The following is a 48,489-nucleotide window of genomic DNA, read 5'->3' as shown; positions in this document are numbered from 1 at the left end:
CCACGAACACGAGACCAACCACTACGCTCAACACCAGCCCCAACCGGCGGCTGGAGCCAACGCATAGAGCCTCCACCGATCCCGGAGCGCTTCACGCTGCTGATCATCTCCTCGTTGAAGGCACGCGACACGTCGTAGATGTCAGCCTCCATGACGGCCACGAAGAATCTCGTCACGACGTAGTGGACCATTACGTGGTCTTCCCAGGCCGCGCGCGTCACAGTGTCGGTCGTGTAGGCAAGGTGCCTGTCGGCGCCTTCAGGCTCAGCCGCGATCCTGCCGACGAGCCGCAGGAACATCTCCCGATCCGCGGTCGGCATGTAGTCACGAAACCGGAGTGCAGGGTGCGCGAGTTGATGCGCAATGTTGACGTCCGCTGCGCAAAGGATGCGCAATTCCGGCTAGCGGTGAGCGAGGGCTCCAGGCAGTACGGCGAGTGCGGGGCTGGGTGTGCTCTCCCAAGCCAGCGCGGGCGCGCCACTTCTGGCTGCGCCGCCCCTGCGCTCACCCGTGTCTCTCACCTTTCCGCCGCGGCTGGAGCGGTGCGCTCCGGCCCGGCGAAGTGGGACAGCGCGACGGCGAGGTGCCGCTGGTCAGCGCGTACCCCGTCAAAGGACCGGAGCTCCACCACCGCTACCCCGCCGGAGTGCGGGACGAAACACTGCCGCCAGCGCCACTTACCCGGAACGCGTGCGCCATCCTTGAACCACACCATCAGGGCGGGAGCGGGCCCAGTGAGCGCGAAATGCGCCCGCTGGGTCACCGCTGCACGACTAATCGCCGCCCACGGCACGCGGGAGTTGAAGGCACCGCTGCGCAACTCCAGCCCTTGTGCGTCGATGCACAGCTCGCACCTCTCCGCGGCCGTGGCCCCGGCCACCATCGCCAGGGCCGCCGCAACCAGGGCCAGTAGCAGCGAAGCTCCCGGGCTCACCACTTGTTCGAGGTAGACGGGTAGGGCCGTTGCTGCGGAGATGCCCACCACCCAGATCGACTTGCAGCGCGGCCCGGCTAGCCGACCAACGAGCGTGTAGTCTTCGCCGAAAACTCCACCGGAGGCGTCTTCCTCGTCCTGCCGCCCGACCCATCTGTGCCCGGCGAACCGTGCGAGGGCGGCGTCGAGTTCGGCCGGCAGCATGGCGAACGCGGCGAGCACCAGGGTCACCGTTCGGGTGCGCGGGTCGTAGGGAAGCGCGAGCTTTCCGGTGAAGGGCCACGTTGCAACCGGACGTTGGGCGGTACGAATCCTCAGTTCGGGTCCGTGCTTTCCGGGCCGGACCGTCACATCCTCGATCTCGGGCCAGGTCGCGTCTAACCGGGAGAGGTTGGCGCGTACCCCGATGCCCTGCTGGTCGATTCGGAGGCGGACCGGCAGGAAACTGAAGGTCAGGACATACAACCCAGGCAGAGTCCAGAACACCAGCCAACACAACCCGACGGCCTTCGTGATCAAATCGTCCGCGAGGAGGCCGAAAAGGCCGACGGACCCCGGCACCGTGAAGACGGCAGCCCAGAAGACGCCGGCTGTCCGTACGGCGCGCTTCTTCCCGAAGTGCGCGGCGGGTAGTTCGGACCGTAGTCCATGTGCGTCATCCCAAAGCCCTGGCGCATGCCTGGCGATGACTGCGGCCACGTCATCCGCGGAGGCGTTGAGCCACGCCAGGCGGCAGAACCGGACGAAGCCCTGCTTGTGGTCAGTGCGGGGGCCGAACCGCTGCCGCCGTGGTGGAACGAAGCCACGGCGCGGCCAGATCGCGACCTGGCTGGGGAGGAGACGCCCTGGGGAGGAGCGGACCGTGCTGACGCGCTGCACATCCTGCCACGCCAGCCGGTGAACGTCCTGGTTGGCCGTGAGGGTCAGGCCCTGCTCGTCGACGAGGAGCCCGTAGCGCCGCGGCAGCCTTGGCACCAGCACAACCCAGAGCAGAGCCAGGAGCAGGGAGCTCGCATCGACGCTGAGGAACTGGGGATCGGAGAAGGGAAACCCGCCGCCCACCACGGCTGCGTGCGTGACAGCGACCACGCAGGCCACCAGCAGCCAGCGCAGTACGGACAGTAGCCGGCGGGCTCCAGCCAGCCCAGGGGAGACGGTCAGCAGGACCGCCTCCGGCGCGCTCCCGGGGACGGCCGACGCTGCACCGGCCGGGGAAGCAACCGTGCTGTCGATCCCGTCGTCGTGGACCGCCGACCGGTGGGCGGCGTTGACGGCAAGCGCCAATTCGGCGGCGGTGTCGCTGCCCTGCTGCCGGGGCTGCGGCGTGAGGGTGCGCCTCAGCTGCGCGTACATGCTGCCAAGCGTGAGCAGGCGCTCGCCTTCGGCGACTCCGCTGTCAAGGAGGTCGAGCAGTGCACCGGTGAAGAGGGTCCGCCGTTCCCCGACCGGAGCCAGCGCCGTCATGGTCGCCGAGGTCGCGGTGAGCGTGTAGGTGCCCGAAACCTCGGTCTGCGCGAACGCGATGTCCTCGGCGGCGCCTGACATGGTGTCAGGGATCGCCCGGCCGCTATAGCAGCAGTCCAGAATCAGCACCCGGTTGCGGGCCGGACTACGCGTGATCAGCTCACGCAGCTCCGCGAACCGCACCGCGTTGAACAGCGGGTCCGCCGGATTGCTGTGCGGCAGGGCGAGGTACAGCTCCCTGCCGTCCTGGCCGATGAGGCCGTGGCCGGCGAAATACACCAGCAACAGGTCCTCGGCCTCGTCGGCGGCCCGGCGCACCTGCCGGCACACCTCCCGGTCGTCGGTCTGGTCGACCAGGGGCAGGCAGTGCTCCGGAGGCAATCCGGTGAGCTCCATCAGTGCCCTCGTCAAACCGTTGATATTGCCGGTGACGCCGGGCAGTTCGGCGAGGCCGGAATCCACGTCGTAGCTTCGGGTGCCGATGAGTACGGCCCGTGACGTGGTGGGGTCCGGTAACCGCACGTCAGGATTCCTCGGCCAGGCGGCTGTCGCGCAGGGCTTCCCGGATCAGCGCGTCGGCGTGCTGCGCCTGGTCCGCCTTGATCTCCACGCTGCTGCCATCCGGACGTGTCAACGTGATCTCCACGGTCGAGCGACGCTGCCGGAGCCAGATCGGCAGTGAACGTGCCAGGGCCAACGCGCTGCCCGAACCCAGCATCACCACCAGTTGGTCGAAGGCCGCGCCCATGTCACCGTTGGCCGGGACCGCCGGAGACAGCTGTACCCGCCCGCGCAGCTCAGGCTCGTACTCCAACCATTCCTTGAGACTTGTAAGGCCGTCGGCTCCGCCGCTCTGCACACTGATCGCAATGTCCACGCAGGCACTCCCCCACCGGGTCCTCAGACAACTTCGGCCTCAGTGTCTCCTATACCGGCGATGGACGGCCAGGAGGAGGACTGAGCCGGGACCGCAACTCCTCGGCCCGGTGCCGTGTATGTCCAACGGATCTCTCCAAGGACCTCTCCGCGCACTTCACCAGGCATTTCGACGTGTTCCAACCAGGCAGCTCTGTTGGGGTGGTTCACCGTCGTTCCCGCCGGCGGCGAACTCGTCCAGTCTGATGGGTCCCGGCCCCCACGCTACAAGATCGGGTATTGCCGACCCGCCGTGTCTCTGCCCTGATAGGGGCGGTTGCGCAACACCTGGCGACACGGCCAGTGCGTCCCCGGTGTGGATTCCGACGTCTCCGCAGGAGCCAATGCGCATCGAGTCGCGGACCCTGCACGCAGGGAATATCGGTCGGGCCGGTAGGCCGAGTGCGTGGTCCGGGACAGCGAGCGATGCGGCGCTCCTGCGGGCGTCCCGCACGGCTCCGTCACGGGCCCAGCCGCACCTGGAGGGCACAACGAGGGCACAACCGCTTCGCGCGGGTTCAACGGTGACCAATGCCAACAAACGCCAATTTGCCTGCTCAGCGACCTATCTTGACAGTCCCCGCAGATGATGCGCGAAGAGGCGGCACCCCCGCACAGGGTGCCGCCTCTCCTCTTCGTGCGCCGGAGCCGTCGCCGATCGGTGAGGGTCGGGGACCAGCGGCGGCTCCGGGGTTCAGGTGAGCCGGGAGGGCCTAGCGGTGGTCGCTGCCCGTCGACTGCGTTGCCGCGCGGCCTGCCTCGAGGCGGGCCACCGGGATGCGGAAGGGGGAGCAGGAGACGTAGTCCAGGCCGACCTCGTGGAAGAAGTGGACGGACTCGGGGTCGCCGCCGTGCTCACCGCAGACGCCGAGCTTGAGGTCGGGGCGGGTACGCCGGCCCGCCTCCGCCGCCGACTTCACCAGGGAGCCGACGCCGTCCTTGTCGATCGTCTCGAAGGGGCTGACGCCGAAGATGCCCTTTTCCAGGTATGCGGTGAAGAAGCTCGCTTCGACGTCGTCGCGGCTGAAGCCCCACACCGTCTGCGTCAGGTCGTTCGTGCCGAAGCTGAAGAACTCCGCCGCCTCGGCGATCTGGCCCGCCGTGAGGGCGGCTCGGGGGAGTTCGATCATCGTGCCGATCGCCAGCTTCAGCTGCGTACCCGTCGCGGCCTCGACCTCGGCGATGACCTTGTCGGCCTCCTCGCGGACGATCTCCAGCTCCTGGACCGTGCCGACCAGCGGGATCATGACCTCCGCGCGCGGGTCGCCCTTCGCGGACTTGCGCTCCGCCGCCGCCTCGGCGATCGCGCGGACCTGCATCGTGAACAGGCCGGGGATGACGAGGCCGAGACGGACGCCGCGCAGGCCCAGCATCGGGTTCTGCTCGTGCAGGCGGTGCACCGCCTGGAGCAGGCGGAGCTCGTTCTCGTGCGGCTCCTGGCGGGACTCGGCCAGGGCCACGCGGACCGACAGCTCGGTGATGTCGGGCAGGAACTCGTGCAGCGGCGGGTCCAGGAGACGGATCGTCACCGGGAGGCCGTCCATCGCCTCGAAGAGTTCTACGAAGTCTTTCTTCTGGAGCGGGAGCAGCTCCGTCAGGGCCGCCTCGCGCTCGCTCTCCGTGTCCGCGAGGATCAGCTTCTCGACCATCTCGCGGCGCTCGCCGAGGAACATGTGCTCCGTGCGGCACAGGCCGATGCCCTGGGCGCCGAAGCGGCGGGCGCGCAGGGCGTCCTCGGCGTTGTCGGCGTTGGCGCGGACGCGCAGGCGGCGCTTGCGGTCGGCGAAGGCCATCATGCGGTGGACGGCCTCGACCAGCTCGTCCGCGTCGTCGGCGCCGGGGTGCATCCGGCCCTCGAAGTACTCCACCACGGGGGACGGGACCACCGGGACCTCGCCCAGGTAGACCTTGCCGGAGGAGCCGTCGATGGAGATGACGTCGCCTTCCTCGACGACGTGGCCGCCGGGGACCGTCATGCGGCGGCGCTTGGTGTCGACCTCCAGCTCCTCCGCGCCGCACACGCAGGTCTTGCCCATGCCCCGGGCGACCACGGCCGCGTGGGAGGTCTTGCCGCCGCGCGACGTCAGGATGCCCTCGGCTGCGATCATGCCGTCCAGGTCGTCGGGGTTCGTCTCGCGGCGGACCAGGATGACCTTCTCGCCCGAGCGGGACCACTTGACGGCCGTGTACGAGTCGAAGACCGCCCGGCCCACCGCGGCGCCGGGAGACGCGGCGATGCCGCGCGCCACCTTGTCGACCTTCGCCTGCTCGTCGAAGCGCGGGAACATCAGCTGGGCCAGCTGGGCGCCGGTGACGCGCTGGAGGGCCTCCGTCTCGTCGATCAGGCCCTGGTCGACGAGCTGGGTCGCGATGCGGAAGGCGGCGCCCGCGGTGCGCTTGCCCACGCGGGTCTGGAGCATCCACAGCTGACCGCGCTCGATCGTGAACTCGATGTCGCACAGGTCCTTGTAGTGGTTCTCCAGCGTCTCCATGATCTGCATGAGCTGGTCGTACGACTTCTTGTCGATCGACTCCAACTCGGCGAGCGGGACCGTGTTGCGGATGCCGGCGACGACGTCCTCGCCCTGGGCGTTCTGGAGGTAGTCGCCGTAGACGCCCTGGTGGCCGGAGGCGGGGTCACGGGTGAAGGCGACGCCCGTGCCGGAGTCGGGGCCCAGGTTGCCGAAGACCATCGAGCAGACGTTGACGGCCGTACCGAGGTCGTGCGGGATGCGCTCCTGGCGGCGGTACAGCTTGGCCCGATCGCCGTTCCACGAGTCGAAGACCGCCTTGATGGCGAGGTCCATCTGCTCGCGCGGGTCCTGCGGGAAGTCCCGGCCGGCCTCCGCCTTGACGATCTTCTTGAACTTGGTGACCAGCTTCTTCAGGTCGGCGGCCTCCAGGTCGGTGTCGACCGTGACCTTCTTGGCCTCCTTGGCCGCCTCGAGGGCCTCCTCGAAGAGGTCGCCGTCGACGCCGAGGACGGTCTTGCCGAACATCTGGATCAGGCGGCGGTAGGAGTCCCAGGCGAACCGGTCGTCGCCGGCCTGCTTGGCCAGGCCCTGCACCGACTTGTCCGACAGACCGATGTTGAGGACCGTGTCCATCATGCCCGGCATGGAGAACTTCGCGCCGGAGCGGACGGACACGAGGAGGGGGTTGTCGGGCTGGCCGAGCTTCTTGCCCATGCGGGATTCGAGGGCGTCGAGGTGCGCACTCACCTCGTCACGCAGTGCCGCGGGCTCCTCACCGCTCTCCAGGTAGACCTTGCAGGCCTCGGTGGTGATGGTGAAGCCGGGAGGGACCGGCAGACCGAGGTTGGTCATCTCGGCGAGGTTGGCGCCCTTGCCGCCGAGGAGGTCCTTGAGGTCCTTGTTGCCCTCGGTGAAGTCGTAAACGAACTTCACTACGTGGGGTTCTTTGTTTTCCGACACGGGTCTCGACTCCTTGAGGCCACGGTGGCTGCCCTGACGGCGAGGAACATACCCAGATCGAAGGCGCATGGGTACGTCTACTTGTGCGTCATGAGCCTGTAACCACCCGTCCGCCAGCGGATCGAAAGTCAAAGCTTGGCAAGCCAACATCGCCAGATGTCTTCACTTCTTGAACGCAAGCACCCCCCATGGCCGGGTTTCTCGCTCAGATGAGCGGGGAACCTGCACGTCTGATTTCAGTCGATGAACAATCAAGGGGTGGCACCCAGTGCCACCCCTTGGAGAAGTGCAGTCGCCCATGATCCGCTCATCTGAGCGCAACCCTTATCAAGGGTGGCGAGAATCACGCTGCCACACCCCGCCGGATTTCACCATGCGGACCGCTTCCCGGTACCCGGAAACACCCACGTCACACGCCCAGCTCAGACGCCCAGCGCCCGCAGCCGCTCCTCGGCCCGCTCCGGCGCGTAGAGGTGTTCCACCACCAGGGCCCCCGCTCCTATGAGCGCGGCCCGCTCCCCCAGCCGGGAGGTCACGACGTCGAGGTGGGCCGTCGAGCGCGGCAGTGCCCGCTGGTAGAGCAGCTCGCGCACACCGGTGAGGAAGGGGGTCCCGGCCAGATCGCCCGCGATCATCAGCACCCCGGGGTTCAACAGGGTCACCACCGTCGCCAGGACGTCACCGACCCGGCGCCCGGCCTCCCGGGCCAGCGCCGCCGCCTCCGGATGTCCGGCGGCCAGCAGATCCCGTACGTCCGCGCCGGAGGCGGCCGGCACCCCGCTCTCGGCCAGCCGCCGGGCCACGGCGCCCCCGCTCGCGACGGCGGCGAGACAGCCGTGCGAACCGCAGCGGCACAGCGCGTCCGCGCCGACCCGGATGTGCCCGATGTCGCCGGCGCCGCCGTCGATCCCCCGGTAGATCGAGCCGTCCACGACCACCCCGGCTCCGATGCCCGTGGACACCTTGACCAGCACGAAGGCCGCGCAGTCGGGGTGTCCGGCGCGCTGTTCGCCGTACGCCATGAGGTTGGCGTCGTTGTCGACCAGGACGGGGACGGCCGGGGCGCCCGTGTGCTCGGTGAAGGCGCGGGAGAGGCGGCCCGTTATGTCGTAGCCGTCCCAGCCCGGCATCATCGGCGGCTGCACGACGCGGCCGGTCCCGGTGTCCACGGGGCCGGGCACGGCGAGCCCGATGCCGCAGACCTCCGCCGCCGGGCGCCCGGCCTTCTCCAGCAACTCGGCGAACCAGTTGCCGAGTTCGGACAGTACGGCCTCCGGGCCGTCCCCGATCACGAGCGTTCCCGAGTGCTCGGCGAGGATCTCGCCGGTCAGCGACAGGACGGCCGCGCGGGCGTGCCGGGTGTCCAGGTCGGCGGCGAGCACGACGGCGTGGGAGTCGTCGAACTCCAGGGTGATGGAGGGGCGGCCGCCGAGCGGTGAGCCGACCGGGCCGCCGGCGCCCTCGCGCAGCCAGCCGGCGCGGAAGAGGCGGTCCAGGCGCTGGCCGACGGTCGCGCGGGACAGTCCGGTCGCCTGCTGGAGCGCACCACGCGTCACCGCCCGTCCGCTGCGGACGAGTTCGAGCAGTTCTCCGGCGCCGGCCGGGCTGCCGGTCTTCCCGATTCTTCCCGGGCGTTCGGTCATGCGCACCCCCTTGTGTTTCCCAAGCCTGCATTACATATTGGGTTTTGCGTGTTAAATAGACGTAACTCTACGACGGTCAACACCAAACCCGGTCGGACCGGCCGGGCGTCTTCGTCTTCGGGGAGCCCCGAGTGGATCACAGCAGCACGCAGCTCACCGTCCGTCCCGCGGAGCCCGCGGCGTACGGGACCGCGTGCGATCCCCCGGTCCCGGGCACGTCGCTGCTGGTCGGGGCGGCCCGGGTGCTCGACGCGAACTGGACGGGCGCCTCGACGGTCCCCTCCCGGAGCCTGTACCCGCACCAGTGGTCCTGGGACTCGGCGTTCATCGCGATCGGTCTGCGGCACGTGTCGCCGCTGCGGGCCCAGACCGAGCTGGAGACACTGCTGGCCGCCCAGTGGGCCGACGGGCGCGTCCCGCACATCGTGTTCAACCCCTCCGTACCCCTCGACGCCTACTTCCCCAGCCCCGACTTCTGGCGCTCCTCCACCGCAGGTCGCGCGGCGGGCGCCCCGCGCACCGTACAGACGTCGGGGATCGTGCAGCCACCGGTACACGCGCTCGCGGCCTGGCTGGTGCACCGCGCCGACCCCGGACTGTCGCGCGCCCGCGGCTTCCTGGCCCGGATGTACCCGCGGCTGGCCGCCTGGCACCGCTATCTGCTGCACCGCCGGGACCTGGGCGGCGCGGGGCTGGTGTCGGTGGTCCATCCCTGGGAGCAGGGTATGGACAACAGCCCCTGCTGGGACGCCCCGCTCGCCCGGATCACCCCCGCCCCGGCCCGCTCCTTCCGCCGCGCCGACCTCGCCCACGGGGCGCCCGAGGACCGGCCGACGGATCTGGACTACGGACGGTATGTACGGCTGGCCGCCGACTACCGGGACGCCGGGTACAGGGATGGGACGGTCGGGGGGAACGGGGGCGGCGGCGCTGAATTCGCCGTGGAGGACCCGGCGTTCAACGCCCTGCTCATCGCCTCCGAACACGCGCTGGCCCGGATCGCCGAGGAACTGGGCGCGCCCGGCACCGCCCGGCACGCACGCGCCGAACGGCTGACCCAGGTGCTGGTGGAGCGGCTGTGGGACCCGGCGTCCGGAATGTTCCTGTGCCGCGACCTGCACGCCGACGAACCGATCCACACCAGGGACGTGTCCGCCCGGCTCCCGGCACCGGGCCCGCCCGACCGGCTCCCGGCACCGAGCACCTCCGAACGGGTCCCAGTGCCGGACGCCTGCGGGCAGCTCCCCGCACCGGGCACCTCCGGTCAGCTCCCCGCGCCGGACGCCTCCGGTCAGCTCCCCGCGCCGGACGCCTCCGGCCTGGTCGACGGGCCGGTCATGGCGGGCCAGAGTCTCGCACCGGGCGACTCCGGGCGAAACCCCGTGCCGGGCGCCTCCAGCCAGAGTCCCGCGCCGGACGCCGCCGGCTCCGCCCACGGCCCAGGCACCGCCGACCGGATCCGCGAACCTCACCCCTCCGGCCCGGCCGGCGAGCCGGTCCCCACCGGCCAAAGCCCCGCGCCAGGCACCTCCGGCCGAAGCCCCGCGCCAGGCACCTCCGGCCGAAGCCCCGCGCCAGGCACCTCCGGGCCACCCTGCGAACAGGGTGCCACCGGCCCGACCGACGAGCAGGGCATCTCTGGACCGGCTCACCAACAGGGTGCTCCAGGCCCGGCCCCCGCGCAGAGCGCCACCGACCCGACCGACCGGCAGCGCATCTCCGGACCGGCCCACCCACAAGGTGCCCCCAGCCCGGCTCACACACAGGGCGCCCCCGGCCCGGTGCACCGGCAGGGCGGGGACGGGCTGATCCCGGAGCGGAGTGTGTCCGGGCTGGTGCCGCTCGTGCTGCCCGGGCTGCCCCGCCACGTCGTCGGCGCGCTCGTGCGCACGCTGTGCGGGCCGCACTTCGGGCTTGGTGGGCGGAGCCGTCTCGTGCCCAGTTACGACCTGCTCGGCGAGGCCTTCGACCCGCACCGGTACTGGCGCGGCCCGGCCTGGTTCAACACCAGCTGGCTGCTGGAGCGGGGGCTGCGGATCCACGGCGAGCGGGAGCGGGCCGACGCGCTGCGCGCGGCCGTGCTGCAGCTCGCCGAAGCCACCGGTTTCGCGGAGTACGTCGACCCCCGCACCGGCGAGGCCTGCGGAGCGACCGGCTTCGGCTGGACGGCCGCGCTCGCCCTCGACCTGCACCACGAGCTGCACAAAGACCTTCTCAAGGGCGCCCGCGAGGGCGTGTCCGAGGCGGCCACCGGCACGTTCGACAGAAGTGACGAAGGAGGGGACCGGCGATGACGGACCGGCATCATCTGCTCGTGCACGGGGCGACGTTCGCCGCCGTGGGCGACCGGGGCGACATCAGCGGGGTCCGGGGCGGCGGCTCCCCGGACGGCTTGTTCGTACGGGACGCCCGGCACCTCAGCCGCTGGCAGCTCACCGTCGACGGCGGAGTGCCGGAGGTGCTCACGCCGGTCACCGACGGTGACGCGGCCCGCTGTGTGCTGGTCCCGCGCGGCGGCCGGCAGGAGCCTCCGGCGCACACCCTCTTCCGTCAACAGGCCGTCGGCGACGGTTCGTTCGTCGAGTCGCTGCGGGTGACCAGCAACCGCCCGGTGCCGACCACTGTCCGGCTCGCCATCACCGCCGACGCGGACTTCACCGACCAGTTCGAGCTCCGCTCCGACCACCGCACCTACGCCAAGCCCGGCGCCGTACGCTCTCGTGAAGTCCTGGACGACGGCATCGAGTTCACCTACCGGCGTGCCGAGTGGCAGTCCCGTACGACCATCATCGCCGACCCGGCCCCCGACGCCGTGGAGGAGACCGGCACGGGCGCCCGCCGCCTGGTGTGGACCCTCGACCTGGCGCCGCACGGCACGACGGAGCTGGTGCTCCGGGTGATGGCCCGCCCGCACGGCGAGAAGCGCGCCCTGCGCGTGCCCCGCGACCCGGCGTCCGTGCGCGAGCAACTCCGCGCGCTGGAAGGCGAGTTCATGGAGGGCGTGGCCTTCCCGACCGGCTGGCCGGAGCTGGCGGCGGCCTGCGCCCGGGGCCTCGCCGACCTGGCCGCGCTCCAGGTGCCGGCGCGCGGACCCGACGGCGAGGAGGTGCGCGTCCCGGCCGGCGGCGCCCCCTGGTTCCTCGCCCTCCTCGCCCGGGACGCCCTGCTGACCTCCCTGTTCGCGCTGCCGTACCGCCCCGAACTGGCCGCCGCCACGCTCCCCGCGCTCGCCGCGACCCAGGCCACCGGCAGCGGCTCGTCCCCGCTCGCCCAGCCCGGCAAGATCGTGCACGAGGTACGGCACGGCGAGCTGGCCCACTTCGGGCAGGTGCCGTTCCGGCGGTACTACGGCTCGGTCGACGCGACCCCGCTGTTCCTGATCCTGCTCGGTGCGTACGTCGAGCAGACCGGGGACAGCGGTCCGGCCCGGCGCCTGGAGCCGCACGCGCGTGCCGCCGTCGGCTGGATGCTGGACCACGGCGGCCTGACCTCGCGGGGCTACCTCGTCTACCGCGCCGACGAGGGCGGCCTCGCCAACCAGAACTGGAAGGACTCCCCCGGCGCGATCTGCTGCGCCGACGGCACCCGGCCCACCGGCGCGGTGATGGCGGCGGGCGCGCAGGGCTACGCCTACGACGCGCTGCGCCGCACGGCGTGGCTGGCGCGGACGGCGTGGGGCGACGAGACGTACGGCGCCCTGCTGGAGCAGGCCGCCGCCGATCTGAGGGACCGGTTCCAGCGGGACTTCTGGATGCGGGAGCACTCCTTCCCGGCGCTCGCGCTGGACGGCGAGGGCCGCCAGGTCGACGCGCTGGCGTCCGACGCCGGGCATCTGCTGTGGTCCGGGCTGCTGGACAAGGAGTACGGCGAACTGGTGGGCCGGCGGCTGCTGGAGCCGGACTTCTTCTCCGGGTGGGGGGTGCGGACGCTGGCCTCCGGACAGCCGGCGTACCATCCGCTCTCCTATCACCGTGGCTCTGTCTGGCCGCATGACAACGCGCTGATCACGCTGGGTCTCGCGCGGTACGGGCTGCATGACGAGGCCCGCGCGGTGGCGCACGCGCTGGTGGACGCGGCGACCGTCGCCGGGCACCGGCTGCCGGAGGTTCTGGCCGGGTACGGGAGGGACACGCATCCGGAGCCGGTGCCGTATCCGCATGCGTGCGTGCGGGAGGCTCGGTCGGCTGTGGTGCCGCTCGCGCTGCTGACAGCGGTGGGGGGCGTGTAGCGCCGTCGCGGGCTGCGGGTCCGTCGCGGGAACCGTATTTGCCCGGTGTTTGCTCAGTGCTCTGAACACGGGTCGGGGACCGGCCGTACGGGACGGCGGATCGGTCTCGCAGGGAAGGACGCCGGGTTGTCCCAGGACATGAGCACGCGCGCATCAGCCGGAGCAGAAGCCGAGGAGGCCGAGCCGGAGGCGTCCCCGGCCCCCGAGGCGTCCCCGGCCGAGCCCGGGGCGTCCCCGGCCCCCGAGGCGTCCCCCGAGCCCATATCCGGCCCGCAGCCCGTCCGGCGCCCGTGGACCGCCCGGCTCCGGCGTCCCTGGACCGCCTGGTCCACGTGGACGGGGAAGTGGCGGGCGGAGCATCCGGCCGGCGCTCAGGCGCTGTCCGTCACCGTCACCGTGCTCGCCGCCATGCTCGTCGTCGCCGCGCTGGTGATGCCCAGCTCCGTGGCCGACCTGCACCCTTCCAGGTTTCTGCGGATACCGGCGGAGGCCGTGATCGGGGCCGCCGTGATGATCGCGCTGCCCCGGCGGCCGCGGGTGGCGCTGGCCGTGGTGTCCGGGGTGGCGCTGGCCGCGATGGCCATGCTGAACCTGCTCGACGCGGGGTTCAACCAGTACCTCGGCCGTGGCTTCAACGTCGTGCTCGACTGGAGCCTGTTCGGCGACGCGGAGTCGTATCTGGAGGACTCCTACGGCCGTACGGCCACCCTCGTCGCCGTAGCCGCTGTGATCGTCCTCGTGCTGTCGGTCTTCGTCCTGCTGGCGCTGTCGATGGTCCGGCTGAGCAATCTGCTCGCCCGGCACCCCGCCACCGCGACCCGGGGCACGCTGGCCGCCGGGGTGGTGTGGATCACCTGCTCCTCCCTCGGCCTCCAGCTGTCCGGCGTGCCGCTCGCCGCCGACAGCACCGCGAACGCTCTGAAGGACCAGGCCCACCGGATCTCGAACACGCTCAAGGACGAGGCGGAGTTCCGGAAGGTGGCCAGGGTCGACGCCTTCGGGAACACGCCGGGCAGCCAGCTGGTCCCGGATCTGCGGGGCAAGGACATGGTCTTCACGTTCATCGAGAGCTACGGGCGCAGCGCCGTGGAGGACCCGATCATGGCGCCCGGTGTCGACGCCACCCTCGACGCCCGCACCAAGGCGCTGGCCAAGGCGGGCTTCCACGCCAAGAGCGGATGGCTGACCTCGGCGACCTACGGCGGCAGCAGCTGGCTCGGGCACTCCACCACCATGTCGGGCCTGTGGATCAGCAACCAGCAGCGCTACCGCACGGTCATGGCGAGCGACCACATGAGCCTGACCGACGCGTTCAGGAAGACGGGCGCCTTCGACACGGTCGGGGTGATGCCGGGTGTGCAGAAGGCGTGGCCGGAGCAGAAGTGGTACGGCCTCGACAAGGTCTACAACGCCTTCCAACTCGGCTACAAGGGACCGAAGTTCAGCTGGTCGACCATGCCGGACCAGTACACGCTCCAGCAGTTCCAGGACCGGGTGCACAGCAAGCAGCCCGCCGCCGGCAAGTCACGGATGTCGCTGCTCATCCTGACCTCCAGCCACACGCCCTGGGCGCCGATCCCGAAAATGGTCGGCTGGGACCAGCTGGGCGACGGCTCCATCTTCAACGGCATCGAGAAGGCGGGCCACCCGTCCTCCTACACGCTCACCGACGACACGCACACCAAGGAGGAGTACGGCAAGTCCGTCCAGTACACGGTGACGGCGCTGACCGAGTGGCTGGAGCGGTACGGCACGAAGGACACCGTGCTGGTCTTCCTCGGCGACCACCAGCCGAACGCCCACGCCAGCGGCAACCACGCCAGCCGTGACGTGCCGATCTCGATCGTCGCCAAGGACCCCACGGTCCTCGACAAGATCGCCGGCTGGGGCTGGACCGACGGCCTCCGCCCCGCGCACACCGCACCGGTCTGGAAGATGAGCGCGTTCCGCGACCGCTTCCTGTCGGCCTTCGGCTCGACACCGCATCCGAAGAAGAACTGATCAGCCGCCCGACGTATCCAGCTCCGCGTCCTCGCCGACCCCCGCGCAGTCGTACGGGTCCTTCAGCCAGCCGTCCGGCAGCACCACCCGGTTGTTGCCGGACGTACGGCCGCGCGGCCCGTCCGCGCCGGTGGGCCACGGCTGGTCCAGGTCCAGCTCGTCGAGCCCGGCCCGCAGCTCCTGCAGCGAGGACGTGATCGCGAGCCGCCCCCGCATCTCGGAACCGACCGCGAAGCCCTTCAGGTACCAGGCGACATGCTTGCGGAAGTCGACCACACCCTTGGACTCGTCGCCGGCCCACTCCCCGAGCAGCGTGGCGTGCCGGACCATGACGTCGGCGACTTCCCGGAGCGTCGGCCGGGCGAAGGACGTACGCCCCTCGAACGCCGCCACAAGGTCCGCGAACAGCCACGGCCGCCCCAGGCAGCCGCGTCCGACGACGACTCCGTCACAGCCGGTCTCCCGCACCATCCGCAGTGCGTCCCCGGCCGACCAGATGTCGCCGTTGCCGAGGACGGGGATCTCCGGGACGTGCTCCTTCAGCCGGGCGATGGCGTCCCAGTCGGCGGTGCCGCCGTAGTGCTGGGCGGCCGTGCGGCCGTGCAGGGCGATGGCCGTCACGCCCTCCTCGACGGCGATGCGGCCGGCGTCGAGGTAGGTGATGTGGTCGTCGTCGATGCCCTTGCGCATCTTCATGGTGACCGGGAGGTCTCCGGCACCGCTCACGGCCTCCCGGAGGATCGCGCGCAGCAGGTTCCGCTTGTACGGCAGGGCCGAGCCGCCGCCCTTGCGGGTCACCTTGGGGACCGGGCAGCCGAAGTTCAGGTCGATGTGGTCGGCCAGGTCCTCCTCCGCGATCATGCGGACGGCCTTGCCGACGGTCGCCGGGTCGACGCCGTACAGCTGGATCGAGCGCGGCTGCTCGCTCGCGTCGAACCTGATCAGCTGCATGGTCTTCTCGTTGCGCTCCACCAGTGCCCGGGTCGTGATCATCTCGCTGACGAACAGCCCCTTGCCACCGCTGAACTCCCGGCACAGGGTGCGGAAGGGCGCGTTGGTGATCCCCGCCATGGGTGCGAGCACGACGGGCGGCGTCACGGCGTGCGGGCCGATGGAGAGCGGGTGGGACATCAGGCGACTCCGGGACGGACGTACAGCACAGGGCAAGCACCCATTGTCCCTCACTCGGCCGACAGCTCGGCCGGCCGCTCCAGCCGCTCCTCGTGTAGTACACACCATTTAGGAAAGCTATTAGTTAGACGCACTATCGATATGGGCGTACGATTGCCACCATGCCCGAGTTGAGCCCTCGCCGCCGTCTCCTCGTGCTCGCGATCTGCTGCATGAGCCTGCTGATCGTGAGCCTGGACAACACCGTGCTGAACGTGGCGCTGCCGTCCATGCAGCGCGATCTGCACGCCACCACCTCCGGCCTGCAGTGGACGATCGACGCCTACACCCTGGTGCTCGCCTCGCTGCTGATGCTCGCGGGTTCGACGGCCGACCGGATCGGCCGCAAGCGGGTCTTCATGGCGGGCCTGGTGGTCTTCTCCGTCGGCTCGCTGCTGTGCTCGCTCGCGCCGAACCTGTCCCTGCTGGTCGTGTTCCGGATGGTGCAGGCGGTCGGCGGCTCGATGCTCAACCCGGTCGCCATGTCGATCATCACCAACACCTTCACCGACGCCCGTGAGCGGGCCCGCGCGATCGGTGTGTGGGGCGCGGTGGTCGGCATATCCATGGCGGCGGGTCCGCTGGTCGGCGGCCTGCTGGTCCAGTCGGTGAGCTGGCGCTCGATCTTCTGGATCAACCTGCCGGTCGGCCTCGCGGCCCTCCTGCTCACCCTCCGCTTCGTCCCCGAGTCCCGCGCGCCGAAGGCCCGCCGCCCCGACCCGGTCGGCCAGCTCCTGGTCATCGCCCTGTTCGGCTCGCTGACGTACGGCATCATCGAGGCGCCGGACTCGGGCCCGACCGCGGTGGGCCCGTTCATGGCGATCGCCTTCGCTGCCCTGCTCGGCCTCCTGTGGTACGAGCCACGGCGCACCGAACCCCTCATCGACCTGCGCTTCTTCCGCTCGGCTCCGTTCAGCGGCGCCACGGTGATCGCGATCAGCGCGTTCGCGGCCCTGGGCGGCTTCCTGTTCCTGTCCACGCTCTACCTGCAGAACGTCCGCGGTCTCGACGCCCTGCACGCGGGCCTGTGGATGCTCCCGATGGCCGCGCCGACCTTCCTGTGCGCGCCGCTGTCCGGTCGCCTGGTGGGCAGCCGCGGCCCCCGCCTGCCCCTCCTGATCGCCGGTACGGCGATGACGGCGAGCGGCGCCCTCTTCGCGGCCTTCGAGGCGGAGACGTCGAACGCCGCGCTGCTCGCCGGCTACGTCCTGTTCGGCATCGGCTTCGGCTTCGTGAACGCGCCGATCACCAACACGGCGGTGTCGGGCATGCCCCGCGCCCAGGCCGGGGTCGCCGCGGCGGTGGCCTCCACGAGCCGGCAACTGGGACAGACGCTCGGTGTCGCGGTGGTCGGTGCCGTTCTGGCCTCCGGGATCGGCTCCTCGCCCATGAGGCAGGCCTTTGTCACGGCGGCCCGCCCCGGCTGGTGGATCCTCACCGCCTGCGGCCTGGCCGTGCTCGTCCTCGGCCTCCTCACCAGCGGCCGCTGGGCCCGCCGCACCGCGGAACGCACGGCCGAGACCCTTCAGTCCGCGGAGATCCGCCAGACGGTCTCAGCCGCGCGACGCGGCTGAGCGCTCCGCTGGAAGTGCGGCCCCGCGGGCGATGTCGTAGAGCCTCTCCAGGCGCTCGCGGGTCTCCTCGTCGGCGGGGGTGTACGTCACCATGCGGGCGCCCTGTTCGGGGCCGAGCCACAGGTCCGTGTGCTCCAACTTGAGGTGGCCCACATGGGCGTTGAGGAACTCCTTGGTCTTGGTGCGGGCGCCGACGACCTCGTAACGCTCCCAGTTCTCACGGAAGTCGGGGGACTCCGTCTGCAGGCGCTTCAGCAGCATCTTCCAGGCCGGCTCGCCGAGATGGCCGGCCATGGACGCGCGCAGGCGGGCGGCCATCAGGCGCTGGGTCTGCTCCAGGTGGACGACCGACGACCGCCAGTCCTTGTTCGTGTACGTGAGGAGGATGCAGTTGCGGTCCTCCGCCGGTATCGCGTCCAGGTCGCCGAGGAGGCGGCCGTAGGTGAGGTTGTAGGCCAGGATGTCGTACCGGCTGTTCTGGACGCAGGCCGGGACCGGCTCCAGCCGGCGCAGCATCTCGCGCAGGGCCGGGGTGACGCTCGGGCAGCTCGCGGCGGGCGTCGGATCGGTGGCGCCGGCCAGCTGGAAGAGGTGGGCGCGTTCGCTGGCGTCCAGCATCAGGGTGCGGGCCAGGGCGTCGAGGACCTGGACGGAGACCTGGATGTTGCGGGCCTGCTCGAGCCAGGTGTACCAGGTCACCCCGACCGCGGAGAGCTGGGCGACCTCCTCCCGGCGCAGGCCGGGCGTACGCCGCCGGGCCCCGCGCGGCAGGCCGACCTGCTCGGGGGTGATGCGCTCGCGGCGGCTGCGCAGGAACGCGGCCAGCTCGTGCCGCCGGATGTCCGCGCCGCCGGCCGGGCGCGCCGTGGTCTCCTGGGCCGTCATCGTCATGCCTCCAGGGTGCCGCGCCCGTGATCCTGTTGCCAGGTAGTTCTTCTACCAGGATGAAGACACTCTGGTACCCGTCTCGGCCGGGCCGCAGGCTCGGGTCATGAGTGAGACCGTCATCACCCCGGCCGTCCGAACGACGGCCGCACCGCCCGCACTCGGCGGGCCCGGGCTGTTCACCGTACTGCTGGCCGCGGCGCTGCCGCTCGTCGATTTCTTCATCGTCAACGTCGCCCTGCCGACCATCGGCACCGACCTCGCCGCGAGCGAGGCCGTGCTGGAGCTGGTGGTGGCCGGGTACGGCGTCGCGTACGCCGTGCTGCTGGTGCTCGGCGGGCGGCTCGGGGACTTGTTCGGGCGGCGCCGGCTGTTCCTCGGCGGCATGGCCGCGTTCGGACTGACCTCGCTGGCCTGCGGACTGGCGCCGGACGCATGGAGCCTGGTCGCGGCGCGGGTCGCGCAGGGCGCCTCGGCCGCCGCGATGCTGCCGCAGGTGCTCGCCACCATCCAGGCCACCACCAGCGGCGCGCGCCGCGCCAGGGCCATGAGCCTGTACGGCGCGACCGCCGGACTGTCCATGGTCGCCGGGCAGATACTCGGCGGCGTGCTCGTCTCCGCCGATGTCTCCGGGACCGGCTGGCGCTCGGTGTTCCTCGTCAACGTGCCCGTGGTCGCCCTCGGCCTGCTGCTCGCCGTGCGGGTCGTGCCCGAGACCCGGTCGCAGCACCCCGAGCCCGTCGACGGGCCCGGCACGCTCCTGCTCGCGGCGTCCCTGCTGACCCTGCTCGCCCCGCTCACCGAGGGCCGGGCCGCGGGCTGGCCGTTGTGGACGTGGCTGTCGCTGGCCGCGTTCCCGTTCGCCGCCGGGGCCTTCTGGGCCGTGGAGCGGCGGGCCGACCGGGCGGGGCGGACCCCGCTGGTGCCGCCGAGCCTGCTGGCACTGGCCTCGCTGCGGCGCGGTCTGATCCTGATCCTGCCGTTCTCCGTCGGCTTCAGCGGGTTCATGTTCGTCATCGCGCTGGCCCTGCAGAAGGGCGCCGGGCTCGGTCCGGTGGCGGCCGGGCTCGCGCTCGCGCCGATGGCCGTGGTGTTCCTGTTCACCTCCCTCGCCGGGCCCCGGCTGACGGCCCGTCACGGCACCCGGGTCGTCACCGCCGGCTCGGTGGTCCAGGGCGTGGGCGTGCTGCTGCTCGTGCTGGCCGCCTGGCGGGACTGGCCGCACCTGGACTTCGGCTCGCTGCTGCCGGGCGCCGCCGTGGCCGGTGCCGGGCAGGCGCTCCAACTGCCCAATCTCTTCCGGATCGTGATGTCCGAGGTGCCGCCCGCCCGGGCCGGTGTCGGCAGCGGTGTGATGGCCACCACCCAGCAGTCCGCGCTCGCCCTCGGCGTGGCCACGCTCGGCACCCTGTTCCTCACCCTCGTGCCGCGCATGGGCATGCGGGACGCGCTGGTCACCACGCTGCTGGTGCAGTTGGCCGGGGTCGTGCTGACCGGGTTGCTCAGCCTGCGGCTGCCGCGCGAGGTCGGCTGAACAGGGCCGGGCCGGGACGGCTCCGGCCACGGCTTGGACAACTCCATGTGAAGCTCCCCCTGTTGATGTTCGTCTTGCTGCACACTCCTGTCCCGGCGGGGTGTGCCACAGGACTCGAGGAGGCGTGAGGCGTCATGCCGCAGGGCAACAGCACGAGCAAGGTCAGCCGCTGGGACCGGCACGGCCGGGAGCACGTCGTTCGCGTACAGCGCACGGGGGTGCAGCGCACGATCAGGTGCGACACGTGCGGCTGGCGCAGGGGCGCCCAGTTCCTGCCGTGGCTCAAGGCGGAGGAGCACCTGGCCGAGGCCCATCAGGCGACGGTCGATCCGGCGGCGGACCGGCAGCCCTCCCGTTGAGCGCGGGGGTCCGGAAAAGAACCCGGACCACCGCGCTGACCTGCGCACTTGCTTGATCGGATCGATGGTTACGCACCGTCTCGAGTGGCCGACGGAGCGAAGTCGGGTCAGCCTGGGAGACGTCCGATCGAGCGACAGGAGATGAACATGACCTCCGTACTCCGCCATCACCGCTACGGCCGCGCGCTGGGCGCCGGGGTTCTCTCCGTGGCGCTGTTCTCCGGCGGTACGACCGGAGCCTTCGCCGCGACCAGCACGCAGACCCCCACCCCCACCCCCACGACGACCCGCAGCGGCCTGCCGACCGCCAGGCCCTCGATCACGCGTAGCGGCGTGCCGACCACGAGGCCGTCGACGACCCGCACCGGCATGCCGACCACCAGGCCCTCGATGACCCGCACCGGCATGCCGACCAGCAGGCCCTCGATGACCCGCACCGGCATGCCGACCAGCAGGCCGAGCATGAGACCGTCGCGGACGCCGACCGCGATGGGCGCGATCACCGTCGCGGCCAACCGCAAGGCGGTCAAGGTCGGGAACACCGTGGTGTTCACCGGTCGGGTCAGAGGCGTCAGGGCCGGTTCCACGCTGGTGCTGCAGCACATGCGCAACGGCACGTGGAGCACGCTCAAGTACACCGGGGTCGTCAACAGGAACGGCACCTACGCGATCAAGCGCACCTTCACCACCAAGGGCACCCATCAGGTGCGGGTGGCGACCAGGTCCGGCACCTTCCACTCCTCGCCGGTCACCGTGACGGTGAGCTGAGACCCCGTATCAGCAGGTCCACGACGGCCGTGAACTCCTCGTCGACTCCGGGAGCCGTCCACTCCCGGGCGTAGCAGGGGTCGTGGAAACGGCCGGTGGCCTGGAAGACGGCTCGGGCCGCGGCGGCCGGGTCGGGTACCGCAAAGGTGCCCGACCCGGCCCCGTCCGCGATGATCCGGGTCAGCTGTGCGGTCAGGTCGGCGAGGTGCTCGCCGACCGCCGTGCCGCTCTCGCCGGTCAGCACCGTGTAGGTGGCGAAGAGTTCGGGGTCGTCGCCCGCCTTGTGCCGCTTGGCCTCGAACAGCGCCGCGAGCCAGGCCCGCAGCCGCTCCTCGGGAGTGGCGTCCATGGTGACGATGACGGCCAGTTTCTCCGACGTCCGGTCCAGCCAGCGCTTGGTGACGGCCTCGCGCAGTGCCGCCTTGGTGCGGAAGTGCCGGTAGACGCTGCCGTGGCTGACGCCGAGCGCGCGGGCCACGTCGACCACGGTGGCCTTGGCCGGGCCGTGGCGGCGCAGCACCTCCTCGGTCGCTTCGAGGATGCGCTCGGCGGTCAGGGTCTCGGTGGGCGGTGCCATGCCCTAGACCGTACCCGGCGCCACGGTCAGCGCTCGCTGTCGAGGTGTGCCATCTGCGCGGTCGGGTAGCGGTCGCCGGCCGCCGCGTCCGCCGGCACGGCCTCCTCGATCGCCGCCAGGTCGGCCGCCTCCAGGGTGACGTCCAGCGCGCCCAGCGACTCGCCCAGCCGCGCGCGGGTCCGGGCGCCGACCAGCGGCACGATGTCCTCGCCGCGGGAGAGCACCCAGGCGATGGCGATCTGCGCGACCGTGACGCCCTTCTGCTCGGCGATCTTGCGCAGCGCCTCGACCAGGTTCAGGTTGTGCTGGAGGTTCTCGCCCTGGAAGCGGGGCGAGTGGGCGCGGAAGTCGTTCGCGGCCAGCCGCCGGTCGCGGGAGAAGTGGCCGGAGATCAGGCCGCGGGAGAGCACGCCGTACGCCGTGATGCCGATGCCCAGTTCGCGGGTGGTGGGCAGGATGTCCCGCTCGATGCCCCGGCTGATCAGCGAGTACTCGATCTGCAGGTCGGCGATCGGGGCGGTGGCGGCGGCCCGGCGGACGGTCTCGGCGCCGACCTCGCTCAGGCCGACGTGCCGGACGTACCCCTTCTCGATCAGTTCGGCGATGGCGCCGACGGTCTCCTCGATCGGCACGGCCGGGTCGAGGCGGGCGATCCGGTAGACGTCGATGTGGTCGACGCCGAGGCGCTGCAGGGAGTAGGCGGCGAAGTTCTTCACGGCGGCGGGGCGGCCGTCGTAGCCGCTCCAGTTGCCGTCCGGGTCGCGCAGGGCGCCGAACTTCACGCTGGTCAGCGCCTGCTCGCGGAGGGCGGCCGGGGCGGTGCGCAGGGCCTCGCCGATCAGCATCTCGTTGTGCCCCATGGCGTAGAAGTCGCCGGTGTCCAGCAGGGTGACGCCCGCTTCCAGGGCGGCGTGGACGGTCGCGACGGACTCCGCGCGGTCGGCGTCGCCGTAGAGCGCGGACATGCCCATGCAGCCGAGGCCGAGGGCGGAGGTCTGGGGGCCGGTGGTTCCGAGGGTTCGGGTTCGCATCGTCATGGCCCCACTGTTGCATGACAGCTGACAGATCTCAATATCTGTCACTCCAACTTTGTCATTCGAGAGATGGTATTGTCATGCTCACGACATCAGCTGGTCATCAAGAAGTACGCCGACAACGGCCGCGACACCGGCCGTTCAGCCCGCAGGTTCCGCCAGCGCCTTGATCGCCGGCCGGAGCAGGGCGGCGACACGGTCGACGGGAGCGTCACGCAGCGGGGCCAGGCCGAGGAGCTGGTGGCCGATCGTGACGCCCAGCAAGGTGGTGACGAGCAGTGCGGCGCGCAGCTCGCGGTCCTCCGCCCCGGGCAGCGCGCCGCCGACGCCGTCGATCTGCCGGCCCAGGGTCTCGCGGGCGTGCTCGGCGGCGGCCGGGTCGGTGAGCATGGAGCGCAGCATCGCCAGCGCGCCCTCGGGAAGACCGCCGAGTTTGAGGCCGAGCGTGGCCATCAGCTGATCGACGAGCGCGTCGGCGTCGGTGGCCGCCGGCAGCGCGGGGACCGTCTGCACGGCCCGGGCGAACAGCTCGCGCTTCGAGCCGAAGTACTGCATGACCAGCGCCGGGTCGACGCCCGCCGCGGTCGCCACGGCGCGGATCGTGGTGCGGTCGAACCCCTTCTCGGCGAACAGCTCCCGGGCACGGTCGAGGATGCGCGCCTCGGTGGCCCGGCGGCGGTCGGCGCGGGTCTGGTGGGGTGCGGACACGAGTTCACTCTACAGCCGTTGACCGAACGGGCGGCGGCCCCCTACCGTGATTGACTCAACAGCTGTTGAGCGAATGGAGTGATTCCCGTGCCGGACCTTCGGCCACGCGCCGCCCGCACGCCCCGCGAGGTGCTGGCCCGCTACTACCAGGCCATGCTCGACAAGTCCGCGGACGATCTCGCCGACCTGTACGCCGTGGACGCGGTGCACGAGTTCCCGTTCACTTCCCCCGGCTTCCCCCCGCGCTTCGAGGGGCGCGAGGCGGTGCGGGCGGGGTACCGGGCGGCGTGGGGCGCCGGCCCGGCGCGGGTGGAGAAGATAGAGAGGATCGCGGCCTACGAGACCGCCGATCCGGGCGTGCTCATCGCCGAGCACGTGGTGCTGGGAGCGGTCGGCGGCACCTCCTTCAGCGTCCCCGGCCTTCTGGTCCTCCACGTCCGGGACGGACTGCTCACGCGGGTCCGCGACTACATGGACGGTGCAGCCGTGGCGGGGGCCAGGGCGTGAAGGCGGGGGGCCTGAACACCAAAAGGCCCACCCACCCGGCCGATGGTCTCGGGCGGGTGGGTGGGCGGAACGGCTGAAGCGCCGCGGGCCTCAGCAGCCGAGGAGACGCTGGGCCAGGTACCCCTCGATCTGGTCCAGCGACACACGCTCCTGCTTCATCGAGTCGCGCTCACGCACCGTAACCGCGTTGTCCTCGAGCGTGTCGAAGTCGACGGTCACGCAGTACGGCGTACCGATCTCGTCCTGGCGCCGGTAACGGCGGCCGATGGCGCCGGCGTCGTCGAACTCGATGTTCCAGTGCCGGCGCAGCGCCTGGGCGAGACCCTTGGCCTTGGGCGACAGCTCGGGGTTGCGGGACAGCGGCAGAACCGCCACCTTCACCGGGGCGAGGCGGTGGTCGAGGCGGAGCACGGTCCGCTTCTCCATCTTGCCCTTGGCGTTCGGCGCCTCGTCCTCGACATAGGCGTCGAGCAGGAAGGCCAGCATGGTCCGGCCGACACCCGCCGCGGGCTCGATGACGTACGGCGTCCAGCGCTCGCCGGCCTCCTGGTCGAAGTACGACAGGTCCTGACCCGAGGCCTTCGAGTGCGCACCCAGGTCGTAGTCCGTCCGGTTGGCGACGCCCTCCAGCTCGCCCCACTCGCTGCCGCCGAACTGGAAGCGGTACTCGATGTCGGCGGTGCGCTTGGAGTAGTGGGAGAGCTTCTCCTTCGGGTGCTCGTACCAGCGCATGTTCTCAGTGCGCAGGCCCAGGCCGGTGTACCAGTTCCAGCGCTGCTCCATCCAGTACTCGTGCCACGTCTCGTCCTCGCCCGGCTTGACGAAGAACTCCATCTCCATCTGCTCGAACTCGCGGGTGCGGAAGATGAAGTTGCCCGGCGTGATCTCGTTGCGGAACGACTTGCCCATCTGGGCGATGCCGAACGGCGGCTTGCGGCGCGAGGTGGTCTGCACCTGGGCGAAGTTGGTGAAGATGCCCTGGGCGGTCTCGGGGCGGAGATACGCGACCGAGCCGCTGTCCTGGGTCGGGCCGAGGTGCGTCGACAGCAGGCCGGAGAACTGCTTGGGCTCGGTGAACTGGCCCTTGTTGCCGCAGTTCGGGCAGTTGATGTCGGCCAGGCCGTTCGCCGGGGCGTGGCCCTTCTTCTCCTCGTACGCCTCTTCCAGGTGGTCGGCGCGGAACCGCTTGTGACACGCGGTGCACTCGGTCAGCGGATCCGTGAAGGTGGCGACGTGACCGGAGGCGACCCAGACCTCGGAGGCCAGGATGACGGACGAGTCGATACCGACGACGTCCTCGCGCGACGTCACCATGTAGCGCCACCACTGGCGCTTGATGTTCTCCTTGAGCTCGACACCCAGCGGTCCGTAGTCCCAGGCGGCACGCTGTCCGCCGTAGATCTCACTGCACGGGAAAACGAAGCCACGGCGCTTGCTCAGGCTGACGATGGTGTCGATCTTGTCGGCGGCCACGGTGCTCTCTTCATTACGACGACGGGCGTTGAAGCGAGATGCTTCCAGCGAATGATTCAGGTTACCGGCGCAGGCTCCCCCCGGACCAAATCGGCCCCCCTCCCCGAGCCCTCTCCAAGCCCTCCCCGCGGGCTCCCACCGGGCCCTTACCCGCGTTTATTGACAACGGTTTCCATATTTGTTGAAAATGACTGTCATGAACGTACGACGACGCCTCATACCCGCCGCCGCGATCACCGCAGTGACCGCCCTCGGCCTCGGCACCCTCACGGCCTGCTCCGGCGACAGGGCGGAGGCGGCGAACACCGGCAGGTTCGACGTCGTCGCGTCCTTCTACCCCATGGCGTTCCTCGCCGACCGGATCGGCGGGGACCACGTCCACGTCGCCAGTCTCACCTCCCCCGGCCAGGAGCCGCACGACCTGGAGATCAGCCCCAAGCAGATCGCCTCGCTCCAGGACTCCGACGCGGTCCTGTACCTGAAGAACCTCCAGCCCTCCGTCGACGACGCGGTGGCCCAGTCCCCGGTCGGGACGAAGATCGACGCGGCCTCCCTGACCACGCTGGAGGAGCACGGCAACGAGGTCGGCGGCCACGCCGCCGCGCACGACACCCACCAGGGCGAGGAGGCCGGTGCCAAGGACCCGCACATCTGGCTCGACCCGGTGCGCTACGCCCAGGTCGCCGAGGGCGTCGGCAAGGCCTTCGAGAAGGCCGACCCCAAGCACGCCGCCGACTACCGGAAGAACACCACGGCCCTGGTCAAGCAGCTGACCGACCTGGACCGGCAGTTCACGACCGGCCTCGCGCACACGAGGACCAAGGTCTTCATCACCACGCACGCCGCCTTCGGCTACCTCGCCGAGCGCTACGGCCTGACCGAGGAGGCCATCAACGGCCTGGACCCCGAGTCCGAGCCCAGCGCCGCACGAGTGAAGGACCTGGAGACGATGGCCAGGGCCGACGGCGTCTCCACCGTCTTCTACGAGACGCTCGTCAGCGACAGGACCGCGAAGACCATCGCGCGCGACGCGGGCCTGAAGACCGACGTGCTGGACCCGATCGAGGGCATCACCGCCAAGTCCCGCGGCAAGGACTACTTCTCCGTCCAGGAGGCCAACCTCAAGGCGCTCCAGCAGGCCCTCGGCTCGAAGTGAGGCGACACGAGATGACCAGCGAACCCGTCATATCCCTGCGCGGGGTCAGCGCCGAACTCGGCGCCCGCCCCGTGCTCCGGGGCATCGACCTCACGGTCCGCCGCGGCGAGGTCGTCGCGCTGCTCGGCGCCAACGGCTCCGGCAAGTCCACGGCGATCCGCACGATCATCGGCCAGGTCCCGGTCAGCGGCGGCGCGGTCGAGCTGTTCGGCACCCCGCGCCGCGCCTTCCGCGACTGGGCGCGCGTGGGCTACGTACCGCAGCGGACGACGGCCGCGGGCGGCGTACCCGCGACGGTGACCGAGATCGTGTCGTCCGGGCGCCTGTCCCGCACCCGCTTCGGCGTCTTCCGCCGGACCGACCGGGAAGCCGTGCACCGGGCCCTGGAGCTGGTCGGGATGGCCGACCGCGCCAAGGACTCGGTGAACGCCCTCTCCGGCGGTCAGCACCAGCGCGTCCTGATCGCCCGCGCCCTCGTCGCCGAGCCCGAACTGCTGATCATGGACGAGCCGATGGCCGGCGTCGACCTGGCCAGCCAGGAGGTGCTCGCCCGCACGCTGAAGCAACAGGTCGACTCCGGTACGACGGTCCTGCTCGTCCTGCACGAACTGGGCCCCCTGGAGCCCCTGATCGACCGTGCGGTCGTACTCAGGGACGGCTGCGTCCTCCATGACGGCCCGCCCCCGCAGGCCGTGGGCCAGCACGCGCTGCCCGGCCACGACCACGTACACCCGCACGCACCGGCGGGTTCCGAATCTCCGCGGACGGGGCTGCTGAGCTGATGGACTTCCTGAACTACGACTTCATGCAGCGGGCGCTGCTCGCCGCCGTCCTGGTCGGCATCACCGCGCCCGCGATCGGCATCTACCTGGTCCAGCGCCGCCAGGCCCTGCTGGGCGACGGCATCGGCCATGTGGCCATGACCGGCGTCGGCCTCGGCTTCCTCCTCTCCACCTCCCCCGTGTGGACGGCGACGGCCGTCTCGGTCCTCGGCGCGGTCGTGATGGAGCTGATCCGCTGGTACGGCCGCACACGCGGTGACATCGCCCTCGCGATGCTCTTCTACGGCGGTATGGCCGGCGGTGTGATGCTGATCAACCTCGCGCCGACGGGCTCCAACGCGAACCTGACGACGTACCTGTTCGGCTCGCTGTCGACGGTCTCGCAGTCGGACGTCGTGTCGATCTGTCTGCTGGCCGCGTTCGTCGTGCTGGTCACCCTCGGCCTGCGCCGCCAGCTGTTCGCGGTGAGCCAGGACGAGGAGTTCGCGAGGGTCACGGGCCTGCCGGTGCGCGCGCTCAACCTCCTCACGGCGGTCACGGCGGCGGTCACGGTCACGGTCGCCATGCGCGTCGTCGGCCTGCTGCTGGTGTCCGCGCTGATGGTGGTGCCGGTGGCGGCGGCACAGCAGCTCAGCCGCAGCTTCACCGCCACGTTCGTGATCGCCGTCGCGATCGGGGTGGCCGTGACCGTCAGCGGCACGATCACCTCCTACTACCAGGACGTGCCGCCCGGCGCGACGATCGTCCTGCTGACCATCGCCGCGTTCGTCGCGCTGACGGTCCTGGCCACGCCGCTGGCCCGCCGACGCGCCCGCGCGGCGGCCGCCGCACAGCCCGCCGGGGATCCGGCGGAGTGCACCATTCCGGCCACGAGAGAGGCCGGCGAGGAGATCATCGTCTGACCGCTGACAGCCCGGGCTGGCACAATGGCCGCCCGGGCAGAAGCGAGACGTGAGGAGACAACGGTGACGACCGCTGGACCGCCCGTGAAGGGCCGCGCGACCCGACAGCGGGCAGCCGTGGCGGCGGCCCTGAACGAGGTCGACGAGTTCCGCAGCGCGCAGGACCTGCACGACATGCTCAAGCACAAGGGCGACTCGGTCGGTCTGACCACGGTCTATCGCACCCTCCAGTCCCTCGCCGACGCCGGCGAGGTCGACGTCCTGCGCACGTCCGACGGCGAGTCCGTCTACCGCCGCTGCTCGACCGGCGAACACCACCACCACCTGGTCTGCCGCGCCTGCGGCAAGGCGGTGGAGGTGGAGGGACCGGCCGTGGAGAAGTGGGCCGAGGCCATCGCCGCGGAACATGGTTACGTCAACGTGGCGCACACGGTCGAAATCTTCGGTACATGTTCTGACTGCGCGGCTCAGGACGTCTGAGTTTCCTAGGCGCGCCGCAGGTTGCGGTCGAGGGTCGCCCGCAACCTGTCCACATCGGCGGGACCGGCGAGGCCGCGCTTGGGCAGCACGGTGAGGCATGCCGCGTTCCTGTCGTCGCTGAACAGCACGAACACCTCCTTGTCCTCCCGGTAGCGCGGCCGCGCCGCCCAGTTGACCGTCGCGGAGGCGTTCTGGGTGGTCATGGTGAGCCCTGCCTCGGTCACCGTCACATGGTGCGCGCCGCTGCGCTCCGCGAGACGGAAGAGCTGGCGGGCCTGCAACCAGGGCGACAGCAGGAGCAGGGCCCCGAAGGCGGGGAACCAGATCATCAGGAACAGCGGTACATGCCCCTGGGTCAGCCCGGCCGCGATGCCCACAGCGCCGCAGACGAGTGCCGCCACGGCCAGCCGGCGCTGCCTGCGTCCCGCCTTGCTGACCCGCCGGCGCTCCCGCAGGGCTGCCCTGTAGTCGTCCACGGCCGGCTGGTAGGCCAGCTCGACCACGCCCTGTCCGGCGTCCCGCCCCATGTCCATGACCATGAGGCGGAATCGTACAGCCGCTCGCCGTACGGGCGATCAACCGCGCCCGAAGCAGCGCTCCAGCTCGTCGAAGTCGTAGAAGGCGCTGCCCTCCGCGATCGGGCTGCACCCCGCCTTGAACGGCGTCTCCCGCTCGTTGTAGAGCATGCGGACGAGGTAACGGCCGTCCTTCTCGTACACGTCCCACTGGATGTTCGCGCCCAGAGGCGCCACCGACGCGCCCCGCCAGGGGTTGTCGGCGTAGGTGTACGGCTTCCCGGGCGTCGCCGGCTCCGTGCTGCCCGGCAGGCCCATCAGCGCGGCGAGCGGGGTGATCTCCTCGGCGTGGGTGAAGCGCAGTTCGGCGCCGAGGCCGCTGGTGCCGGCGCGCTTGGCCTCGACCTGCCGGAAGAAGTCGTCCAGGAGGACTCCGGCCATCGCGTAGGTGATGTCGCTGTCGGAGAACCCGGGACCCTTCTCGTAGAAGTCCTCGGCGTCGGAGAGGTAGCCGAACCAGGACGCGTCCGCGCGCGGGATGTAGCGGTCCATGCCCCAGCCCCTGCCCCCGGGGTCGGGGCTCTCCTCGGTCATGGCCGGTGCGATGGCGTACAGGTTGTAGATCGCCCGCGCGGCGCCCACCTGGTCGGTGATCCCGTCGACGAACGGTTCCGTGAAGATCCCGCGCAGCACACCGCGCGCGGCCTCCCGCGTCCTGGGCTGGTCGGTGATCGCGTTCAGCGTGTCCTTGAGGCGCTGGTCGTTCGCGAGGTAGTCGCGGTACGCGGCACCGCCCGCCGTCTTGTGGAAGTACAGCAGGTCCTTGTCGGTGCGGGTGGGACCGATCAGCGGCTTCAGCGGGGGGTCGGCGGCGGCGAGGGCGCCGGTGTACTCGCCCGCGCTGTCCACGGCCCGCCCCTGCCCGGAGCTGACCACGTCGATCTTCTCGCCCTCCTCGGCGATCTTCGTGAACAGCGTGGGCAGCCGCTGCTCCGTCCGCGTCGCCGTGTCCCGCATCTCCTGCCGGCCGCGCCCGCTGAGGTTGCCGTACCCGACCTTGTCCATGGCGGCCATGAGCGCCCGCACCGTCGGCCCGAACTCCTCACCTCTGCCGGTGAGTCGGCCCTCCGCCTGCGCCTTGTCCCACAGCCCGAGGACCAGGTCGCCGTCCTCGCTGCCGGTCGCCGCACGGGAGCCGTGCCGGGAGACGTTCTCGGTGAAGACGGCGGTGTGTCCGGCCGGGGGCTCCTCGTAGGTGCGCGGGTCCTGCCCGGGCTCGTACGGCGCCTTGGTGCCGTAACTCTCGCGGTGCGGGGGGCCGTCGGCGGCGTGCGCGGGTAACGCGGTGAGCAGCAGGGCGCCGAGGGCGAGGACAGGCGTGAGACGTCTCATGAACCCCGCATCCTCGGCGACCGGTGTGAACCGCCGGTGGCTACGAGATGGACTCGTCGCCCTTCATCGCGGCCTCCATGGCGAGGAGTTCCTCGTTCGGGACGGCGCCGCCGAACCGCCGGTCGCGGGAGGCGAATTCGACGCAGGCCCGCCACAGGTCACGGCGGTCGAAGTCGGGCCACAGCACGTCCTGGAAGACCATCTCTGCGTAAGCGCTCTGCCAGAGCAGGTAGTTGGAGGTGCGCTGCTCCCCGCTGGGCCGCAGGAAGAGGTCCACGTCCGGCATGTCGGGGTAGTACAGGTACTTCTGGATGGTCTTCTCGCTGACCTTCGCCGGGTCCAGCCGCCCCGCCGCGACGTCCTCGGCCAGCGCCTTCGCCGCGTCGGCGAGCTCGGCCCGCCCGCCGTAGTTCATGCAGAAGTACAGGGTGAGCAGGTCGTTGCCCTTGGTCTGTTCCTGGGCGACCTGCAGCTCCTTGGCGACCGACTTCCACAGCCTGGGCATGCGGCCCACCCAGCGCACCCGGATGCCGAGCGCGTCGAGCTGGTCCCGCGTCTTGCGGATGAAGTCGCGGTTGAAGTTCATCAGGAAGCGGACCTCGTCGGGGGACCGCTTCCAGTTCTCGGTGGAGAAGGCGTAGAGCGAGATGTTGCGCACACCGATCTCGATCGAGCCCTGGAGCACGTCCAGCACCCGCTCGGCCCCGACCTTGTGCCCCTCGGTCCTGGGCAGCCCGCGCTCCTTGGCCCACCGCCCGTTGCCGTCCATGACGATGGCCACGTGGTTCGGGACCAGCTCGCCGGGGAGCTTGGGCGCGCGGGCGCCGGACGGGTGCGGCTCCGGCGCCTGGTACTCGCGCCGCTGGCGCCCCAGGATCCCGCGTACGACCATGTGCTTCTCGTCTCCCTCTACGTCTTTTCCACATACCTGAGCGAACGCAGCCCGCGCTCCAGATGCCAGTGCAGGTAGGCGGACACCAGCCCGCTGCCCTCCCGGACGTGCCGCGCCTCGCACGCGTCCGCCGTCTCCCAGTCTCCCGTAAGCAGCGCCCCGAGGAGTACCAGGGTCTGCGGCGACGGTACGACACTGCCGGGCACCCGGCAGTCGGCGCAGACGGAACCACCGGAGGCCACGGAGAAGAACCGGTTCGGACCGGGCATCCCGCACTTCGCGCAGTCGCTGAAACTCGGGGCATAGCCGTTGACGGCGAGGGAGCGGAGCAGGAAGGCGTCGAGGACGAGGTGGGGCGCGTGCTCGCCCCGGGCGAGGGTCCGCAGGGCACCGACGAGCAGCAGATACTGCTGCACCGCCGGCTCCCCCTCGTGGTCGGTGAACCGCTCGGCGGTCTCCAGCATGGCCGTCCCGGCGGTGTACCGCGCGTAGTCGGTGACGATCCCGCCACCGTACGGCGCGATGGTCTCACTCTGCGTGCACAGCGGCAGCCCCCGCCCGACCAGTTCGCTCCCGCGCGCGAAGAACTGCACGTCGACGTGGGAGAAGGGCTCCAGCCGGGCCCCGAACTTCGACTTGGTCCGCCGCACGCCCCGGGCCACGGCCCGTACCCGCCCGTGACCGCGCGTGAGCAGCGTGATGATCCGGTCCGCCTCGCCCAGCTTCTGGGTGCGCAGCACGATGCCGTCGTCGCGGAACAGACTCATGGCCCCATTCTCGCGCAAGCTCTCCGGTGCCCGGACCCTCGGATACCGGAAATCGTCCGGCGGGCGCCCCTAGGGCACCTCGCCACGGCTGCGGGCGTTGGCGTACGCGGTGGCCGCGCTGAGCCGCTCGGCGGGGGTGGCCGGCCGTACGGCCGCCGGGTCCACGTCCCACTCCCGCCCCCCGCCATAGGGTCTCAGCTGCACATACGGCCCCACATGCCCCATCACTACTCCGATCCGTCCGGTACGGGTGTCCACTGCATGGCTGCCGACGGGTGGCTTCACGGCCAACTCGCTGCCCCTTCCTGCCGGGTTTCACTCTTCGCACATCCAGAGTGACTCTCCGCGTCTAGACTCGGCAGGGGTCTGCGCCCTGCAAGTGCGATGCAGGTCAAGGGGGTTGGCCATGGCCAACGATTCGCGCCAGGCGGCGTGGGAGTTCTTCGGAGCCGAGCTGAAACGGCGCCGGGAGGACAGGGGACTCACCCAGGCCGACCTGGGCACCCGCGTCTTCGTCTCCGGCGGATACATCGGCCAGTTCGAGCAGGCGATCCGCAAGCCCCAGCTGGACGTGGCCCGGCGCATCGACGAAGCCCTGCAAACCGACGGCTTTTTCGAACGGCTCTGGCGAAAGCTCATCAAGGAGCAGCCGTATACCGAGTACTTCGCGCACGTCGCCGAGCTTGAGCGGCTGGCGACCGAGATCTGCGAGTACGCGCCGGCGGTGATCCCGGGGCTCCTTCAGACGCGAGAGTACGCGCAGGCGGTGTTTCGGGCGAGCAATCCGTTCGCGACCCACGAGTACATCGAGGAGCTGGTCAGGGGACGCATGGACCGCACGAGCCTCCTCGACGACGCTACACGGCCGCTGTATTGGGGCGTCCTCCACGAGACGGCCCTGCGCATCCCGGTCGGCGACGCGTCCGTCATGGCGCACCAACTGGACCACACCGCGACGCTGACGCGGCACCACAAGGTGATCGTGCAGGCACTGCCCTTCTCCGCGGGCGCACACCCGGAGATGGGCAAGCTGATGAAGCTCATGGAGTTCGAGGACGCGCCGCCAACCACCTATACAGAAGGCGTGCGTTCGGGGAGCCTGCTGGACGAACCGGCGGTGGTGAAGCAGACCCGGGCGTCCTACGATCACATCAGGGCCGCCGCGCTGTCGCCGGAGGCATCCCTGGCCCTGATCGAGTCGGTGGCGGAGGACTACAGACGATGCGCGAGTTCGACCTGAGCAACGCCCGCTGGCGCAAGAGCAGCTACAGCGGAGGCAGCGGCGGGGAGGACTGCATCGAGGTCGCCGACGGAGCCCCCGGGCTCGTGCCCGTCCGGGACAGCAAGGTGCCCGCTGGTGATGTGCTGGTGGTCGGGGCGGACGCCTGGGGGGAGTTCATCGGCGCCGTGACGGCCGCGCGTCTCTAGGGCAGCCAGGACGTCAGGGGGTCGTGGCACTTGGAGACGTCGGGCTGCTCGGCGCACTGCTGGTAGGCGCGTTCGGCAGGGAGCCGGGACAGGCCGAGCATGGCGAGCGGCAGCGCGGCGACGGCCGTCACCACCACCACGAGGGCGATCTTCACACCCTTGCGCACCGCACCCCTGGCCTTGGCGTCAACCGTCTCACCCATGCCCCCAGAGTAGGGCAGGGCGGGCCAAAAAATGTCCTGCTGATTCTCCCTTTTTGACCAGGTGTCACTCCAGGACTTCCCTCTGTGTCATGATCTGTCCGACGTGAAGACCATGTGAAATTCACACACGTTTCCTTCACGTCTTCGGCACGCTCATCGAGTTCAAGGGGGGAACGCATGCGCGTGAAGACCCTGTCCAGACCAGTCGCTGTCGCCGTGGCGCTGGTGATGTACGCGGGGGGCACGGCTCTGGCCGACGGCACTCCCACCGACCCGCCGGCCGCCGCGGACACGATCGCCCAGCAGGTCAACAACGTCGCACCGCCGGCCGACGTCGTCCCGCCGGCCGAGGGCAAGGACGGCGGCACGCTCACGGCGAGCGGCAGCGACATCAAGGTGACCGCACCGGCGGACAACTCCGGCGCCGTCCAGGTCGCCCCGGCCGACTCACCCGGGGACACCATCGGCATCGGCCTGCCGGGCAGCGGGAGCGGTGACGCGGCGGTCGCCTCCGACGGGACGATCACCTACCAGAACGCCGCGCCCGCCACCGATCTGGCGGTGCAGCCGCTGGACCAGAGCGTCCGCCTGGAGACCGTCGTCCGGGACGGCACCGCGCCGACCCGCTACACCTACCCCGTGAGCCTTCCCGCCGGTGCGACCATGGCGGTGCAGGACGACGGAAGCGTGCTGATATCCGGCACCGACGGCACCTCGCTCGGCGCGTTCGCCGCCCCCTGGGCCAAGGACGCGAACGGCAAGGACATCCCGACCCGGTACGAGGTCCAGGGCGACTCGCTCGTCCAGGTGATCGACCACACCACCACCGCCGACATCGCCTACCCGGTCGTCGCCGACCCGTGGCTGTGGCGCGACCTGATCCACAGCGCCTCCTGGACGTACCACTCCGGCTACGGGTGGACCCTGAAGGTCCAGCCCACCGACTGGCAGCGGTTCTGGAACGGGTACGCTCCGGCGCAGGCCGGCTGGAACGAGCTGTACGCCAAGTACCGGAACCACGGCCTGGACACCAACCTGGGCTCGATGAAGAACCAGTACATCTGTCACGTGCTGATCGTCTCCTGGTACTCGCCGAACAAGGCCACGTGGGACCTCGACGAGTGGCGCCCCGACGTCGGCCTGACCGACACCATCAACCACAAGTGCAACCCGGGCCCGGGAGGCTTCCCCGGGGAGTGGTGAGCCCCGGCAGCACCTGAACGACTCAGGAAAGGCAGTGCGGCATGGCAGCGCCGTTCGCTCCGCTGACGGCGGCGGACCGGGACATCCTGCGGTGGCTCGCCGCGCATCGCGGCGCCGGCTGGACCGCCCTGGCCGAAGGGCTGATGGACCTCGGCCTGAACGTGGTCCTGCTCGCTCTGCTGCTGGCCGCACTGCTCGCCGCGCTGGTGGTACGCCGCCTGCGGCCGCTCGTCGCGGCCGCGGGCGGCGCCGCCGTCGTCTCGGTCGTGGCCTCCCAGGTGCTCAAGCACCTCATCGCACGGCCACGCCCGGACGCAGGCCTCGCACTCGTCCATGCGGGCGGATACTCCATGCCGTCGACGGACGCCGCCCTGGTCGCCGGGCTCACCGCCGCCGCCGTCCTCGCGGTGCGGTGGCCGGGCCGGGCGTGGCGGCTCACCGTGTCGGCCGGTGCGGTCGCGGCGAACCTGGTGACCGGGTGGGCCCTCGTGTATCTCGGGGTGCACTGGACGACCGACGTCCTGGCCGGCTGGCTCCTGGGCGGCACGATCGGCGCCGCCGTCGGCACCCTCGTACGCCGGCGCGCCACCGACGGGGAACCGGCCCCCTGAGGATCTCCCTGCCGGGCCGCTCCGGTTCGGCCGCACTGGTGCGGCCCCTGACGGCTACGCCATTCGTGCATGCGCCCTTGACCACCCCTGGGCGCGCTCCTATGGTCGCGCTGACCCACCGGACGTAGGACGTCGTACCTCCCTGCCCTCTCCCCGCCAGGAGGACCCGTGCGTGACGACGTGACCCACGACATGCCGGCACCACACCGCCGGTCCTTCCTCGGCGGCGTCGGCGCGCTCGCCCTGGCCGCCGGGCTGCCGCCCGCGCTGACCGCCTGCTCAGCCGGACCGGAGTCCACGAACGACACCGGGAGCGGCGGCAGCGGCAAGGACCGGACGCTGACCGCCGTGATCGGCTACGGCAACGACGGCAGCTGGGATCCGACGCAGACGGCGTCGGCGTTCTGCATGGCCGCCAACCACCATGTCTACGAAGGACTGCTGGACACCGATCCGATCACCCGGGTGCCGTACCCGGCGCTCGCCACCGAGGTGCCCAAGGACGCGGGCGCCACCACCTGGCGGTTCACCCTGCGCTCGGGCGCGACCTTCCACGACGGCAAGCCCGTCACCGCCGACGACGTCGTGTTCGTCTTCGACCGGATCCTCGACCCGAAGACCCAGACCCTCGCCAAGGGGTTCTTCGCGAGCTGGCTGAGCGGCGTCCGCAGGGTCGACTCCCGCACCGTCGAGCTCGTGCTCAGGTTCCCCTTCCCCGACGGGCTTTCCCGGCTCACCCTCGCCAAGATCATGCCGCAGCACGTCTTCTCCAGGCCGGGCGGCTGGGACGACGCCATCAAGGGGCTGGCCGTCGGCTCGGGGCCGTACCGGCAGACCGCGCACCATCCGAAGTCCAACACCACCTTCGAGGCGTACGCCGGCTACAACGGGCCCCGCCCGCCCGCCTTCAAGCGGATGAACTGGCTGACCATCGTGGACGCCGCTTCCCGCGTCGCGAAGATCTCCGGGTCCGACGCCGGGGCGCAGATCGCCGACAACATCCCCTACGCCAACATCGCGCGGCTGGAGCAGGGCGGGCTCAAGGTCGCCGGTGGCGCCGGGATGAACAACCTGTTCCTGATGTTCAACACCCGGCACAAGCCGTTCGACGACGTGCGGGTGCGGCAGGCGCTGCACTACGCCATCGACACCGAGAAGATGGTGCAGGTCGCCCTGAAGGGGCACGGCAGGCCGGCCTCCTCGTTCCTCAACGAGGGCAACCCGGCCTACCGGCGCGCCAGGACCGTCTACGACTACGACCCCGAGAAGGCGAAGGCCCTGCTGAAAGCCGCCGGGGTCGACGGCCTCAAGGTCAACATCCTTGCCGTGAACGTCAGTTGGATCGTGGACTGTCTGCCGACCATCAAGTCCTCCTGGGACGCGATCGGCGTGGAGACGACGCTGGCGCCGCAGGAGACCACGGCCGTGTTCACCAAGATGGACCAGAAGCAGGACTACCAGGTCGTCGCCGCGGCCTCCAATCCGAACCAGTTCGGGCTCGACGCCGACCTGATCATGCATTACAACTACGGGCCGCAGAACCTGTGGATGGGGTACACCCGGTGGGCCGGCGACCCCGTCGCCAGGCAGCTCTTCACGGACATGGACCGGGCGACCCGGGAGCCGGACCCGGAGAGGAAGAAGGCGATGATCCAGGACTACATCGATGTCGTCGCCGAGCAGGCCGTGCTGTACCCGGTCGTGCACAACGAGCTGATGACCGCCTGGGATCCCCGGAAGCTCACGGGTATAAGGGCGCAGCCCTACCCCGGCATCAATCTCCTCCAGGCCAAGTGGGTCTGACGGCATGACGGCCGTCGTACGGATCCTGCTCCGCCGTATCGCGCTGCTCGTGCCGCTGATGCTCGGGATCGTGCTGTTCGTGTTCCTGGTGATGCGGTTCTCGGACGTCGATCCCGCGTCCGCGTTCTTCCAGGGCGCCAACCCGACCCCGCAGCAGCTCCACGACTTCCGCGAACGCAACGGCCTGCTCGATCCGCTGCCCGTCCGGTACGTCCACTTCGTCGGCGACCTGCTCCACGGCGACCTCGGCACCAGTGCCCTGACCCGGGCGCCGGTGGCCGACCAGGTCACCACCGCGCTGCCGCTCACCCTCCAGCTGACCTTCCTCGGCCTCGCCCTCGCGGTGGTGCTGGCGCTGGCGGGCGGCGTCACGGCGGCCGTGTACCGGGACCGGATCCCGGACCAGGTCATCCGGGTGGTCTCGCTGCTCGGAGTGGCCGCCCCCGGCTTCTGGCTGGCACTGCTGATGATCCAGTACCTGGCGGTGGACCGCGGCTGGTTCCCGACCGGCGGCTACATCAACCCGGCCGACTCGGTCACCGGCTGGCTGAGGACCATGGCGCTGCCCGCCTTCGCCCTCTCCCTGCCGGTGGCCGCCCAGCTGACGAGGATCGTGCGGACGTCGGTGGTGGAGGAGCTGGACAAGGACTATGTGCGGACCGCGATCGGGAGCGGGCTGCCGCCGTGGGTCGTCGTCGGGCGGAACGTCCTGCGCAACGCCCTGGTCAATCCGCTGACGGTGCTCGGGCTGCGGGTCGGTTACCTCCTCGGCGGTGCCGTCGTCATCGAGACGATCTTCTCGCTGCCCGGCATGGGCAAGCTGATGATCGACGCCGTGCAGAACGGCGACCCGGCGGTGGTGCAGGGAGTGGTGCTGACGACCGCCACCGGGTTCGTCGTCGTCAATCTCGTCATCGACATCCTGTATCTGCTGGTCAACCCACGTCTGAGGACGGGCTGATGGTCACGCGCGCCAGTCTTGCCGAGCGGCTCTCCCGGCCCGGCGGCGTGCGGCTGCGGGGCCGGCGCCGGCTGCCGCTGCTGTCGAAGGCCGCCGTCTGCTTCCTGGTCCTCGTCCTCCTCGTCGCCGTACTCGCCCCGCTGCTTGCCCCCGACGATCCGCTGGACCAGCAGGACCCGGTCGGCGGCAGCGGGCATCCGTCCGCCGCGCACTGGCTCGGGCAGGACAGCCTCGGCCGGGACATCCTGAGCCGGCTGATGTACGGCGCCCGGTGGTCGCTGGCGATCGGGCTGGGGGCGACGGCGCTCGCGCTGGCCGTGGGTGCCGTCATCGGGGCGGTGGCCGCCACCTCCCGCAAGGCGGTCGACGAGACGCTGATGCGCTGCCTGGACGTGGTGATGGCGTTCCCGGGGATCGCGCTCGCGGCCGTGCTGGTCGCGGTCTTCGGAGGCGGGATCGGCGTGCTGATCTGCGCCATCGCCTTCCTGTTCATCCCGCCGGTGGCGCGGGTGATGCGGGCCAACGTCCTCGACCAGTACGGCGAGGACTACGTCACCGCGGAACGGGTGATCGGCGCCCGTACGCCCCACATCGTGGCCCGGCACGTGGCCGTCAACTGCGCCGCCCCGGTGCTGGTGTTCTGCACGGTCCAGGTCGCCGAGGCGATCGTGTTCGAGGCGTCGCTGTCCTTCATCGGCGCCGGGGTGCGGCCCCCGGACCCGTCCTGGGGCAGTGTCATCGCCGACGGCAAGAACATGGTGCTGACCGGCGGCTGGTGGGCGACCGTCTTCCCCGGGCTGCTGATCCTGCTGACCGTGCTGTCGCTGAACATCCTCTCCGAGGGCGTGTCCGACGCGTGGGCGGCACCGGCCGCGCGGGAGGTGGCCTCACCCGAGGACCGGTGGGAGACGGCGGAACCCGGTGACGTACTGCCGCTCCCCGGGCTGACCGAGGCCGCCCGGCGGCTGCGGTCCCGGGCCCGGCCGCTGCCCGACCGGAGCGGGCAGCCGGTGCTCGCCGTGGAGAACCTCACCATCGGCTTCCCGGACCGGCACCGGGGCGTGGACATCGTCGCCGGGGTCGGCTTCGAGGTGTACCCCGGCGAAGTGCTCGGCCTGGTGGGCGAGTCGGGCTGCGGGAAGTCGCTGACCGCGCTGACCGTCATGGGGCTGCAGCCGAGGGGCGCGCGCATCGGCGGCCAGGTGCGGTTCCGGCAGCGGGACCTGCTCGCCGAGCCGATGCGGGCCAGGCGGCGGCTGCTCGGGCACGAGATGGCGATGGTCCACCAGGACGCCCTGTCCTCGCTGAACCCGGCGATGACCATCCGCGCCCAGCTGAAACAGCTCGTCCGGCGGGGTGGCCGGCGCAGTCCGCGCGAGCTCATGGAGCTGGTCGGCCTGGACCCCGAGCGCACCCTGCGCAGCTATCCGCACGAGCTGTCCGGCGGGCAGCGCCAGCGCGTGCTCATCGCCATGGCACTCTCCCGCGAGCCACAGCTGATCGTCGCCGACGAGCCGACGACCGCCCTGGACGTCACCGTGCAGGCCCAGGTGATGGAGCTGCTGCTGCGGCTGCGCGAGGAGCTCGGGTTCGCGCTGATCCTGGTCTCGCACGACCTGGCGCTGGTCGCCGACGTCACCGACCGGGTGGTGGTGATGTACGGCGGGCAGATCGTGGAGAGCGGGGTGACCGCCGACCTGGTGGCGGCGCCGGCCCACCACTACACGCGCGGGCTGCTCGGCAGCGTGCTCTCGCTGGAGTCGGCCGAGGAACGCATCACGCAGATCAAGGGGGTCGTACCGGCCCCGGCCGACTTCCCGGCGGGCTGCCGCTTCGCCGACCGCTGCCCGCTGGCGAGCGAGGTGTGCCACGCGCAGACGCCCGTCCTGGCCGGTACGGCCACCCACACGGCCGCCTGCCATCATCCGGCCGTGCCGGTGGAGGAGGCTCCGCAGTGAACGCCGTCATCGACGTCCGGGACGCCCACGTCGTGCACAGGGCCCGCAGCGGCGGGCTGCTGCGCCGCGACCGGGTGTACGCCCTGACCGGAGCCGACCTCACCGTGGCCGCCGGGGAGACGGTGGGCGTGGTGGGCGAGTCGGGGTGCGGGAAGTCGACGCTGGCGCGGGTGCTGGTGGGCATCCAGCGGCCGACGTCCGGAACGGTGGCGTTCCGGGGCCGGGACCTGTGGAGGATGCCGCCCGCCGAGCGCCGGGCCACCGTCGGCGCGGGCGTCGGGATGGTCTTCCAGGACCCGTCGACCGCGCTCAACCGGCGGCTCACCGTACGGCGGATCCTGCGCGACCCGCTGGATGTGCACCAGCGGGGCACGCGGGCCGAACGGGAGGACCGGGTGAGGGAGTTGATGGGCCTGGTCGGGCTGCCCCGGGCGCTGGCCGACGCGCTGCCCGGACAGCTCTCCGGCGGGCAGCGGCAGCGCGTCGCCATCGCCCGCGCCCTCGCCCTGGACCCGGCGCTGGTGGTCGCCGACGAGCCGACCAGCTCCCTGGACGTGTCGGTCCGCGCGCAGATCCTGAACCTCCTGCTGGACCTGAAGGAGCGCCTCGGTCTGGCCCTGGTGTTCGTCTCGCACGACATCCAGACGGTACGGCGGATGAGCGACCGGGTGATCACCATGTACCTGGGCCGGATCGTGGAGGAGACCCCGGCCGGCCGGGTCACCGACGCCGCCCGGCACCCGTACACCCGTGCCCTGTTCTCGGCCACGCCCGGCCTGCTGGATCCCCTCGACCCGATCCCGCTGACCGGTCCGGTGCCCTCGGCGACCCGGCCGCCCGGCGGCTGCCCGTTCCGCACCCGCTGCTGGAAGGCGGACGGGTTGTGTGCCGAGGTGATGCCGGACTTCTCGGCCGCGTGGCGGCCCGGACACCGCTACCGGTGCCACCATCCTGTCGAGGAGGAGGAATCGACCCGCGACCTAGCACGCCAGGAGCCCTGACATGCCCTTCCCCACCCCGCTCACCGGTGTCGTCCCGCCCGTCTGCACGCCCCTGACACCGGAGCGCGAGGTGGACGTCCGCTCGCTGCTCAGGCTGGTCGACCACCTGGTGGAGGGCGGGGTGCACGGGCTGTTCCTGCTCGGGTCCACGTCCGAGGCCGCGTTCCTCACCGACCGGCAGCGCAGGCAGGTCGTGGAGGCGGTCGTGGCGCACGTGGGCGGCCAGTTGCCGGTCCTGGCCGGCGCCATCGACATGACCACGCCGCGCGTCCTGGACCACGTCGCGGCGGTCGCGGCGGCCGGAGCGGAGGCGGTGGTCGTCACCGCCCCCTTCTACGCCCGCACCCACCGCTCCGAGATCGTCCACCACTACCGCCGGATCGCCGCCGCGTCCGCGGTGCCGGTCATCGCCTACGACATCCCCGTCGCCGTGCACACCAAGCTCCCCGCCGAGGTGGTGCTGGGTCTGGCCGCCGACCGGGTACTGGCCGGGATCAAGGACTCCAGCGGGGACCTGGCCGCCTTCCGCGAGATCGTCACCGGCTCCCGCGCGCACCCCGGGTTCAGCGTGCTGACCGGCTCCGAGCTCATCGTGGACTCCGCGCTGGCGCTGGGTGCCGACGGGGCGGTGCCGGGGCTGGCCAACGTCGACCCGCACGGGTACGTCCGGCTGTACCGGATGTGCCGCGCCGGCGACTGGGAGGGGGCGCGGGCGGAGCAGGAACGGCTGTGCGCGCTGTTCGGGATGGTCACGGTCGGGGATCCGGCGCGGATGGGCGGCAGCTCGTCGGCGCTGGGCGCGTTCAAGGCCGCGCTGCACCTGCGGGGCGTCATCGACTGCCCGGTGACGGCGGAGCCGCAGGTGCCGTTGTCCGGGGAGGAGGCCGAGAGGGTCGGCAAGTTCCTGGCGGCGGCGGGGTTGCTGTAGTCCCTTCCGGCTCAGGTCAGGGTCAGTCTGCGGAACTCCAGGGTGTCGTAGCTGTGGGTGGTGCCCGTCTCGTACAGCACGCCGATCGTGTCCTGGCCGAGCTGGACCAGGTCGGAGTAGGCGGCCGGGCGGTCCGAGAGGGTGAGCAGCCTGGTGAAGGTGTGGCCGCAGTCCGTGCTGGACCAGATCGCCAGGGCGCGGCGGGCGGTCGGCACTGAGGGGCCGGAGAACAGCAACGGGGCTTTGCGGCCGGTGAGTTGGAGGAGGCTGCCCTGGACGACCGGGACGTCGTTCAGGGTGGGCTGGACGGCGTAGGGGCGGTCGAGGGTGGTGCCGCCGTCGCCGGAGTAGGTGTCGAGGCGGTTGCCGGGGGCGGTGCCGTACTGGTCGCGGGCGTTGAAGTAGAGCCTGCCGTCCGGGAGTTGGGCGGCGGTCGTCTCGTTGACGTTGGTCACGCCGTCGCGGGTGTCGGTCACGAAGCCGAGGTGCCAGGTGCGGCCGCCGTCGTCGCTGTAGAGCGCGTGCCCGCCGTCGTACCGGGCCCCGCGGCCGGAGGAACCGGCGGGCGGGGCGACGGAGTGGTTGGCGGGGACGAGCAGGCGGCCGGCGTGCGGGCCCCGGGTGAGGGCGACGGCGTGGCCGGGCCCGGTGGCGTACCAGCGCCAGCCGGGCCGCTTCACCTGGGCCGTGATGTCCGCCGGGGGTGTGAAGTGCCGGCCGTCGTCCCAGCTGCGCTGCACGAACACCCGGCGGTCCGCCGCACCCTGCTGGATCTGTCCCTCCGTCGCCCTCCCGCTGTTGGCGCAGGTCACCAGGACGACGGCACCGGTGCGCGGGTCCACCACCGGCGCCGGGTTGCCCCGGGTGTCGCCGTCTCCGGCGGCCACGACGGTCAGCGGGCCCCAGGTGCAGCCGCCGTCGGTGGAGCGGCGCAGGACGACATCGATGTCACCGCTGTCGCCGACGCCGTCCCGCCGCCCCTCGGCGAAGGCCAGCAGGGTGCCGGTGGGGGTCTTCCCGCGCGAGTCGCTTCGGGCGTGGGGGAGGGTCCGCACGATCGCGGGGATCCGGTAGGCGGCGTAGCCGCCCTGACCGGAGACGTACGGCACCGAGGAGACGCAGCGGGGGTTGGCTTGTCCGTGGCGGGCGTGTGCGGACGTGGCGCGGGCGGGTGTCTCTCGTGCCGTCCCACCGGTCATGGGCGTCGCCCGGGCGGAGGCCGCCGTGGAGAGGCAGGCGGTGAGCGAGGTGAGGAGCGCGAGGGCGGTGAGCAGGGTGCGGCTCTTCGGTGTCACCCGCCCATGCTCCCAGGAATCACCAGCCCCGACTCGTAGCCGACGATCACCAGCTGGGCGCGGTCCCGGGCGCCGAGCTTGCCCATGATCCGGCTGACGTGGGTCTTGGCGGTGAGCGGGCTCAGCCCCAACACCTCGGCGATCTCGGCGTTGTTGAGGCCGCGCGCGACCAGGGTCAGCACCTCGCGCTCCCGGTCCGACAGGCACTCGGGGCCGCCCGTGGCGGGGGCGGACGGGCTGCGCAGGAACCGCTCGATCAGGCGTGCCGTGGGCCCCGGTGAGAGCAGTGCCTCGCCCGCCGCGACCGTGCGGATCGCGTCGAGGAGGTCGGCCGGACGGGTGTCCTTCACCAGGAATCCGGAGGCACCGGCGCGCAGCGCCTCCACCACGTGCTCGTCGGTGTCGTAGGTGGTGAGCACCAGGACCCTGACCCCGGCGAGGTCCTCGTCGGCGGCGATCAGCCGGGTCGCCTCGATGCCGTCGAGGCCGGGCATGCGGATGTCCATCAGCACCACGTCGGCGCGCTCGGCGCGGGCGAGGTCGACGGCCGCGCCGCCGGTGCCGGCCTGCCCGACGACCTCCATGTCCGGCGCCGACTCCACGAGCATCGCGAACGCGGCCCGCACCAGGGTCTGGTCGTCGGCGAGCAGTACCCGGATCATCTCCGGTCCCCCGGTTTCTCCCCCAGCGGCAGTACGGCGCTCACCTCGTAGCCCCGGCCGTCGGCGCGCGGTCCGGCGTCGACCGTGCCGCCGACGCTGCGGGCCCGCTCCCGCATCCCGACGAGCCCGAAGCCGGGCGGACCGTCGCCGGCGCCGCCCGCACCGTCGTCGGTGACCCGGACGCGCAGGGCGCCCCGCTCCTCGTACACGCCCACGCGCACGGTCAGGTCGGCCCGGCCGCCGTGCCGTACCGCGTTGGTGAGCGCCTCCTGCACGATCCGGTAGGCGGCGGCGCCGACGGCCGGCGGCACCCCGTCGGCCCGCACGGTCAGCTCCACCCGGGCGGCCGCCGACTTCGCGAGTTCGGCGAGGCCCTCGAGGCCGGGCAGCGGGCCGCGGGCGTCCGGGGTGCCGGGGTCGCGCAGCACCTCCAGGGTCGTACGGAGTTCGCCGCGGGCCGTGCGGCAGGTCTCGGCGATGTCGTCGAGGGCCTTCGCGACGGCCGTACGGTCCAGGCGTTCGGGGTCGGCCTCCAGGACGTGCGCGGCGACCGAGGTCTGCACGCCGATGAGGGTGATGGTGTGGGCGAGCAGGTCGTGCAGGTCGCGGGCGACGCGCAGGCGTTCCTCGGCGACCCGGCGCCGGGCCTCCTCCTCGCGGGTCCGTTCGGCGCGTTCGGCGCGTTCCACGGCGGCGGCGGCGTTCTCCCGGTGGACGCGGAGGTACCCGCCGAGGACCAGCATGGAGACGATCCAGCCGGTGATCTGGAAGCTCACCTGGACCCCGGCCATGCCGTGGCGGATCTTCAGCAGCAGCATCAGCATGACGACGGCGGCGCCGACGAAGGCCGTGCGCCGGGGGCCGTGGGTCACCGCCACCGTGTAGAGGACGACCATCGAGGCGGCGGTGGGCGCCGAGTGGTTGTAGTCCAGCTGGTGGTAGGTCGCGATCAGCGTGATCATGACGGCCAGCACGGTGAGCGGGGCCCTCCGGCGCCAGGCCAGCGGCACGTGCAGGCCGAGCAGCAGGGCCCAGCCGAGCGCGTCCGGGTGCCGGCCGCTGCCGACGGTGACGGCGATGGCGGAGGCGAGCGCGGCGAGCGCGGCGGCCAGGAGCGCGTCCTGCCGCAGGGGATCCAGGGACGCGAGGGTCCGGCCGGGCCGGGACGCGGCGATGGTGGCCTGCACGGGGTTCGTGACGGTTGCCTGCACGGGATTCATCTTCCGCTACGCGTTCACCGGCTCCGGTGTCCGGTCGGCGTCCGGTGCCGGACGGGACAGCCGGCCCGGCCACCACACCCTGTGCCCGAGCGCGACGCTCGCGCTGGTCACCAGGTAGGTGCGGACGAGGAAGGTGTCCAGCAGGACGCCGACGGCGATGACGAAGCCCAGCTCGACCAGCGGCACCAGGCCCATGTTGGTCAGCACCGCGAAGGTGGCGGCGAGCACCAGTCCGGCGGAGGCGATGACCCCGCCGGTGGTGCGCAGGGCGGTGAGGGCGGCTGCCGCCGGTTCGGCGCCTTTGACCGACTCCTCCCGCATCCGGTGCATCAGGAAGATGCCGTAGTCGACGCCGAGGGCGACCAGGAAGACGAAGGACAGCAGGCCGAGGCCGGGGTCGGTGCCGGGGAAGCCGAACAGGGGCCCGAAGGCGAGCCCGCCGAGGCCGAGGGCGGCGCCCCACACGGCGACGACGGCCGCGACGAGGAGCAGCGGGGCGACCAGGGAGCGCAGCAGGACGACCAGGATCAGCAGCACGGACAGCAGCACGATCGGGACGACCACGAGACGGTCGCGGGCGCCTGTGTCCTTCAGGTCGAGCTGCTGGGCGCTGGGCCCGCCGACGTGGGAGCCGGGCAGCCGGTGCCGGAGCGCCTCGATGGTGGCGGTCTCGGCGGCGGACTGGGGCGGGGCGGACGCGGTCACCGTGATCTCGGTCCAGCCGCCGCCGGTACGGCCCTCGCGGGCGTCCGCCACTCCCCTGGTGCCCTTGACGACGGCGAGGCTCGCGTCGGCCCGCCATGCCGGGGTCATGATGTCGATGGGCTGCGCGGACCGCTCCGGGTAGGCCTTGGCGACGGTTTCCATGGCGGTCACGGACTCGGGCCGGTGCACGAAGGTGTCCAGCTGCTTGATCGCGCCGGGCAGGTTCAGGGTGCCCAGCGCGAGCGCGCCGAGCAGGACGGCGCCGGAGGCGAGGACGGTCAGCGGGCGGCGCCCGGCCGAGGAGCCCATCGCCGCGAACAGGGACCGGCGGCGGGCCTTGGGCTCGCTGCCGTACGCCGGGAGAAGCGGCCAGAAGACGCGGCGGCCGAGCAGGACGAGGACGGCGGGGAGCAGGGTGAGCATCGCGGCGAGCGCGCACAGCACGCCGACCGTGCCGAGCGGCCCCATGCCCCGGCTGGAGTTGAGGTCGGCGGCGAGCAGGCAGAGCAGTCCGGCGGCGACCGTGCCGGAGGAGGCGAGGACGGCGGGCCCGCAGCCGCGCAGGGCGGCGCGCATCGCGTCGTACGGGCGCTCGTGCCGGCGGAGTTCCTCGCGGTAACGGGAGACGAGGAGCAGGGCGTAGTCAGTGCCGGCGCCGAAGACGAGGATGGTCATGATGCCGGCGCTCTGACCGGAGACGGTGGTGCCGAAGGCCTGGTTGAGGCCGTAGGCGGCGGCGCGGGCGAGGAAGTCGGAGAGGCCGGCGACGAGGAGCGGGACCAGCCACAGCAGGGGGCTGCGGTAGATGAGGACGAGCAGGAGCGCGACGACGGCGACCGTGGTGTAGAGCAGGGGTCCGCCGAGCGAGGCGTACACCCCGGAGGCGTCGGTGGCGAGCGCGGCCGCACCGCCCACCTGCACGCTCAACCCACCCTGGTCATGCGCGACTTGGCGGACGTCGTCTACGAAGGTGTTCCGCTTCTTCTCGTCCGTGCCGGGCTCGTTGCTGGTGACCGGGTAGATGAGGGTGGTGCCGTCGGCGGACGGGATGCCGTGCGGGGTGCTTCCGGACAGAGGGTGCCGGTGGGCGATCTCGGCGACCTGGGTCCGTGCCGTGGTCCGGTCGGCGGCGGTGAGACCGGTGGACCGGTGGTAGACGAGGACCAGCTCGGTGCTCTGGCCGCCGGGCAGCCGGTCCTGCAGCTTGGCGGCCTGGGTGGAGTCGGCGGACGCCGGCAGGTAGTCGGTGGCCCGGTCGTGCTGGACGTCGGCCAGCTGGGCGGCGAACGGCCCGGCGACGGCCAGCAGCACCGCCCACAGCCCGACCACCAGCCAGGGCAGCCCCCGGCCTTTTCGTGTCTTCGCGGCCCCCATGGAAATCGGGCCTCCCCTCCGCAGCGGATGTCTGGATACGGCTTCCAGACTTCCGGCGAAAGGGACGCCGTTCGTCGGGCCTGAAGGCGAGTTCGGCGCTACTGCCGGGGGTGACCGGGGCGCGCCGTTACTCCCGGGGGAGTATCAGGACGGCGTCCGCGCCGCTGCCAGCAGGCGGGTCACGTCGGGGGCGCAGATGGTGAGGGCCGCGCCCACCGTGGTGAGGGCGTCGCGTTCGGCGGGGGTGTAGGGGCCGTCGGCGAGGGCGATGCGGGCGGCCTGGAGGAGGAGGGACTCGCGGCCGGCCGGGGCGAGGTGCGGGGCGAGCGGGTCCAGGGCCTCGTGCAGCTCTATGGTCAGGCTGGTGCCGCACTCCGCGCCGAGGACCCGGCCGGTGTCGGCGGCGAGGGCCTCGACCAGGGCGGCCAGCTGTTCCTCGGTGCAGCCGTCGAAGCCGGCGGCGCGCACCGCTGCCGCGGCCGTCTCCAGGGCCGTACGGGAGGAGGTGCCGCCCGCGGCGAGCACGGCGAGGGCGACGGTGTGCACGGCGTCGCGGAGCATCGCGGAGAAGCGGCGGGTGGTGGGGTGGTCGAGGACGTCGGTGCCGTAGTGGTGGCGGCAGGCGGCGCACTCCACGACCGGGCCCGCGGTGCCGCGCGGCAGCAGGGGGACGCCGAGCAGGGTGAGCCTGCGGCGGCCGGTGAGCCGTTGGTAGTTGCGGTCGCCTCCGCAGCCGGGGCAGTAGAACTCGCCGTCCCCCACGGGTGTCCACGCGGTGCGGATGCGCAGGATGTGCACAGCCCTGGTGGCACGGCCGTCTCGTCCCCGTACTGGCAGCACGTCGCACCTCCGTAACGACGCGGCAACATCGCCGCGCTGGCGTGATGTTAGCCACATCACCAAGGCTGAGTCAGTACCCCGTAAGAGACCTTTCTGTGACCTGACCGGCCCCGTGGCCGAGAACAGCCGGGGCGGCGGGCCCGCCCGCGGCGCCGGGGGGGGGGCGGCCGCCCCGCGGGGCGGGGGGGGCGGGGGCGCCCCGG

General features: G+C 71.5%; 44 protein-coding genes. 21 read left to right on the top strand and 23 right to left on the bottom strand.

All coding sequences use genetic code 11. The features are described from left to right. The 5 genes from ACWDEN_RS42550 to ACWDEN_RS42530 all read right to left on the bottom strand — a co-directional run. Window positions 1–320: hypothetical protein (locus ACWDEN_RS42550; protein WP_450863311.1), on the bottom strand; the 320-nt coding region annotated here is incomplete at its 3' end. Window positions 321–517: 197 nt separating this feature from the next. After that, complete coding sequence (locus ACWDEN_RS42545; RefSeq protein WP_450863309.1) at window positions 518–2,920, bottom strand: caspase family protein; 2,403 nt, start codon at window positions 2,918–2,920, stop codon at window positions 518–520. A gap of 1 nt (window position 2,921) precedes the next feature. Next, on the bottom strand, window positions 2,922–3,275 hold the full coding sequence (locus ACWDEN_RS42540; RefSeq protein ID WP_351616923.1) for an effector-associated constant component EACC1: 354 nt from the start codon (window positions 3,273–3,275) through the stop codon (window positions 2,922–2,924). A gap of 751 nt (window positions 3,276–4,026) precedes the next feature. Beyond that, on the bottom strand, window positions 4,027–6,747 hold the full coding sequence (ppdK, locus tag ACWDEN_RS42535; protein WP_351616920.1) for a pyruvate, phosphate dikinase: 2,721 nt from the start codon (window positions 6,745–6,747) through the stop codon (window positions 4,027–4,029). Between the two features lie 422 nt (window positions 6,748–7,169). Then, the gene (locus ACWDEN_RS42530; protein ID WP_351616917.1) at window positions 7,170–8,390 is read right to left on the bottom strand and encodes an ROK family transcriptional regulator; all 1,221 of its coding nucleotides are present in this window, start codon (window positions 8,388–8,390) and stop codon (window positions 7,170–7,172) included. Window positions 8,391–8,521: 131 nt separating this feature from the next. Between ACWDEN_RS42530 and ACWDEN_RS42525 the strand changes: the two genes are divergently transcribed. From ACWDEN_RS42525 to ACWDEN_RS42515, 3 genes are all read left to right on the top strand, one after another. Further along, complete coding sequence (locus ACWDEN_RS42525; RefSeq protein WP_450863306.1) at window positions 8,522–10,684, top strand: MGH1-like glycoside hydrolase domain-containing protein; 2,163 nt, start codon at window positions 8,522–8,524, stop codon at window positions 10,682–10,684. After that, the gene (locus tag ACWDEN_RS42520) at window positions 10,681–12,618 is read left to right on the top strand and encodes an amylo-alpha-1,6-glucosidase (protein WP_450863304.1); all 1,938 of its coding nucleotides are present in this window, start codon (window positions 10,681–10,683) and stop codon (window positions 12,616–12,618) included. Before ACWDEN_RS42525 ends, ACWDEN_RS42520 begins: the two co-directional genes overlap by 4 nt. 138 nt (window positions 12,619–12,756) lie before the next feature. Then, window positions 12,757–14,619, top strand: coding sequence for a CDP-alcohol phosphatidyltransferase (locus tag ACWDEN_RS42515; RefSeq protein ID WP_450863302.1), 1,863 nt, complete (start codon window positions 12,757–12,759; stop codon window positions 14,617–14,619). Here ACWDEN_RS42515 and dusB read toward each other — a convergent pair whose 3' ends face one another. Then, window positions 14,620–15,750 (bottom strand): tRNA dihydrouridine synthase DusB, encoded by a 1,131-nt coding sequence (dusB, locus tag ACWDEN_RS42510; protein WP_351616911.1) that lies wholly within the window; start codon window positions 15,748–15,750, stop codon window positions 14,620–14,622. A gap of 161 nt (window positions 15,751–15,911) precedes the next feature. Here dusB and ACWDEN_RS42505 point away from each other — a divergent pair, with 161 nt between their 5' ends. Beyond that, window positions 15,912–17,363 (top strand): MFS transporter, encoded by a 1,452-nt coding sequence (locus ACWDEN_RS42505; RefSeq protein WP_450863300.1) that lies wholly within the window; start codon window positions 15,912–15,914, stop codon window positions 17,361–17,363. Here the strand turns inward: ACWDEN_RS42505 and ACWDEN_RS42500 are convergent. Next, on the bottom strand, window positions 17,343–18,254 hold the full coding sequence (locus ACWDEN_RS42500; RefSeq protein ID WP_351616907.1) for a helix-turn-helix transcriptional regulator: 912 nt from the start codon (window positions 18,252–18,254) through the stop codon (window positions 17,343–17,345). The genes ACWDEN_RS42505 and ACWDEN_RS42500 overlap by 21 nt on opposite strands. Window positions 18,255–18,354: 100 nt before the next feature. Between ACWDEN_RS42500 and ACWDEN_RS42495 the strand changes: the two genes are divergently transcribed. Then, window positions 18,355–19,782 carry an MFS transporter gene (locus tag ACWDEN_RS42495; protein WP_450863297.1) on the top strand — a complete coding sequence of 476 codons (1,428 nt, stop codon included), beginning with the start codon at window positions 18,355–18,357 and terminating at the stop codon, window positions 19,780–19,782. A gap of 134 nt (window positions 19,783–19,916) precedes the next feature. Beyond that, a complete protein-coding gene (locus ACWDEN_RS42490; RefSeq protein WP_351616901.1) occupies window positions 19,917–20,141 on the top strand; it encodes a hypothetical protein in 225 nt (74 codons plus the stop codon). Window positions 20,142–20,314: 173 nt separating this feature from the next. Here the strand turns inward: ACWDEN_RS42490 and ACWDEN_RS42485 are convergent, their stop codons facing one another. Beyond that, a complete protein-coding gene (locus tag ACWDEN_RS42485) occupies window positions 20,315–20,644 on the bottom strand; it encodes a hypothetical protein (RefSeq protein ID WP_450863295.1) in 330 nt (109 codons plus the stop codon). On the opposite strand from ACWDEN_RS42485, the gene ACWDEN_RS42480 reads away from it, so the two are divergent. Next, window positions 20,631–20,909, top strand: a complete 279-nt coding sequence (locus ACWDEN_RS42480) for a hypothetical protein (RefSeq protein ID WP_351616895.1) — start codon at window positions 20,631–20,633, stop codon at window positions 20,907–20,909. The two genes, ACWDEN_RS42485 and ACWDEN_RS42480, sit on opposite strands and share 14 nt — an antisense overlap. Here ACWDEN_RS42480 and ACWDEN_RS42475 read toward each other — a convergent pair. The 3 genes from ACWDEN_RS42475 to ACWDEN_RS42465 form a co-directional block, all read right to left on the bottom strand. After that, complete coding sequence (locus ACWDEN_RS42475) at window positions 20,890–21,486, bottom strand: TetR family transcriptional regulator (RefSeq protein WP_450863293.1); 597 nt, start codon at window positions 21,484–21,486, stop codon at window positions 20,890–20,892. The genes ACWDEN_RS42480 and ACWDEN_RS42475 overlap by 20 nt on opposite strands. Before the next feature lie 26 nt (window positions 21,487–21,512). Then, window positions 21,513–22,523: an aldo/keto reductase gene (locus ACWDEN_RS42470; protein WP_450863291.1), complete on the bottom strand. Its 1,011-nt coding sequence runs from the start codon at window positions 22,521–22,523 to the stop codon at window positions 21,513–21,515. Window positions 22,524–22,661: 138 nt separating this feature from the next. After that, window positions 22,662–23,228, bottom strand: coding sequence for a TetR/AcrR family transcriptional regulator (locus ACWDEN_RS42465; protein ID WP_450863289.1), 567 nt, complete (start codon window positions 23,226–23,228; stop codon window positions 22,662–22,664). 87 nt (window positions 23,229–23,315) lie between these two features. Here ACWDEN_RS42465 and ACWDEN_RS42460 point away from each other — a divergent pair, with 87 nt between their 5' ends. Beyond that, entirely contained in the window at window positions 23,316–23,735 is a 420-nt protein-coding gene (locus tag ACWDEN_RS42460) for a nuclear transport factor 2 family protein (RefSeq protein ID WP_351616886.1), read from the top strand. A 90-nt stretch (window positions 23,736–23,825) separates the two neighbouring features. On the opposite strand, the gene ACWDEN_RS42455 is transcribed toward ACWDEN_RS42460, so the two are convergent. Next, entirely contained in the window at window positions 23,826–25,208 is a 1,383-nt protein-coding gene (locus ACWDEN_RS42455) for a glycine--tRNA ligase (protein WP_351616884.1), read from the bottom strand. A gap of 196 nt (window positions 25,209–25,404) precedes the next feature. Here ACWDEN_RS42455 and ACWDEN_RS42450 point away from each other — a divergent pair, with 196 nt between their 5' ends. The 4 genes from ACWDEN_RS42450 (at window position 25,405) to ACWDEN_RS42435 (ending at window position 28,528) form a co-directional block, all read left to right on the top strand. Further along, complete coding sequence (locus tag ACWDEN_RS42450; protein WP_450863286.1) at window positions 25,405–26,364, top strand: metal ABC transporter substrate-binding protein; 960 nt, start codon at window positions 25,405–25,407, stop codon at window positions 26,362–26,364. A gap of 11 nt (window positions 26,365–26,375) precedes the next feature. Continuing rightward, window positions 26,376–27,146: a metal ABC transporter ATP-binding protein gene (locus ACWDEN_RS42445; RefSeq protein WP_450863284.1), complete on the top strand. Its 771-nt coding sequence runs from the start codon at window positions 26,376–26,378 to the stop codon at window positions 27,144–27,146. Continuing rightward, the gene (locus ACWDEN_RS42440) at window positions 27,146–28,048 is read left to right on the top strand and encodes a metal ABC transporter permease (protein ID WP_351616875.1); all 903 of its coding nucleotides are present in this window, start codon (window positions 27,146–27,148) and stop codon (window positions 28,046–28,048) included. Before ACWDEN_RS42445 ends, ACWDEN_RS42440 begins: the two co-directional genes overlap by 1 nt. Window positions 28,049–28,111: 63 nt before the next feature. Continuing rightward, the gene (locus tag ACWDEN_RS42435; protein WP_351616873.1) at window positions 28,112–28,528 is read left to right on the top strand and encodes a Fur family transcriptional regulator; all 417 of its coding nucleotides are present in this window, start codon (window positions 28,112–28,114) and stop codon (window positions 28,526–28,528) included. Between the two features lie 5 nt (window positions 28,529–28,533). Here the strand turns inward: ACWDEN_RS42435 and ACWDEN_RS42430 are convergent, their stop codons facing one another. The 5 genes from ACWDEN_RS42430 to ACWDEN_RS42410 all read right to left on the bottom strand — a co-directional run bounded on the left by ACWDEN_RS42430 (window position 28,534) and on the right by ACWDEN_RS42410 (window position 32,379). Next, window positions 28,534–29,067, bottom strand: a complete 534-nt coding sequence (locus ACWDEN_RS42430; protein WP_351616870.1) for a YcxB family protein — start codon at window positions 29,065–29,067, stop codon at window positions 28,534–28,536. A 36-nt stretch (window positions 29,068–29,103) separates the two neighbouring features. After that, complete coding sequence (locus ACWDEN_RS42425) at window positions 29,104–30,435, bottom strand: histidine-type phosphatase (RefSeq protein ID WP_450863281.1); 1,332 nt, start codon at window positions 30,433–30,435, stop codon at window positions 29,104–29,106. Window positions 30,436–30,475: 40 nt separating this feature from the next. Then, window positions 30,476–31,327 carry an isoprenyl transferase gene (locus tag ACWDEN_RS42420; RefSeq protein WP_351616864.1) on the bottom strand — a complete coding sequence of 284 codons (852 nt, stop codon included), beginning with the start codon at window positions 31,325–31,327 and terminating at the stop codon, window positions 30,476–30,478. A gap of 17 nt (window positions 31,328–31,344) precedes the next feature. Further along, window positions 31,345–32,094, bottom strand: coding sequence for a DNA repair protein RecO (gene recO, locus ACWDEN_RS42415; RefSeq protein ID WP_450863279.1), 750 nt, complete (start codon window positions 32,092–32,094; stop codon window positions 31,345–31,347). 69 nt (window positions 32,095–32,163) lie between these two features. Next, window positions 32,164–32,379, bottom strand: coding sequence for a hypothetical protein (locus tag ACWDEN_RS42410; protein ID WP_069783868.1), 216 nt, complete (start codon window positions 32,377–32,379; stop codon window positions 32,164–32,166). A 121-nt stretch (window positions 32,380–32,500) separates the two neighbouring features. Between ACWDEN_RS42410 and ACWDEN_RS42405 the strand changes: the two genes are divergently transcribed. Both ACWDEN_RS42405 and ACWDEN_RS42400 read left to right on the top strand, forming a co-directional pair. After that, window positions 32,501–33,334: a helix-turn-helix domain-containing protein gene (locus ACWDEN_RS42405; protein ID WP_450863313.1), complete on the top strand. Its 834-nt coding sequence runs from the start codon at window positions 32,501–32,503 to the stop codon at window positions 33,332–33,334. After that, complete coding sequence (locus tag ACWDEN_RS42400; protein ID WP_351616855.1) at window positions 33,316–33,522, top strand: DUF397 domain-containing protein; 207 nt, start codon at window positions 33,316–33,318, stop codon at window positions 33,520–33,522. The genes ACWDEN_RS42405 and ACWDEN_RS42400 overlap by 19 nt, the downstream gene beginning before the upstream one ends. Here the strand turns inward: ACWDEN_RS42400 and ACWDEN_RS42395 are convergent. Next, the gene (locus tag ACWDEN_RS42395) at window positions 33,519–33,725 is read right to left on the bottom strand and encodes a hypothetical protein (RefSeq protein ID WP_069781003.1); all 207 of its coding nucleotides are present in this window, start codon (window positions 33,723–33,725) and stop codon (window positions 33,519–33,521) included. The genes ACWDEN_RS42400 and ACWDEN_RS42395 overlap by 4 nt on opposite strands. A 177-nt stretch (window positions 33,726–33,902) precedes the next feature. Between ACWDEN_RS42395 and ACWDEN_RS42390 the strand changes: the two genes are divergently transcribed. The 7 genes from ACWDEN_RS42390 (at window position 33,903) to ACWDEN_RS42360 (ending at window position 42,190) form a co-directional block, all read left to right on the top strand. After that, the gene (locus ACWDEN_RS42390) at window positions 33,903–34,928 is read left to right on the top strand and encodes a DUF2599 domain-containing protein (RefSeq protein WP_351616851.1); all 1,026 of its coding nucleotides are present in this window, start codon (window positions 33,903–33,905) and stop codon (window positions 34,926–34,928) included. Between the two features lie 41 nt (window positions 34,929–34,969). Further along, window positions 34,970–35,539: a phosphatase PAP2 family protein gene (locus ACWDEN_RS42385; protein WP_450863276.1), complete on the top strand. Its 570-nt coding sequence runs from the start codon at window positions 34,970–34,972 to the stop codon at window positions 35,537–35,539. 192 nt (window positions 35,540–35,731) lie between these two features. Continuing rightward, complete coding sequence (locus ACWDEN_RS42380; RefSeq protein ID WP_351622121.1) at window positions 35,732–37,342, top strand: ABC transporter substrate-binding protein; 1,611 nt, start codon at window positions 35,732–35,734, stop codon at window positions 37,340–37,342. Between the two features lie 4 nt (window positions 37,343–37,346). Then, window positions 37,347–38,303 (top strand): ABC transporter permease, encoded by a 957-nt coding sequence (locus ACWDEN_RS42375; RefSeq protein WP_351622094.1) that lies wholly within the window; start codon window positions 37,347–37,349, stop codon window positions 38,301–38,303. Continuing rightward, window positions 38,303–40,261 (top strand): dipeptide/oligopeptide/nickel ABC transporter permease/ATP-binding protein, encoded by a 1,959-nt coding sequence (locus ACWDEN_RS42370; protein ID WP_450863274.1) that lies wholly within the window; start codon window positions 38,303–38,305, stop codon window positions 40,259–40,261. Before ACWDEN_RS42375 ends, ACWDEN_RS42370 begins: the two co-directional genes overlap by 1 nt. Beyond that, a complete protein-coding gene (locus ACWDEN_RS42365) occupies window positions 40,258–41,262 on the top strand; it encodes an oligopeptide/dipeptide ABC transporter ATP-binding protein (protein WP_450863272.1) in 1,005 nt (334 codons plus the stop codon). Before ACWDEN_RS42370 ends, ACWDEN_RS42365 begins: the two co-directional genes overlap by 4 nt. Window position 41,263: 1 nt before the next feature. Beyond that, the gene (locus tag ACWDEN_RS42360) at window positions 41,264–42,190 is read left to right on the top strand and encodes a dihydrodipicolinate synthase family protein (RefSeq protein WP_450863270.1); all 927 of its coding nucleotides are present in this window, start codon (window positions 41,264–41,266) and stop codon (window positions 42,188–42,190) included. A gap of 11 nt (window positions 42,191–42,201) precedes the next feature. Here the strand turns inward: ACWDEN_RS42360 and ACWDEN_RS42355 are convergent, their stop codons facing one another. The 5 genes from ACWDEN_RS42355 to ACWDEN_RS42335 form a co-directional block, all read right to left on the bottom strand. Continuing rightward, window positions 42,202–43,485 carry a sialidase family protein gene (locus tag ACWDEN_RS42355; protein ID WP_351622106.1) on the bottom strand — a complete coding sequence of 428 codons (1,284 nt, stop codon included), beginning with the start codon at window positions 43,483–43,485 and terminating at the stop codon, window positions 42,202–42,204. Beyond that, a complete protein-coding gene (locus ACWDEN_RS42350) occupies window positions 43,482–44,147 on the bottom strand; it encodes a response regulator (protein ID WP_450863267.1) in 666 nt (221 codons plus the stop codon). The genes ACWDEN_RS42355 and ACWDEN_RS42350 overlap by 4 nt, the downstream gene beginning before the upstream one ends. Next, window positions 44,144–45,358, bottom strand: coding sequence for a sensor histidine kinase (locus tag ACWDEN_RS42345; RefSeq protein ID WP_351622112.1), 1,215 nt, complete (start codon window positions 45,356–45,358; stop codon window positions 44,144–44,146). The genes ACWDEN_RS42350 and ACWDEN_RS42345 overlap by 4 nt, the downstream gene beginning before the upstream one ends. A gap of 15 nt (window positions 45,359–45,373) precedes the next feature. Continuing rightward, window positions 45,374–47,446, bottom strand: coding sequence for an MMPL family transporter (locus ACWDEN_RS42340; RefSeq protein ID WP_450863265.1), 2,073 nt, complete (start codon window positions 47,444–47,446; stop codon window positions 45,374–45,376). A gap of 144 nt (window positions 47,447–47,590) precedes the next feature. Further along, window positions 47,591–48,286 carry a TerB family tellurite resistance protein gene (locus ACWDEN_RS42335; RefSeq protein ID WP_351622118.1) on the bottom strand — a complete coding sequence of 232 codons (696 nt, stop codon included), beginning with the start codon at window positions 48,284–48,286 and terminating at the stop codon, window positions 47,591–47,593. Window positions 48,287–48,489 lie beyond the last annotated feature (203 nt).

It is taken from the genome of Streptomyces sp. NPDC001153 (assembly GCF_053598315.1).
Note: the sequence above shows the minus strand (reverse complement) of the source record. Positions and strands in the feature narration are given on the sequence as shown.

What these genes read in the sequence shown, in the direction of transcription:
- ACWDEN_RS42360 (WP_450863270.1), top strand. Translation starts at nt 41,264, where the DNA reads ATGCCCTTCCCCACCCCGCTCACCGGTGTCGTCCCGCCCGTCTGCACG.
- ACWDEN_RS42395 (WP_069781003.1), bottom strand. Translation starts at nt 33,725, where the DNA reads ATGGGTGAGACGGTTGACGCCAAGGCCAGGGGTGCGGTGCGCAAGGGT.
- recO (WP_450863279.1), bottom strand. Translation starts at nt 32,094, where the DNA reads ATGAGTCTGTTCCGCGACGACGGCATCGTGCTGCGCACCCAGAAGCTG.
- ACWDEN_RS42390 (WP_351616851.1), top strand. Translation starts at nt 33,903, where the DNA reads ATGCGCGTGAAGACCCTGTCCAGACCAGTCGCTGTCGCCGTGGCGCTG.
- ACWDEN_RS42370 (WP_450863274.1), top strand. Translation starts at nt 38,303, where the DNA reads ATGGTCACGCGCGCCAGTCTTGCCGAGCGGCTCTCCCGGCCCGGCGGC.
- ACWDEN_RS42520 (WP_450863304.1), top strand. Translation starts at nt 10,681, where the DNA reads ATGACGGACCGGCATCATCTGCTCGTGCACGGGGCGACGTTCGCCGCC.
- ACWDEN_RS42530 (WP_351616917.1), bottom strand. Translation starts at nt 8,390, where the DNA reads ATGACCGAACGCCCGGGAAGAATCGGGAAGACCGGCAGCCCGGCCGGC.
- ACWDEN_RS42375 (WP_351622094.1), top strand. Translation starts at nt 37,347, where the DNA reads ATGACGGCCGTCGTACGGATCCTGCTCCGCCGTATCGCGCTGCTCGTG.
- ACWDEN_RS42405 (WP_450863313.1), top strand. Translation starts at nt 32,501, where the DNA reads ATGGCCAACGATTCGCGCCAGGCGGCGTGGGAGTTCTTCGGAGCCGAG.
- ACWDEN_RS42380 (WP_351622121.1), top strand. Translation starts at nt 35,732, where the DNA reads ATGCCGGCACCACACCGCCGGTCCTTCCTCGGCGGCGTCGGCGCGCTC.
- ACWDEN_RS42430 (WP_351616870.1), bottom strand. Translation starts at nt 29,067, where the DNA reads ATGGTCATGGACATGGGGCGGGACGCCGGACAGGGCGTGGTCGAGCTG.
- ACWDEN_RS42350 (WP_450863267.1), bottom strand. Translation starts at nt 44,147, where the DNA reads ATGATCCGGGTACTGCTCGCCGACGACCAGACCCTGGTGCGGGCCGCG.
- ACWDEN_RS42490 (WP_351616901.1), top strand. Translation starts at nt 19,917, where the DNA reads ATGCCGCAGGGCAACAGCACGAGCAAGGTCAGCCGCTGGGACCGGCAC.
- ACWDEN_RS42500 (WP_351616907.1), bottom strand. Translation starts at nt 18,254, where the DNA reads ATGACGATGACGGCCCAGGAGACCACGGCGCGCCCGGCCGGCGGCGCG.
- ACWDEN_RS42420 (WP_351616864.1), bottom strand. Translation starts at nt 31,327, where the DNA reads ATGGTCGTACGCGGGATCCTGGGGCGCCAGCGGCGCGAGTACCAGGCG.
- ACWDEN_RS42425 (WP_450863281.1), bottom strand. Translation starts at nt 30,435, where the DNA reads ATGAGACGTCTCACGCCTGTCCTCGCCCTCGGCGCCCTGCTGCTCACC.
- ACWDEN_RS42340 (WP_450863265.1), bottom strand. Translation starts at nt 47,446, where the DNA reads ATGGGGGCCGCGAAGACACGAAAAGGCCGGGGGCTGCCCTGGCTGGTG.
- ACWDEN_RS42445 (WP_450863284.1), top strand. Translation starts at nt 26,376, where the DNA reads ATGACCAGCGAACCCGTCATATCCCTGCGCGGGGTCAGCGCCGAACTC.
- dusB (WP_351616911.1), bottom strand. Translation starts at nt 15,750, where the DNA reads ATGTCCCACCCGCTCTCCATCGGCCCGCACGCCGTGACGCCGCCCGTC.
- ACWDEN_RS42505 (WP_450863300.1), top strand. Translation starts at nt 15,912, where the DNA reads ATGCCCGAGTTGAGCCCTCGCCGCCGTCTCCTCGTGCTCGCGATCTGC.
- ACWDEN_RS42495 (WP_450863297.1), top strand. Translation starts at nt 18,355, where the DNA reads ATGAGTGAGACCGTCATCACCCCGGCCGTCCGAACGACGGCCGCACCG.
- ACWDEN_RS42400 (WP_351616855.1), top strand. Translation starts at nt 33,316, where the DNA reads ATGCGCGAGTTCGACCTGAGCAACGCCCGCTGGCGCAAGAGCAGCTAC.
- ACWDEN_RS42515 (WP_450863302.1), top strand. Translation starts at nt 12,757, where the DNA reads ATGAGCACGCGCGCATCAGCCGGAGCAGAAGCCGAGGAGGCCGAGCCG.
- ACWDEN_RS42475 (WP_450863293.1), bottom strand. Translation starts at nt 21,486, where the DNA reads ATGGCACCGCCCACCGAGACCCTGACCGCCGAGCGCATCCTCGAAGCG.
- ACWDEN_RS42470 (WP_450863291.1), bottom strand. Translation starts at nt 22,523, where the DNA reads ATGACGATGCGAACCCGAACCCTCGGAACCACCGGCCCCCAGACCTCC.
- ACWDEN_RS42440 (WP_351616875.1), top strand. Translation starts at nt 27,146, where the DNA reads ATGGACTTCCTGAACTACGACTTCATGCAGCGGGCGCTGCTCGCCGCC.
- ACWDEN_RS42385 (WP_450863276.1), top strand. Translation starts at nt 34,970, where the DNA reads ATGGCAGCGCCGTTCGCTCCGCTGACGGCGGCGGACCGGGACATCCTG.
- ACWDEN_RS42450 (WP_450863286.1), top strand. Translation starts at nt 25,405, where the DNA reads ATGAACGTACGACGACGCCTCATACCCGCCGCCGCGATCACCGCAGTG.
- ACWDEN_RS42480 (WP_351616895.1), top strand. Translation starts at nt 20,631, where the DNA reads ATGGGCGCGATCACCGTCGCGGCCAACCGCAAGGCGGTCAAGGTCGGG.